This window comes from Mesorhizobium sp. B1-1-1, from assembly GCF_006442955.1.
Taxonomy (GTDB): domain Bacteria; phylum Pseudomonadota; class Alphaproteobacteria; order Rhizobiales; family Rhizobiaceae; genus Mesorhizobium.
Genome location: NZ_VFWW01000005.1, coordinates 166,649 through 223,411 on the forward strand (window position 1 = coordinate 166,649; position 56,763 = coordinate 223,411).

Below are 56,763 nucleotides of genomic sequence, written 5' to 3' on the forward strand. Positions count from 1 at the left end.
GAGCACGGCAATGGCGCCGAGCAGGCCGAACAGGGCATGTCTGCCCGACAGGGCGTTTCTGCTCAAAAGGGATCGTTTCATTGTCTTTCTCGCTTGCGTTGGAAGCTCGTGCTCAGATCTGGACCGGAGTAAATCCGTACGCCTTGCCGTCCTTGACGAAGGTGCCGGTGCCCGGGAACGGGAAGTGCGACCCGGAAATGCGGATATTGTCCGATATCACCCGGTCGATGATCTTGTGGCGCGTGGCGATTGCCGTCGGTCCGTCCTGGTCGTAAGCGCCCTGCCACTCCGGATGCGGCGCCAGCAGCGCCGGCACATACATGGTGTCGGCCGAGATCATGATCTGCTCCTTGCCGGAGTTGGCCAGGTAGACAGAATGGCCTGGTGTGTGGCCGGGCGCGGCGATGATCTGGATGCCGGGCGTGACCTCGGCGCCGTCCTCGACCAGCTTCCAGTTCTTCCATTTCGGAAAGTTCTCGGCGATGCGCTTGCCCGCCGGCTTGCGTCCCTCGGGCAGCTTGGCCAGCCGGCTCGGGTCGATCCACCATTTGTATTCGATGGCGTTGACGATGAGCTCGGCATTGGGGAACACCGGCGCGTTGGTGCCCTTTTCCATCAGGCCCCAGACATGGTCGGGGTGGAAATGCGAGATCATGACGGTGTCGATCGCCTTGTAGTCGATGCCCGCCGCGGCCATGTTGGCCGGCAGATGCGTGGCATTGGCCTGCCACTGGCCGACACCCGAGCCGGCATCCATCATGATCAGCCTACCGCCCATCTTGAGCACGACGACAGTGAGCGGGATGGGCATGAAGTCGGTGGTCAGCCCCGCTTTGGCGAGTGCTGCCTTGGTGTCCTCGACTGAGACATCCTTGATGAAGGCCGGATCGTGCGGCTTGCGCCAGATGCCGTCATAGATGGCGGTGATCTCGATATCGCCTACCTTGTATCTGTAGAAGCCGACGGTGGGCTCGACCGGAGCTTGCGCGAAGGCCGGACGGATGAATTCAAGCTTGCCGGCAAGGCCGAAGGCGGCAGCAGCGGCGGCGGTGCCAAGCACTGTGCGGCGTGTCATGGTGAACATGGTGATCTCCTGTTCGAGGTGGTGGCTAAAGTCGCGAATGGCCAAAGTCCTGGAAGGAGTGACGAAGAGAGGCCGGTACCCGTCGGGAGCCGGCCCGGCCCATGAATTCAGCGACCCCAGAGGCTGTCGTTGTTGTGCCTGGTGATGATGTCCTGCACCGACCCCTGGCTCGGCCCCGTCTTTATCTTGGTGTCGGCGCCATTGGGGCGTGCGGTGTAGGCGATCGAGCCGGTGGCATTGGTGTCGACCGGAGCGACCGGCTGGTTGGCGTTGTTGGCGCCATGATCGCTGCCGGCGAAGGCAGCGCTCGAGGCAAGCATCATGGCAGCCACGCTGAGAGCGAGCTTGGTCATTTTGGCTAGGTCCTTGTTTCGTTTCCTCGGCGCGGGCCGTCAGATTGGCCCGCTACAGTGAAGACCCTGCAGCCCCGCGCTTTATTCCCGGGCGCGATGAGATTCTTTTGAAGGAGAAAAATCAGGGGCTCGGCGGCCAGGACTGAAGTCCTCGCCCACGAATATTAGCGAGAGGAACCAGGCTGGGAATGCCGCCGCGTTCCGGCACGCCGACCGCGTGCACGCACGAAAGGCGCCGGCGCAGCGCGCCGGCGCCTCTGATGATACGCCGAGTCCGTTCTGGTTACGGACAGGTCTTCTTGCCGCAGACCGCGATGCAGATCGCCGGGTTCGAACAGGTGTAGGTTTTTCTCGAGCTGGTCCCGGACGAAGACCCGCTGCTGGAAGCGGCGATCTGCCCGGACGCGCCTTTGGACAGGTCCAGCGCCTTCATGTCGGGATCGCGCGCGGCGATCTTGCCGCATGTTTCGCTGCCGCAGACCGCCCTGCAGATTGCCGGATTCATGCATTTGTAGGCCGCGAAGACCTCGGTCGGAAGAATTGCGCAGAAAACCGTAATGCCCAGTATCAAGCTTCTCGCCGCACGCATTTTTATCTCCAGGGCCAGCTTTCCGATGTCACGGAGGCCTGGCCGCTCGCCCCCGCTCCCGCGCATGCCGTTGCACCCGCGTCCGCCGGCGCGACCATGCCCGCACCGGGGATAAAGGCGTATCGCACTGGCGGCACAGGCAAGTGGCACTGACGGAACAGGTGACCGGGTTTGCCATGCGTGAGCGGCCGCATGCGTCTCACGGCGCGCGGCCGGCGCGCACCTCCGATGGGGTCATGCCATAGCGGGACCGGAACTGCCGGTAGAAGGTCGAGGGTTCGACCAGCCCCGCCTCGAAAGCGAGGTCGGCGATCGGCCTTGCTGAAAAAAGCGGGCTGGCGAGCTGCCGGTGGACCCGCTCCAGCCGTCTTTGCATGACATAGTCGGAAAACCCCTGCCCCTCTTCGGCGAAAAGGCGCCTGATGTAGCGCGGGCTGAGCCCCAGCCCCCGGCCCGCCGTCTCTGCCGAGAGGCGCGCTCGGTGCAGGTTCTCCTCGATATAACGCTTGATGGCATGCATGCGGGCGGTACGAACGCCGCGGCCGGCGACCACCTGGTCAACCTCGCGGTTGGCGCCGACCGCCGCGGCGAACAGATCGGCAATGTGCTGGGCGGCCAGCGGCGCCAGACCGGGGCCGATCGCCCCACCCGCCACCGCCTCGACATAGGCCAGCAGAAGCCGCGCTTCAGGCGTGCCGGGATTGATGGCATCCGGCCTGAGATCGCCGACATGGCGAAGGAGAGGAGTGAGCGTCGATCGGGCAAATCGCGCGCAGATCGTCCAATCGCCGTTCTGCGCCCTCGCTCGCCAGCTCCGGTCCATCGGCATGATGCAGGGCGCACCGGGCGAGGTCTCAACCGCCTCGTGCCGTGCCGTATCGAAACGCCACCCGCCCGCGATCCAGGACACCACCAGGTCGTCATTGGCGTCCTGCTGGAGCGCGGTCGTGCGTTCCCAAGCCATGGGCGCGACCTGCCCGTGGGCCACGCTCACCCCTGGCAGGATGGTGGTGGAGGCGCTTAGCCGCAACTCGCCGCGTTCAAGCGGCGCAAGGTCCAGCCGCATGCAGATGCGGCCATAGAACTCGCGCACGGCAGCTTCGCGCTCTCGGGCCGCGATCGCGTCCGTGGACAGAACTATGATGGTGTCCTGGTCGGCCACCTGCGTTCGATCCCCGCTCAGAACCTCACGGGGTGCCGCCGATGGCGGGCGCCGTTTGCTGCCTCTCCGCTCTAGACAGTGCCATGAACCCCTCCAGTGCCCTCGACGTGGTGTGAGCCCTTCGGCCGCTTTTCGCGCGGGCTGCGGCAGAATTTCAAGACCTATGTGAGGGCTCCGCGCAAATGTGGCATGAGGCGCAGGGAATGTGGCCGCTGGTGCAACCGATCGGGGAAATCGCCTCGGAAAGCACGGGAAGGCTCTTCACATGCCTGCTGATCGGACACCGCTTGTCCATTGATTCATTTGTCTTTCGGCTGGCACGCCGCCTCTATCGCAGTTCGCGGATCCAGTGCCACATGGTGCGGTTCTCGCCATGGCCGAGGGACTGGCTGCGCCCCTGGGCGGCATGGGCCCGCATCTCCCGCGGGGTCATGTCGAAGGAGCGGCGGAAGGCGCGCACGAAGCTCTTGCGGTGACCGAAACCATAGCGACCGGCGATCTCGGCAATGCTTTCGTGCCGGCGGCCGGGATCGGCGAGCTCGGCGCGGCAGCGGCGCAGCCTCTCCTCCTGGATATATCTGGAAAGACCGCCATGAGGCTCGAAGAGGTAATAGAGCTTGCGCATGGAAATGCCGAACATGGCGGCGATGGCCTCGGCGGTGAGATGCCGGCTGCGGATATGCGCGTCGATGTGGCTACGGATCTCGCTGGTCAGCGCCAGGTGGACCGAGGCGGCGTTTTCCTCCGCCACGGCCGAATTCACGGCTGCGGCGGCGAGTTCCAGCGTCGGCCCGATCACCGCCTCGGCGTCCTGACGGCTCATTGCGGGCGCGGCCCCGTAGAGGCCCACAAGATGCCCACGCAACAGCGCCGCCAACGGCGCGTTGCCGGAAATGACGCGCATATTGTGCTCGTCCGGCGCCTTCAAGAATGGCGCCAGCAGGCGGCGCGGCATGGTCAGGTTGAGGCTGTCGAAATCGGACGTACCCGTCGACTGGGCCTGTGCCAGGTCGGCCACGATCAGGTCCCCCGACGAGGCCTTTTCATCCGACGCGCCATCGCGCCGTCCATGGCTTCCGCGCAGGCAGACCTGCACAGTGATGTGATCGAGGCCGTCGCGGCTGATCCGGGCGCGCGAGCGGTCGAAGCTTTGCGCGATGCATCCATACGAGGTGAGGACGATCTCGCCGAAGTGAAAGGCATCGGCGTGGAAATGAAACCGGTCATCGCCGGCGTTGCGCAGGCGAACGTCGTAGAGCAGGCCGATATTCTCCTGCCACAACGCAAGGGCTTGCCTAGGCGCCAGGCCTGCCGTGTCCAGCACGCAGTGCTGAACCCCGGTGTCGACGAATTGCCGTTGGGACACAACGCCTTGACTGCTGCCTGCCGCTGCCACCGCCCATGCTCCGCAACCGCGAACCGCTCACAATATGCATTTATGCCGGGGCGCGACAACGCCTGATCGCACGGACGCCGCCGGGAATGTGGACTCAGAGCTGGCTCACCACTTCTGTATATTCCCTCACCTTTCCATCCTGCCCACGAATGCGCCAGTTGCCGCCGTCGCGGTCTTCCACGTAACCCGGCCCGATCGGCACCTTGCCGCCACCGTCGGGCAGGTCGAGCACGTAGATGGGATTGCAGATGCCGGACAGGCGCGCGCGCAGCGCGGCCACCAGCGCCTGGCCTTCGGCGATCGTGGTGCGGCGGTGCGCCATGCCGCGCGCGAGGTCGCCATGGTGGAGGTAGTAGGGCTTTACCCCCAGGCGGTACATCAGCTCGCGGCAGAGTTCTTCCTGCACCTCGACAGTGTCGTTGACGCCCTTGAGCAGGACGCTCTGGTTGAGCAGCACGAAACCCGCCTGCCGCAAGCCGCGGCAGGCCGCCTCGGTCGCATCGGTGATCTCGCGCGGATGGTTGAAATGGGTGACGACCGTGATCATCAGCCGGCCTTGCAAGGCAGTGATCAGCCCTGGCGTGATGCGCGAAGGCAGCGCGACCGGCACGCGGGTGTGGATGCGCATCAGCCGCACATGCGCGATCGCCTCGATGCGGGCGCGGATTTCGCTGAGCGCCTTGTCGGGCAGCGAGAGCGGGTCGCCGCCAGTCAGGATCACCTCGCGGATCTCGGGGTGGGAAGCGATATAGGCGAGCGCCGGCTCCAGGGCTTCGCGCGTATAGCCACGTCCGATCGAGGTCAGGGACTCCTTGCGGAAGCAGAAGCGGCAATAGACCGCGCATTGATAGGTGGGAAACAGCAGCACCCGGTCGGCATGGCGATGCGTCAGCCTGGGCACCGGACTGAAGGCGTGGTCGCCGATCGGGTCGTCGAGCTCGCCTTCGCCGGTCACCAGCTCGTCGGGAGACGGGATGACCTGCGCCCGGATAGGATCGGCGGGGTCTTCCCAGTCGATCAGGTCGAGATAGGATTTGGGGATGCGCACCTTGTGACCGGAGGCTGCTTCCTGGGCCGCCGCGCGTTCGCCCGGCGACAGCGGCAGCACGGCCAGGTCGCGCACATGGCGCACGCCGGCGCGGATGTCGTCCTGCCAGGCGGCGTCGGCATCGGAAACGGGCTCAGCTTCGGCCGTCGTCTCATCGTGGAGCTGTGTGGTCATGGGGTTCTCGAGGTTTTTAGCGGACCTATCGGCCGGATGGCCTGCCGGGTCAACCGCCTTGCGCCGGCCTTCCCCGTGTAGCAAGGAGGGTCTGTGCTCTCGAAAATGCCGCGGAGAAGACCCGGGATGAAACTTGTGGTGTTGGTGGTGCTAGCCACGGTGGCAACTGGATGTGTGAGCTCTCCGGTGGATTATGGGGCCTCGCTTTCGACGCAAGACCCGAAATGGATATCGCCGGAATGCCAACAGGCCCGGGTCGAGGCCTCGAACTATGATGCGCGTGAAAAAGAGCATCCCGGTTGGGGGACCGGTGTCTTCCTTGGCCCTTACGGATTGGGTCTCGCGGCAGCCATCAAGGAGCACGAGCAAAAGGAGCGCAAGATATTCGCCCGCAGGATACATTTGCAGTGCTCGAGTTTGCCGCTGCCGAACGAACTCGCGGGCGAGCCGGGCCCCCCGGCCACGACAAAATATCCATAGATGATATGCTTTGATGCTTCTGAAGGCAGGCCAGCGTTTGATGGGATCGCAGAAGCGGAAGCAGGACTGAACTTGGGAACGCCGCCCATGACGACCATTTACGAATTCGCGGTTGTCGAGGGCCAGGAATGGGTGCTTCCGGTCGACGAGGCCTACTACGAGGTCTTCTTCTCCCTTGACGGAACACCCCTCGAGAACCGGGACCCACCGGTCATGCGCCGCGTGTCGGAGGGCGACCCCCTCTATTCGGACTTCCCTTGGCTTGGCGAGCATGCGCCGCTTTTGCGCAAGCCTGCCGTCGACGCGCTGAAGGCATATCTGCTGCCCTATGGCCAGTTGATCCCGTTGCGCGGGGAAGAGGTCTGGCTTTTCAACGTGACCACCGTGATCGATGCGCTGGACGAGGAGCGGTCTGGAATCGTCTATTTTGATGACGGCGCCATTCTCGCGATCGAGCGATACGAATTCGATGCGGACAAGATCGGCACCGCCGAAATTTTCAAGCTGCCGATGCGCGCGTCCCCGGTGTTCGTCAACGACGCATTAGTCAATCGCGTGCGCGACGCCGGACTGCGGACGGTATCGTTCAAACCCAGGTGGCGTCGCATCGAAGCGTGACGTTTGACGACCCTGCGATGCCAACTAGATCAGGTTCTGTCCGCCATCGATGCGGATCGTCTCGCCGGTCGTGAATTCGCTTTCCATGAGGTAGAGATAGGCAGGGGCGACGTCGGCGGGCGTAGCGACCTTTCTCGCGGGCAGGCGGGCGGCTATGCCGGCGAAAAAACCGGATTTGGCCTCACCGACGAGTTCGTCCCACATCGGCGTGTCGACCCATCCCGGCGACACGATATTGACGCGCGTCGGGGCCAGCTCCAGCGCCAGCGCCCGGGCGAAATAGCTGAATGAACCGGCGATCGCGGAAACAACCGAGCCTCCGGGAACCGGCGGGCGGTCCTTGTTGATGCCTGATGTAAAGGTCATCGACCCTCCGGCTTTCAGCGTGCGCACGCCATGTTTGGCGAGCATCACGGCGCCGATCAGCTTGTTGTCGACGAAGCGCCGCACGTAGTCCATGTCGGTCTGGCCGATCGGGTCGTTGGGCGGCGGCGTGCCGGCCGTCGAGACGAGGTGGTCGAAGGCACCGGTTTCGTCGAACATCCGGGCAATGTCCGCTTCCTTCGTCATATCAGCCGAAAGGCTTCGCACGCGACCGCCTGGGCCGAGCGCCCGTTCCGCGGCCTTGAGCTTTTCGCCCGAGCGGCCGACGATCACCAGCTCCGCGCCGCGCTCCAGCGCGGCTGCCGCTACGCCGAGCCCTATGCCGGAACTGCCTCCGACGACAATAATTCTCTTGCCTTTGAGCGATGCCATGGGAACCTCCGTCTTCAGGATGGACTGCTGGATTACGCCTTGCCGGCGTGGGCCGCCTCAATGTCGGCGACAATGATCTTGCTCATCTTGTACGTCGCCTGCCGCGCCCGCCCCGCCTTGTCGCGGTCCGGGTCGTTCATCAGGCGCAGCGCCGCTTCGGGGATCACCTGCCAGTAGACGCCGAATTTGTCCCTCAGCCAGCCGCAAGGCTTTTCAGCGCCGCCGCCCGCCGTCAGCGCGTTCCAGTAATAATCTGTCTCGGCCTGGTCCTTGGTCTCGATGTAGAGCGAGATCCGCTCATTGAACGGCGGCATCGAGCCGGCATTGAGCGCGGTGAAGCGCTGGCCCTCGAGCTCGAAGTCGAAGATCGCGTGCGGCACCGTTTTATTCGTGCCGCCGACGAAATCGGTGAATTCGATCGCCTCAAGCGCCCGGCCATTCTTGAACACAGACAGATAGAAGTCGCGCGCCTCTTCGGCGTTGAGATTGAACCAGAGGAAGGGGTGAACGGTAGCCATGCTGCTCTCGTGACGTTTGATCACAAATCCTGCGAGCATTCTGTCCAGCATGCGCTGGACAGACAATCCAAACTTTGGCAAGGATTTGTGATCAAATCTCACAGATTGGCCATGATCCGCAGACTTCCCCCACTCAACGCGCTGCCGGCCTTCGAGGCCGCCGCGCGGCATTTGAATTTCTCCAGGGCAGCCGACGAGCTCAACGTCACGCACGGCGCCGTCAGCCGGGCGATCAAGCACCTTGAGGAACAGCTCGGCGTGCTTTTGTTCGAGCGCGCGACGCGCTCGGTGCGCCTCACCGCCGTGGGCGAGCCCTATGCGAGGGCGGTCCACGAGATGCTCGACCAGCTCGCGGCCGCCACCCAATCGGCGACGGCCGCCCATTCGGGCTCGACATTGAACGTCTCCACCTCCGACGGCTTCGCGGGAAAATGGCTGGTGCCGCGGCTCTATCGCTTTCATCGCGCGCATGGCGACATCGACGTCAGGATTTCGACGACGGGCAGGTTGACCAATTTCCTTGGCGACGGCATCGACGTCGCCATCCGCTATGGCGCCGGAAACTATCCGGGTCTCACATCGGAATTCCTCACTGGCGAGGAGGTGTTTCCAGTGTGTAGCCCGAGGCTCATGCAGGGCGCCTGGCCGCTGGAGAAGCCCGACGATCTCAGGCACCACACGCTGATCCATGATGGTTTCCCGATCGGCTGGGCGGCCTGGCTGTCCAGCGCGGGAGTGGAAGGCGTGGATCCGCGGAGCGGGATTACCTTCGATTCCGCCACTTTCGCCGTCGAATCGGCCGTGCAAGGTGAAGGCGTGGTACTTGGCCGGACCATGCTCGTGGCGGCCGACCTCGCCACCGGAAGGCTTGTCCGCCCTTTCGGCCACGCGCTGAAATCGGTTTCCAGCTTCTACCTGGTCTACCCTCCGGACGCGGTCCGCCGGCGCAAGGTGAAGGCTTTTCGCGATTGGCTCTTTTCGGAAATGACGGCGTAGCGTTCCACGGCCGCTTCCGGAGAGTAGCCTCTGTGCTTATCCCCTCAGCCCCGGTGCCTCCTGCCCGGTGCGCTCGACATATTCGGTGTAGCCGCCGCCATAGGTGTGGATGCCATCCGGCGTCAGTTCCAGCACGCGATTGGACAGCGCCGCGAGGAAATGGCGGTCGTGCGAGACGAACAACATGGTGCCCTCATACTGCGACAGCGCCTCGATCAGCATCTGCTTGGTGACGATGTCGAGATGGTTGGTCGGCTCGTCCAGCACCAGGAGGTTGGGCGGGTCGAACAGCATCAGCGCCATCACCAGCCGCGCCTTTTCGCCGCCCGAAAGCACCCGGCACTTCTTCTCGATCTCGTCGCCGGAAAAACCGAAGCAGCCGGCAAGCGCCCGAAGCGGCGCCTGGCCGGCCTGCGGAAAATTGTCCTCCAGCGTCTGGAACACGGTGCGCTCGCCGTCGAGCAGTTCCATGGCATGCTGGGCGAAATAGCCCATTTTCACGCTAGGCCCGCGCGCCACCGAACCCTGGTCGGGATCTGAGGCTCCGGCCACCAACTTCAACAACGTCGATTTGCCCGCGCCATTGACGCCCATGATGCACCAGCGCTCGCGGCGGCGGACCTGGAAGTCGAGCCCTTCGTAGATCGAACGGCTGCCATAGGCCTTGTGGACGTTCTTCAATGTCACGACGTCCTCGCCGCAGCGCGGCGCCGGCTGGAACTCGAAATTCACCGTTTGGCGGCGCTTCGGCGGCTCGACGCGATCGATCTTGTCGAGCTTCTTCACCCGGCTCTGCACCTGGGCCGCATGCGACGCGCGCGCCTTGAACCGTTCGATAAAGGCGATCTCCTTGGCCAGCATCGCCTGCTGGCGCTCGAACTGCGCCTGCTGCTGCTTGTCCGCGATCGCGCGCTGCTGCTGGTAGAATTCGTAATTGCCGGAATAGGCGGTGAGCGAACCGCCATCGATCTCCACCACCTTGTTGACGATACGGTTCATGAACTCGCGGTCATGCGAGGTCATCAGGAGCGCGCCGTCATAATTCTTCAGGAACTGCTCGAGCCAGATCAGGCTTTCCAGGTCGAGATGGTTGCTCGGCTCGTCGAGCAGCATGGCGTCGGGCCGCATCAGCAGAATGCGCGCCAGCGCCACGCGCATCTTCCAGCCGCCGGAGAGTTTTCCCACGTCACCGTCCATCATCTCCTGCGAGAAACCGAGACCGTCGAGCACTTCCCGCGCCCGGCCGTCGAGCGCATAGCCGTCGAGTTCCTCGAAGCGGTGCTGCGCCTCGCCATAGCGTTCGATGATCTCGTCCATCCGGTCCGCCTGGTCGGGATCAGCCATACCCGCCTCCAGCGCCGCCATCTCGGCCGCCACTTCGCTCACCGGCCCGGCGCCGTTCATCACTTCGGCCACCGCGCTACGGCCGTCCATATCGCCGACATCCTGGCTGAAATAGCCGATCGTGACGCCGCGATCGACCTGCACCTGGCCCTCGTCGGGCTGTTCCTGCCCGGTGATCATGCGAAACAGTGTTGTCTTGCCGGCGCCGTTGGGGCCGACGAGCCCGACCTTTTCGCCTTTCTGCAAGGCGGCTGACGCCTCGATGAAGACAAGCTGACGGCCGTTCTGCTTGCCGATGTTTTCAAGTCTGATCATGAGTGGTCCGGGAGGCTGATGTGAGGGTGCGGGAGTTGCCCCGGCCCATACGCGAATGACAGCGGCGGGGAAAGAGGCAGAAGCGCCGCAGCGGGCGCAGCGCTCTTACGTCTTCCCACAGCGGAGGAGGGAGAAGCGCCCTCCAGACACACTTTAGAACAAGATTCAACGTCCGGGAAAAACTGGAGAAAAGCGGTGCTGCGATAACCACCCCCGCGGCGGCCGGAACCGCTCGCGGCGCAACGCAAAGGGATGGTCCTGAAAATGCAACGACGTCCGACCGGATGGATGAGTGCCCTGCTTGGCATTTCGTTTGCCATCAATGCGGTCGCATCGCAAGCACGCCAGCCGGCATGTGAAGAAGCCTGTACGCAAGCACACCCACGTCAGGAAGCACAAGGCCGCGGCTTGATCTTCTCAAGCCCGAACAAGGAGATAGAACGGTATCTTGAATCTCTTGATCGTCTTCTTCTTGACGTCCTCCCAGGAAAAAGCCGCCCTCGCGCAAGCGACGGCGGCTTTTCTTTGGACTGGGCTGAAGGCTTTCCTTCTCTGCTGTCGAGAAGGTAACGCGCTCACTGCAACTGCGGCTTCTTCAGGAAACTGTCGCGATCGGCGGATTTGACGCGCAGCCAGGTTTCACGGCCGTCGCGCAGGACCCGCATCGGGATCTCGGCGCCGGCCGAACCGCTGTCCCATAGCTTGCGATAGAAATCGGCCAGCCCGTCGACCGCGCCGTCTCGTATGTCGGAGATGACGTCGCCCTCGCGCAGGCCCGCCTTGGCGGCCGGACCGCCTTCGGTCACGCTCATCACCACCACCCGGCCGTCGCTTTCGGCCGAGAGGGCGCCGAGCCATGGCCGTGGCGGCCGCGCCACCTGGCCGCGCGTCAGGAGATCGTCGAGGATCGGCGGCAACAGGTCGATCGGCACCACCATGTTGATATCGGCGACCTCGCCGTTGCGGCTCATCTGCAGGCGCAGCGACCCGACGCCGAGCAGCGCGCCCTTTGCATCGAACAGCGCCGCGCCGCCCCAGGAAGGATGCGCCGGCGCGATGAAGATCGCTTCCTCGAGCAGATATTCCCAATAGCCGGCGAATTCCTGCTTGGTGACGATCCTGGCCTGAACCGACTGGCCGATGCCGTCGGCGAGCACCACGCTATCCCCGATCCTGGCCCTGCCGGCGTCGCCCAGCGCCACCGCCGGCAGGCCAAGCGGCGCCAGCGCCTGAACCAGGCCAAAGCCCGATTCCTGGTCGTAGGCCAGCGCATGCGCCGGCACGACGCGGCCGTCATGGGTCGTAAGCCACACCTCTTCCGCCTCGGTAATGAGATAGCCGATGGTCAGCACCAACCCATTCTCGCGGATAACGACGCCGCTGCCTTCGCGCAGCGTGCCCAATGCCCCGGCAGTGAAGGCATCGTCTGGAATGGTGGCGCGCACCGCAACGACGGAGCGTCTGTTGGGATTGATGGGCATGCTCTTGTCCTGGACGGGCTTGGGGGTCACGTTCCTATAGGTATGGCACGCGAACCAAGGCGCAAGGGGTTGGGGGGCATCCCTCCATCCTTTCGAAGCCCAAAGGGAAGATGAGAGGCATGGTCATTGACAATAGTTCAACGCAAGTTGAACTTTCCCGTTTGCAGCCCTAGCTGTAGGTGCAACTGCCAGTCCCGCTTCCAACCTGTCTCTCCCCACAATACGAGGCCCCGCGATGACCGAATACACTCCGCCGAAAGTATGGACCTGGAACAAGCCGAGCGGCGGCGCCTTCGCCAGCATCAACCGCCCGATCGCCGGCCCGACGCATGACAAGGTGCTGCCGGTGGGCAAGCACCCGTTGCAGCTCTATTCGCTGGCGACGCCGAACGGCGTCAAGGTGACGATCATGCTGGAGGAACTGCTGGCGCTTGGCCACAAGGGCGCCGAATACGACGCCTGGCTGATCAGGATCAACGATGGCGACCAGTTCGGCAGCGGCTTCGTCGAGGTCAATCCGAACTCCAAGATCCCCGCACTGATGGACCGCAGCGGCGCCACGCCCATCCGCGTCTTCGAGTCCGGTTCGATCCTCACCTATCTCGCCGAAAAGTTCGGCGAGTTCCTGCCGACCGACCAGCCGGCGCGCGCCGAGACCCTGTCCTGGCTGTTCTGGCAGATGGGCTCTGCCCCTTATCTCGGCGGCGGCTTCGGTCATTTCTATGCGTACGCGCCGACCAAGATCGAATACGCCATCGACCGCTTTGCCATGGAAACCAAGCGCCAGCTCGACGTGCTCGACCGCCGCCTGGCCGAAACCGAATATCTTTCCGGCGCCGGCTACTCGATCGCCGACATGGCGGTCTGGCCCTGGTATGGCGGACTGGCGCTCGGCCGCATGTACAATGATTCCGGCGAGTTCCTTTCGGTGCAGGATTACAAGAACGTGCAGCGGTGGGCGAAGGCGATCGACGAGCGCCCCGCGGTCAAGCGTGGCCGCATGGTCAACCGCGCATTCGGCGAACCCGCGATGCAGCTGCACGAACGTCACGACGCCAGCGACTTCGATACGAACACGCAGGACAAGCTCGCGGCTGAGTGAGCTGCGAGGGCGGGCAGCGGCGCTGCCCGCCCTCCGTTTGATTTTGCGAAAGCGTCGATGACGGCAACGTCTCACCTGGAGGCGTGGATATCGCGCCGATCCGCTCCGCGCCGTCCAAGACGGCAATGCGTCTTCTTCTATCATCGTCCGACGTCAACAGCGGTCCTCTCACACAGACCCCATAGAAATCTGTTGCGCAAATGCCGGCCGGGGCGCAACGTGTTGCCAGCAGATCGATGCAAGCGAGCAAATCGATCCTGCAGCGCGGCGTCCTTGTCGCGCAGGGCATGCCTAGGGTTGCCGCGGCGTCCTTTTTTGGCGCGAGCACGCGGCCTTGGTTTGGTCGGGGGAACAAATGACGCTCACGCTGATCGGGGCCGGCTTCGGGCGCACCGGTACATGGTCGACCTTCGTCGCGCTGAACAGGCTCGGCCTGCCCTGCTACCACATGCAGGAAGTGATCCTGAACAAGGCCAACAAGGGCCATCTCGATTTCTGGCGCAAGGTGGCCAACAGCCCGCCCGGCACGCAGCAGGACTGGAGCCGGGTGTTCGGCAATTACAAGGCGACGGTCGACAATCCAGGCTGCTGCGTGTGGCGCGAACTGATGGCCGCCTATCCCGACGCCAAGGTGCTGCTCACCTTGCACCCGCGCGGCGCGGAAGCCTGGTACGAGAGCACCATCGACACGATCTACTTCACCGAGAATGTCTGGCAGTTCAAGATCCTGGAATGGCTGACGCCGTTCGGCCGGAAATTCGGCGACATGTCACGCAGGCTGATCTGGGGCCGCACGCTAGCCGGCGTCATGGGCAACCGCGCCAAGGCCGTGGAGCGCTACAACGCCTATGTCGAGGAAGTGAAGGCGGCGGTGCCGCCGGAAAAGCTGCTGGTGTTCAAGGTCAGCGAAGGCTGGGCCCCGCTCTGCCACTTCCTCGACGTGGCGCAACCGAACGAGCCCTTCCCCAATCTCAACGACCGCGAGGCCATCAAGAAGATCATCGCCGACATCATCAAGGGCTCCTACATGATGCTGGCGCTAAGCGTGGCGGCCGTTATCGCGGTGATCGCGGCGCTATGGTGGTGGCTGGGGTAGTTGGGCGCCGTTCGTCGATCCCTCGGTGCAGCGGGAGCGAAGCGACGCGAAGGCTTTGCGACCCAGGCCACGCGATTGCGAAAAAGCGCTGCGGTCAAAAACAAGGGCGTCGTTGTCGATACCGCCAAGCAGGCTGAATCGCGCGATCACCGCGTTAATTGGTGCCGCCGTCCGAGGACCGTCGTACCCGAATCTCGATACGCCGGCGTTCCCGAACATCGCCAACGTGGCTGCCGTCGGCGATAATGTCTCCCGGCATTACGAGCTGTGCCGCTGACAACGGAATGATCTTCACACTGCCCAGCCGTCCCGTCTGGATCAGCGCGTTCGCTACCGCGATAGCGCGCGAGAGCCCCAGCCCCGCATTGTCGGCCGGGGTCAAATCGCTGATAGCGCTGGCTCCGTTCATCGCCGAGATCGCAACCGCATCGAGGTTGGACGGCTTGGCCGGATTGATTTTCTGCTCATCCGTGTGACCGACGATCTCGACGACATCGACTTTGTAGCGTGTCAGCAAAGACAGAACGTCGTCCGTGACCTTGGTCTGCAAACGAGCCCGGAACGCGTCGGTGAGAGCAGCGCTGCCACGTTCAAATGTATAGCCGTCGTCGCTCAACGTTATCATCGGCGGCCACTGCATCGACGATTCAGCGTCCGCGCTCCTGTCGTTGGAGGCCGAGAGCGTCTTTTCAAGTCGGTCCAGCAGACGGGGGTCGGCGGCTTTGGCTTCGCTGATTTCGAGCAGCAATTTCCGCAGCGTCGGATCTGACGTCGGCGCGGCATCGATGCCCTTTTCCGTAAGCCCGTCGATCACCGCTTTGGCCGCCACGAGCTCGGTCCAGTTGGCTGGCGGCAACGGAAGCGCCGCTTTTGGAAACAGCGCCTGCAGGCGCGCCAGTTCGGCACGCATGTCGGCAAGCTGGCTCACCGTGATGTCCAGGTTCGCGGAGGCCTGCAGCTCGGCGATCCTCTCATCCTTTCGCTGTGCGATGCTGGCCGAGACCAGAAGGAGGCAGAAAAGCAGAAGGAGGAGAAGCTCGGCCATTGTGAGCCCAAGCACCACGCCTCGGCGATGGCCGCGTTCCCCTTCGGCGATAAGCGAGCAAGGCATCTTCATCGGCATCGTCCCACACTGACCATGCAACGCGCTTTAGCCGCCACGCCAGAGCCGTCTGAATAGACCCTGCCGCGTCGGCGCTCGATCATAACCCTCAAATGTCGCCGCAAGTTTGTCGAGCACATCGCTGGCCCGAAGCGCTTCCGCCGTGGACTGTTCCAGCCCGCGCCGAAGCTCCGCCACATCGCCAAGACGGGAAGAGAAATCGCTCATGGCGGTTTCGATCGCCCGCTGCAAACCGGCCACGACCGGCTCCAGCCGAACCTCGATGACCTTGTCGGGTGTCGACATGCCAGCGAGCTTGTCGGCCATCATCTGTGTCGCGGTCGCAATCTGCGTGCTGGCGCTGGTCAGGATGGCGTTGATATCGTGAACTGCCTTGGCTGTCTGGTCGATGCCGCCCCGCAGCTCCTTGGTGTCTATTCCGCTCTGCATCGCCAGCGAGGATGCCCTGATGTGCTCGGAAGCTTCCTTGGCGAGCAGGTCCAGAGACTGGACCAGGGATTTCGCCGAGGTTTCCACTTGCGTTCGTATCTCGTGATAGCCCTCTTGCAGCATCTGCTGGTTGGAGCGTTGGAAATGGTTCATCTCGCTCAGGATGCCATCGAGTTCCCGGCGCACCTTGCGGGATGCTTCTGCGAGCTCGAGACGTGACACGCGTTCCACTTCCATGGGGTCGCGTCGGAGCTGATTGAAGACGATGCGAAATGCAATGCCGGCGATGGTGGAGGCAACCGCGATGCCGAAATTGCGCACGATCTCGTCGACTGCGCCACCGCCTCCATACTGGTAAAGCGAAACGGCGAGGCTGGTGAGCGTGAAGATGAAGCCCATATAGTAGAAGTTGTCCCCGGTTTGGTCGTCGCGCAGCCGGAGCCCGCGCGCGATCATGATCATCGCCGCGTAGCCCATCATCAGCGCGATCGGCACGAAGGTAACGACGAATGCCGACACGGAAAGCGATTTGGCCACGACTATGTAGGCGGCGCCCAGGCCGGTAAAAACGATAAAGACCAGTGGCGCCGCAGCGTCCAACTGCCGGCTGGCCACGCGCGGCCGCCTCACCCTTCAACTCCTTGCAACGACTTGGCAGAGCTGAAAACGCCGTGATTGTAATCAATCCACTGCTGCCAGAATGCCATCAACGCGACGCTGTCGACGGGCGACTTCGCCCGGCGTATGAGCCAGATCGACACATCGCTGCCAGCGAGATCCGTAGCGAAGCGGTTTGCCGCGGGCGACTTTTTGAAGGCATCGAAATCTGTGGCGCCGCGGTAGTGAGAGAAGAATTCGGTATTCTCGAACATGTCCGAAACGACAATCAGCCGCGAGGGGACCGCACGCGTTTTCTGGGCGACCAGATGGCTGACGGCTATCGACTGAATGCCGGCCATGATCGGCGAGCTGTCGGCCTTGTTTGCCTCGACCGCTTTTTCAAGCGCAACCAGCAGCGGCTGGCCGAATCCCGCTTGCCAACGCTCTCGCGCCAGCGCCGCATTGCCGGTGAAAGCACTGAGGTCGCCGCCATTGCCGGGGTTGCACAGCGAGAAGAGTTCTTTCGTATAGGGTACCGCTGATGTAAGGGCCCTGATCTCGAGCAAGCCACCGCGCTGGATGCCGGAGGCGGTATCGCGCAGCAGGGTCTGGATGTTCAGTTTGGTGACGTCAGCGATTGCATCCGTGGTATCGATCAGGATGATGGTTTGCGACGCAGCTCCGACGACCGGGCAAAGCCGATCGTCAAGTTCGACGAGTTGCGAGCGCGCCGAGACATAGACGTAGGTAAAGCCTATCGCGGCGGCAATGAGGCCGAGCGCGAATAGAATAATCCAGCCCCAGTTGACAAGGTTGGAAGGCGAGCGCCGGGACCGTCGACCGCTCATTGGGCTTCAGGCACCAGCACATCCAGTTCGCGATACTGCTTCAACGCAGCCTCGAACTGTTCACCCAAGGCGACCAGCATCTTGTCGAGGTCGCCTTGCGCATCCTTGATGGAAGCTTGCAATTCGTCGCTGTTCCATTCCCCGTCGCGGAAATACTGGACGCCGATGCGGCCGAGTTGGTATGGCCGCGAAAAGCGCTCCGGCGCGGGTGTCGTGCGTACAGCGATGTTGGCGTCCCTGTAGATTCGGAACAGGCTGTTTGCGGCACGTTCAAGCTGAGCTTGGTGGGCGTCGAACAGCCCAACCAACCGAGAGCGATGGGCCACGATCGCATCGTGTTCTGTCCGCTGCTTGCTGAGGTCGGCGCGCGCATCGGCGAGTTCGTCCTCATAACCACTGCGAACATCGGAAAGCTCGCCGATCAGGCCTTGCCGCTTGTTTCGATAATTTGCCCGCGCCTCGTCAAGCCGGTGATCAACCGTGGCGTAGCCTGGATAAGTGTCACGCATGCTGAGCCCATCGATCAGGGCAAAGAGTGAAAACATCACACCGAGGAAGAAGAGTATCCAGGAGCGAAATTCGTTCAGCGCGAATGGCGCGCTTAGCAAGCGTCGCATCACCTCGTCGCCATTGGTCGCGATCGTTCCGGCAACCTCGCGGTAATGCGCCAGACCAAGATTGATGGCAATCGCTGCGCCGATATAGGCCGCGATGGCGAGAATGCCGACAAACTTACGGAAAATCGAGCGATGCGCGATCTCGCGCACGCCATAGAGGGCGAACATCAGCGCGACGCCGACATTGAGAATCGCGAAGATCAGCGCCTCGACGATGCCGCCGACCAGCCCGAGCTCGTTTCGCTTTGCAAGCAGTTCGCCATTGATGACGAGCTCTGCCATCACCAGCGCCACCACAAAGAGCCATTTCAACGTGGTACCGATGGCCGTGGTCTTCTTGCAGGGCCGGCGAAGCCCGTTCTGATCCTTGAAATCACGATGCCAGGACTCTGCCTCCTTCAGATCGCGCCGCAGCCCATGCAGATCATCGATCCCCATCTGCAATTCGGCTTTCAAGTCGGAGAGACCAGCCGTGGATGCCGCTTTTATATTGGCAAAGCGCGATTCAAAGTCGAGGTCGATGAGACGCTGCCTGAACCCCGCAAGTTGGTTCTCAAGATGATCGTGGGATTGTTTCTGGGCGGCTCCGACCAATTCGATGACATCGTTTTCAACGGCATCGTAAGGTAGGTCGTCGCTTTGAGGCAGATTCTCCCTGCCCCGCTTCTCGCCTTTCTCCGCAAGCCGCATATCTGTTGCAATGCGCTGGACGTCAATGTCGGGGAATGACTCTGTCGTCGGCCTATAGGCATGCGGCGGCCGCAACAGCCGTTGCTTGAGCTTTTCCAGTGACCCGAACATTCCACCCCACGTACACTCTTCCGACCACCCGTACCGAGGCTAGCGGTAAGCTTCGGATTCTTCAACGAGTTTCGCCCAATCGAAAGTGGAGCTTTTGCGGACGCAAAAGCACGGCAATTCCATCAGAATGACTGTCTACTGCTAGGGAGCCGTATTTTACTCTGCGCCGTATACTGTATGGTCGCTGTCGCCGAAGGGCGGAGAAAAAGAGAGCGGGCATTCTGCTTCGTCAAACGCCGCCCCTCACCGCAACTCCACCCACACCGGCGCGTGGTCGCTGGCGCCGTCCTCACCGCGCACGTCGCGGTCGATGCCGGCAGCCTTGAGCTTGCGGGCGAGCTTCTTCGACAGGAGGATATGGTCGAGCCGCAAGCCCGCATCGCGCGGCCAGCGGTTCCGCCGGTAATCCCAGAAGGTGTAGAGCGTCTCTTTGGGGTAGACCTTGCGCAGTGCGTCCGTCCAGCCTTGCTCGATGAGCGCGGCAAAGGCTGCCCGGCTTTCCGGCTGTACCAGCGCGTTATCGTCGTAGGAGCGCGTGGCATAGATATCGCGCGGCTCGGGCACGATGTTGTAGTCGCCCGCCAGCACCACCGGCAGGCCGGTGTCGAGCAGTTGTGCCGCATGCGCGGCGAACCTGTCATGCCAGGCGAGCTTGTACTGGAATTTCGGCCCCGGCTGCGGGTTGCCGTTCGGCGCGTACAGGCAGCCGATGACGATTCCGTTCACCGCCGCCTCGATGTAGCGGCTCTGCCTGTCGGCATCGTCGCCGGGCAGCACATCGCGCGTCAGCACCGGCTCGGCGCCCCGCGCCAGTATGGCGACGCCGTTCCAGGTCGGCTCCCCCTTCCACACCGCGCCGTAGCCGGCATCGGCCAGGGCAGTGCGCGGAAACTGCATATCGCGCGCCTTCAACTCCTGCAGGCAGACGACATCGGGTCTTGCCGCCGCCAGCCAGGTCAGCAGATTCTTCAGTCGGCTGTTGACGTTATTGATGTTGAAGGAGGCGATTTTCATCGGCGGGTCAAGAGACGAGCTTGCCCGTCCAAGCCTTCACCGTTTCGGCCAGCGTCTTCAGATGATCGGCGGTCGAAAACCCTGAGATGCTCTTGCGCGGCTTCAGATCGTGATCGCCATCCTCCAACCATACGATCTCGATGCTGTCGGAGAGCCCATAGCCGGCAACCTCGTCGGGCGTGCCGAACTCGTCGCGCGTGCCCTGGAAGATCAGCGTCGGTATCGTCAACCCGGCCAGATGCTTGGTCCGCAACTGCTCGGGCTTGCCGGGCGGGTGGAAGGGATAGCCGAGGCAAAGCAGGCCCGAGATTTCGCCCCTGGCAAACATCTCGTCCGCCACCATCGAGGCGACGCGACCGCCCATCGATTTGCCGCCGATGATCAACGTCCCGGTCACGCCCCTCGCCCTGAGGTCGGCGATCGCCTTGATGTATTCCGGGTTCACTGTCTCGGCGCGCGGCGGCGGCTTGCGGTGGCCATAGCGGCGGGACGCCATATAGTGGAACTCGAACCGCGCGACCTGAAAGCCTACTGCCGCCAGCGCCTTGGCGGTGGCGGTCATCGAAGGAGAATCCATCGACGCGCCGGCGCCATGCGCGAGCAGGATGGTGACGGGAGCTGTGTCGTCGCCGTCGAAGAGGAAGGTGGTCATGGAATAGGGCTCCCGTGGCTCGGCGTTGGTGACCCCTTCTCCCCTTGTGGGACCCGAAGGGCGGGCGAGACCGTTGGCTCGCCCCGGGGGTGGTCTCGCGAAGCTCGGCCGGATGACGGGTGTTCCAGGAAACGCAAACGCCTCATTCCGACACGCACCCCTCAACCGTCTCGGCGCTGCGCGCCGATCCACCTTCTCCCAAAACGGGAGAAGGAAAGAGCTTTACCCCGCCGATTTCGCCAGCTGCATGTCCACGAACTGCACGCCCCTGGCCGCAACGCCGGCCCATTCGGACTCGGCATCGAGTTCCAGATAGCGCGCCCAGAGCCGCCGCGCCTCGAGCAGTTCGCCGGCGTCGAATTCGAGCCGGGCGAGATTGAAAACCGGATCGGCGTAATTGCCGTCGAGTGCGATCGCCTTTCGCAAGTGCCTTCGCGCCGACGCCGTCTTGCCCTCCTCGCTCATCAGCCCGGCGAGATTGAACCAGGCCTCGACGAAAGCCGGATCGAGTTTGATCGCGCGGGCATAGTCGTGGGCCGCTTCCGCCGCGTGGCCGCCGGCGCGCAGGCAGTTGGCGCGGTTGAAGGCGGCGATCGCGTCGCCTGGATCGATGGCAAGGCAGCGCTGGTAGAGCGCGGCGGCACCATCATGGTCGCCGCCCTCCTCCGCCGCTTCGGCCTCGGCGAACAGCTCTTCCAGCGGATTGTCGTCGGAGGCGCCGAGATCGAACAGCAATTGCCCGTCGAGCTCGCTCTCGCCGCCATCCAGATAGATCGTATCGGGCCGTCCGGATGCCGAGCCGACCGCGAGCGACTTGGCGGTGAGCGAAGCCACCGGGCCGGAACGATGCACCGAGCGCGCGATGGCGCCCCATGTCGCGCCACCGGCGACCAGCCCGGCATATTTGCGCGCCAGGATCAGGTCGCGGAAGGAATAGGGTTCCGCGTCATGTTCGAAGGCATCGAACAGCGACAGGAGATCGAGGTCGGCGCCGGACAGTCGCGACTGATCGATCAGCGATTGCCGCGACAGGGAGGAGGCCTCAGGCGCCTTCATCAGTCCGAGCAGGCGCAGAAAACCGTTCTCGCTGAGCAATGCACGCCCGGCGCCACGCTCGGCGGCGACGCGGCGTTCGATGTCGGCATCGCCGGTCTTCGTGAGCCCGGCTTTGACCAGACCGGCCTTGACCAGCAGACCGCGACCGAACACGACATGCGTGGTGCGCCGGATGACACCGCGCCTGAGTTCGCCATGCTGGCGCGCGACCTCGCGCGCCGCCAGCCTGAGCGGAAACGCCGCCAGCGCGCCGATCGTGCCGAATATGGCGCCGGCTGGTGCCGTCACTTCTTGCTCTTGCCGACCGCCTTCAGCAGGTTGGCTTTCAGCGGATTCTCAGCAGCGCCGCCCGCGGCCGCCTTGGCCTTGGCGGCGGGCTTCTCGTCGGCCTTGCTCTTCGACTTGGCCGGCGGCTTCGACTGCGACTGCGACAGGCTCGCCTTCAGCGCATCCATCAAATTGATGACGTTGCCGCGCTCGGGTGCCGCCGCGATGATAGGCTTGTGGCCCTTCAGCCTCTCGCGGATCATGGCCATCAGCGCGATCTCGTAGCGGTCCTCGTAGTTCTTCGGATCGAAGGTGGTTTCCTTCTGCTTGATCAGCGCTTCGGCCAGTTGCAGCATTTCAGGATCCGGGTTGCCCGCAGGGATGTTGCCGAAATATTCAGCCGTGCCGCGCACTTCGTTCGGGTTCCTCAACGTACACACGAACATGCCGTTTTCGCGCGCGCCGATCGTCACCACGCGCTCGCGGCTGGACAGGACCAGCCGGGCGATCGCCAGCTTGCCGGATTTGCGCATGGCTTCGCGCAGCACGGCGAAAGTCTCCTCCGCCATCGCGCCGTCCGGCGCCATGTAATAGGGCGCGTCCTGGTAGATGACGTCGACCTCGTCCTCGTCGACGAAGGCCTCGATGTTCATCGTGTGGTTGGATTCGATGCGCACCGCGTCGAGGTCGCTATCTTCGATGATGATGTACTGCTTGTCCTCGTACTCGTAGCCCTTGACCAGGTCCGAACGCTCGACCAGTCCGAGTTCCGGATCGACCGGCTTCATGTTGATGCGGTTGTGGGTCTTCTTGTGCAACTGGTTGAACGAGATGCGCTCGCTGGCGCTGGTGGCGGGGTATAGCCGCACCGGACAGCTCACCAGACTGAGCTTGAGGTAACCTTTCCAACTTGCCCTGGGCGCCATGATGAACTCCTACGCGGCCATGCACTGAAACTTTTCGCAGCGCTTTCGTCCGAAGGACGAACAAGGCTGCGTAAATCCTACACCGACCCCGCACCTTACCGGCAAATCCTGACGAAATGTTTTAGGACGCCGGAAGGGCCGCGAGTAGAGAATAATTCAAATTGTCAAAAGCGTCGATGGACTTGGGTTTCCTCGCCCCCGCGAAGCGGGGAGGAAACCAATCTATTTGAACGTAGGCAAATCCCGAGCAAACTCGTCGATCTCAGCCCACGGATCGCCCGACGTTTCCAAGAGTCCCGGCAGCGACGCATAGTTCAGGTCCTGCGGCGCGTCGATTGTCTCCAGATCCGCCCAGCTCACCGGTGTCGAGGCCGGCAGGTTGGTGCGGGCGCGCAGCGAATAGGGTGCGGCGGAGGTGTGGCCGCGCGCGTTGCGGTGATAGTCGATGAAGATGCGCTTCTTGCGGTTGTCCTTGCCCATTGTGGTGGTGAAGGTGTCCGGCGCGCTTGCCGCCAGATGCGCGGAAATAGCGCTGGTCGCCTGGTGCAGCGTCTTCCAGTTCTGCCTGGCCGTCACCGGCACGGTGATATGGATGCCCTTGCCGCCCGAGGTTTTGGCAAAGGGCACCAGCCCCAGTTCCTCCAATTCGCCCTTGATGTGCACGGCGGCCTCCACCACTTCGCGCCAGGAGATCCCTTCGCCCGGATCGAGATCGAAGACAATCTGGTCGGGCCTGTCGAGGCTGGTGCGATGCGTACCCCAGGTGTGGAACTCGACCACGCCGAACTGCGCCAGCGCCAGATAGCCCTTTGCGCCCTCGACCGAGAGGTAGGATTTGGTCTCACCCTCGGAGTTGGTCGCCTCGAAGGTGGCAACCGAAGGCGGCATGCCGGTGAAGGCGTGGCGCTGGAAGAAGCAGTCCTTCGGCAGGCCGGTCGGGCAGCGCACCAGCGATACCGGGCGCCCGAGAATATGCGGCAGCATGAAATCGCCGACCAGCGCGTAGTAGACGGCGATGTCGAGCTTGGTCGGCCCGGTCTTGCCGAACAGCCGCCTGGTCGGGTTGGTGACCCAGATCGTGGCGAGGTCAGCCTCCGCGATCAGCCGCTTGCGCTTGGCCGAAACCGGCGTCGAGAGGCCGACATCCCTGAGGCCGCGAAACACCGCATGGCGTAGAGCATTGTCCGCCGTGCGGTTGGCGTAATGGATATGGGCTGAAAACAGCGGCTTCACCCAATGCATCTCGCGCATGATTTCGCGCGGCGCGCCTTCGGGCGCCATGGCGCCTGATGTGAGCGGCTCCAGCCGGGCCAGAAGATCGGCCGCGGTCTCGGCGTCGAAGCCGGTGCCGACCTTGCCGCGATAGTGAAGCTCGCCGTCCTCGAATTCGGCAAGGCCAAGTGCCGCCAGCCCCTCGGCTGCATCCGAAACGGTGTAGCCGGCGATGACAAAATCGCCGGTTTGCAGCGCCTTCGTCTTGGTCCAGCTCTTCGTGCGGCCGCTCTGGTAGGTCGCGGTTGCGCGCTTGGAGACGACGCCTTCCAGGCCAAGCTCCGAGGCCTGATCGTAAAGCCCCTGCCCGTCGCCGCCCACGTGATCGCTGTACTGGATCGCGGAGTTGGCGCGCAGGCCGGCGAGCAGTTCGGCCAGCAGCGCCTTGCGCCTTTCCAGCGGCGCCTTGCGCAAATCCCAGCCGTCGAGATGCAGGAGATCGAAGGCGTAGAAATGCAGCTTGCTGCCGGCGCCCTCCGCCAGCGCGTCCTGCAGAAGCGCGAAGCGGGAAATGCCCTTGCCGTCGAGCACGACGATCTCGCCGTCGATGATGGCCTCCCGGCACGGCAGCTTGGCGAAGGCATGCGGCAGATCGCCATAACGCTTGGTCCAGTCGATGCCGCCGCGGGTGATCAGCCTGACCTCGCCACCTGTCAGATGCGCCATGGTGCGGTAGCCGTCGAACTTGATCTCATGCAGCCAGGACTCGCCGGTGCGGTCGCCAGGATCGTCACCGCCCGGCGGTTTCGGCACCTGTGTCGCCAGCTGCGGCTCTATGCGGGCGGCAGGAGAGGCCTTGACCGCGCCGGGCAAGGCGCCGGGCTTCAGCGTGCCGGGCCTTGGCGCAGCCTTGGCCGGCGGCGGCGCCACCAGCTCCTCGATACGGCGGCCGGATTTCACGCTCTCCGGCCGCTCTTCGAGGATGTCGAGCGTGGGATTGGAAGCGAGATCGCGCTCCTTGAACAGAAGCCAATTCTTCTTGCCCTCCTCTTCGCCGGGCTTCGGCTTCAGCCTGGTCAACATCCAGCCGCCATTGAGCTTTTTCCCGGCCAGCCGGAACTTGAAGGCGCCGGTGCGCAAGCTCTTCTCGACATCCTCCATCGGCGCCCAGCTGCCCGTGTCCCAGACGATCATCGGCCCGCCGCCATACTCGCCTTCGGGAATGACGCCCTCGAAGTCGATATATTCGAGCGGATGGTCCTCGGTCTCGACCGCCAGCCTTTTGTCGGCCGGATTGAGCGAAGGTCCGCGCGGCACCGCCCAGCTCTTCAGCACGCCGCCGACCTCAAGGCGCAGGTCGTAGTGATCCGCCGTGGCATGGTGCTTGTGGACGACGAAGCGGTTGCCCTCCTCGGCGATCAACCCACCCGCCGGTTCCGGCGTCTTCGAGAATTCGCGCTTGGCGCGGTAAGGTTTGAGCTTGGAGGGCGTCGTCATGGCATCGACCGTCGCAAGCCAGCCAATTGCAACAACAGAGCGCCATGCCTGCTCGAACGGTCCGATGCGGCATGTATCAGGGTGACTAGCCGAAACGTCGCTGCCAACCAGTCACCACGCTCAATCGTCGGCCGCCGGCGTCAGTTCGAGCTCAGCGGGCGACAGGCCCTGCCGCAGCTGGCTCAAGCGGAATTCGTCGACCCAGTAGGCCTCGCCATCGACCAGCACGCGCGCCCTATAGGTGCCGCCTGAAAAACTCTGCGCGGTGATGTAGACCTTGTGGCGGTCGAGCGCCTTGCGCACCGCGGCACGCTTGGAGTTCTGGCTGTTCACGGCACTGGACATGCGCTTCGCCCTCGGTCGCCCTGACACGGAACTCGACCGCTCTTCGCGGTCCGGCGACTGGCCCCAAGGATGGCGGAGAGCGGCGCGGGTGTCAATTTCCTCGCCGCGGCGGCTTCCCTGCAAGACGCAAGCATAGCCGACGGCATCGGCTCGATTATGTCCGCGAACCTGTGGGCTGGAACAATATGACATCTTGTTTGGCATATGCGCCGAGGCGGCTCGGCGCTTCTGCTTTCCGCATTGTTAACCTCGGCGCGCCTAGGAATAGGGCGGGCTCCGGCCGCGGCGCCAATGCGTCAGAGCGGCGCGGGGATGGCGCGGCCATCCAGGAGAACAAGGTTCATGACCGCTTCCGTGCGAAGCAATGACTGTGAAGTGGCTGTTGTCGGCGCCGGACCTTTCGGACTTGGCGTCGCCACGGCGCTCAGGGCAGCTGATGTAGACGTGCTTGCCTTTGGCAGCCCGATGGGCTTTTGGCGCGAGAACATGCCTCGGGGCATGCGGCTTCGCTCGCCCTGGCGCGCAACCTTTATCGGCAACCCGAACGGCCCGCTCTCCCTCGATTCCTACGCCAGCGGCCAGCGTGTCCAATTGCGCGAGCCATTACTGCGGCAAGATTTCGTCGACTATGGAATGTGGGTTCAGGCTCAGGCGGTTCCGGATCTCGACACGCGCATGGTGAGCCGTGTCGAACGGACCAATGCGGGATTCCGGCTGATCCTTGCCGACGGCGATGCGGTTCGCGCCGGCCGCGTCGTCGTCGCCATGGGCCTGAAGAACCAGGAACTGGTGCCCGCCGCCTTCACCGGCCTGCCCTCCGAACTGGTCAGCCACACCAGCGCGCACATTGGATTCGAAGCCTTTGCCGGCAAGCATGTCGCCGTTGTCGGACGCGGACAGAGCGCCTGCGAATCCGCCGTCCTGCTGAGAAAGGCGGGAGCCGACGTCGAACTCGTCTGCCGGGGCGACATCCATTGGCTGGGCGCGCCGTCCAGCAGCCGGGGCCGCAATGTGCTCGGCGCCGCCGAGGAACTCCTGGCGTCGCCCTCGCGCGTCGGCCCGTTCCCGCTGTCCTGGCTGATCGAGGCGCCGGGTCTCGTGCATGGTTTGCCGGCGGCGGCGCGACGCTGGGTCAATGCGCGTGGCCTCAGGGCCGGCGCGTCAGGCTGGCTGCGGCCGGACTTCGGCGGCATCAAGGTCAAGGCCGGCCGCGTGATCGTCGGCGCCTCCGCCAGCAACTCCGGACTAGACTTGCGGTTCGAGAACGGCTCGACCGCTTACGATCACGTCCTGCTCGCGACCGGCTATCGCATAGACATCGGCAAGCTCGGGCTCTTCGCCCCCGATTTCCTCGATGCGATCGCCTGCCGCGACGGATCGCCTGTCCTTTCCACGGGACTGGAATCGAACATTCCCGGCCTGCATTTTGTCGGCGCCAGCGCGGTCGCGAGTTTTGGCCCGTTGATGCGTTTCACCGCCGCCACCCCGTATGCGGCGCAGGCCGTCACCCGTTTCATACGCACTGCCAGAAGCAAGGGGCAGAACGCACGGCGCTCCACCGTGAGACTGGGCGAAGCCTCGGTTCCCGCCGGCCCGAAGCCGCGTTGAGCATCGCGGGCCCCGCCATGTATCAGCGCGATCAGGCGGGGCTCTCGCCTGTCAAAGCGGAAGAGCTGGGCAACCGGCCGTGCCGGACAGCATGTGAGGATGTAGGCTTGGCGACGTCAGGCGCAGTGTTTCTTGGGGGCGCGCACGGCACGCTTGCCCTGGCGCGCAGCCTCGGCGCGCAAAAAGTGCCCCTCACCTACATCACCAATGATTCGCCGCTGCCGGGCTGGTCGCGATTTGTCGGAGCCACCATCCGCTGGCCCGGCCCAAACGATGAGCGGGCACTGCCGTTTCTGCTGGAAGCGGCGCCTAAACACCGGCTGGAGGGATGCCTCCTGATCCCGGCCGCCGATCCAGAGGTTCGCCTGGTCTCGGAAAACCTCGCCGCCCTGTCGGCGATCTATAAGATCTTGCTGCCTTCCTGGGATGCGTTGCAGTGGGTCTGCGACAAGCCTCTCCTCTACAGGCGGGCAACCGAGTTGCGGCTGTCCATTCCAAGGACCTATGACATCGCATCCATGGCGCAGGCCTCATCCCTGGACATGGTTTTTCCGGTCGTTCTCAAGCCTCACATGGGCGGCGGCAACACCCGCATCGCCAGGGCCAAGGTCGTCCAGGCCGACGACAGGGCCTCGTTTCTTGCCGCCTATCGCGACGCGGCCGAACAGGTCGGCGGCCAAAACGTCGTCGTGCAGGAGCGCGTGCCGGGCGGGGGAGAAAGCCAATTCTCTTACGCCGCGCTCTGGAACGAGGGCAAGCCGATCGCGGAGTTCACCGCGCGCCGCTCGCGGCAGTATCCGGTCGACTTCGGCTATACCAGCACCTTCGTCGAGATCGTCGACGAGCCCCGCGCCGTCGCTGCCGCGCGCACATTGCTGTCGTCGATCGGCCATAGCGGCCTGGTCGAGGTCGAATTCAAGCACGATTGTCGCGACGGCACGCTCAAGCTTCTCGACGTCAATCCGCGCCCCTGGTCGTGGTTCGGACTTTGCGCGCCTGCCGGCGTCGACCTGGGCGCGATGCTGTGGGAGACAGTGAACGGCCGGGCCACCGCAGCCGCTACCGCTCGCCCGGGAACGGCATGGATGTATCTGGCCCGCGACGCTGTTTCATCCGTGACGCTGATGCTGGGCGGCAGGCTTGGCATCGCGGCCTATGTCAACTCCTTCGCGACGGTTCGATCCTGGGCGGCGTTCGCCTCAAACGATCTGCTGCCGGGGCTGATCGAACTGCCGCTGACGGCATGGCGGGTGCTGACGAAACGGCTGCTGAACCCGGCCGGCCGCCGGCCCTGACAAAATCGCCCTTTATGATGGCCGGTAGTCGAAGATCGCGTAATCGATGGTCCGCACCGCGTCGAGGAAACGCGGCATGGGCGGCGTCACGCGTTGGTGGAAAGACCCGGCATCGTGGATGGCGGGCTTCGCCCATTCGATGGCCCTGTGGCTCGAACTGCCGTAAACGACGAGGCAGGGCCGCGGGTGCCGTTCCAGCGACGACATGAGATTGCCCAGCACGATTTCGAACACGTCCCTGGAAAAGGGATTGTAGAAATAGACCAGCAGCGGCGTCGGCGGGAACTCATACGTCGCGGCATCCGCTTCGATAACTGCAATCTGGCGGCATTTCTGGGCCGGGCTCTTGTATCGCTCGATGTTGCGCCGGGCGATTGCGACGAGCTCCCGCGCGAACTCCACACCGACAATCGCGGCGAACGGGTAGTGCGAGGCCAGCAGGAGCGTGCGCGACTTGCCCGAACCGATATCGATGAAGGTGTAGTCTGCAAGATCGTCCGTCAGCCTGTCCATGATGAAGGCGAAGGATCTGGGCGACGTGCAGACGCATTCATTGCCCTGGTCCCGGTGCGGTCCGACGACATCGAGCGCGTCGAGCCGGATCGAACCCGCCGTGTCGACGCCATTGTCGCGATCCCACTGGCGCGCCAGCCGGTCGGCAACGAGATGGCGGATGTTGCGTGCGACGAAGCGGCCGCTGTCACCAAGGCCATGCCGTCGCACGAGCCGGAACGGTTCGAGGATTCCTTGCTGCCGGACGAACCGCAGCGCCCTCGCGATGCGTCCTCTCGACCGGTCCTGCAAATCGATGCTGTACGTTTTAGGGTTCATTGCGGATCAGCTCGGTTGCCTGTCAGCGCAAGCGGCGCAGGCCGCGCACCAGGCCTTGGCCGGCCTTGAGCAGCCGCGGTTTGGAGCGAATGAAAAGCTCGATCCGGCAGCGCAGCGAAATATAGGCGGTGGCGCCCCATCCCCGCAGTGTCATCGACTGGCACAGTTCCGCCAGCACCGAACTGGCGGCGCCGATGTGCTCCTTATAGCCCTGGCTGCCGACCGAAAGGTCGAAATAGTCGAACCCGTGCCCGCGCCCCCACATCATCAGCTTGCCAAATGTCGTCAGTCCCGGCGGGGCAATGGCATTCTGGTCGATCCCAAGCAACAGGGTATGGAGCGTGCCTTTCCTGACCAGTACATAGATGACGGCGAGCCAGGCTTCCCCTCCGCGCAATCCGAAGATGCGCACCGAGCCGTCGGAAAGGCCATGCAGCGCGGCATCTCGGTAGAAGTCGACGACGGGCTCCTGCGTCAAAAGGTCGAAACGGCCGAGCTCGCGAAACCGCTTCAGTCGCAGTTCAAGGAGCGTGTCAAAGAGCGTTTCCGTCAGCGCCGGCGTGTCGGCCTCGACCAGGCTCAGGCCGCCGCGCTTTTCGAGGCGGCGGCAATGCTTGTGAAAGCTCTTGGCGAAGGAGGGCCTGCAGATGCGCTTGATAAGCGTTTCCGGTTCGCCGTGCAGGATTAGGCCGGAGGTGATCTGGAGGGAATCGTGCGCCGCCGAAAGCAGCGCCAGAGGATTGGCGACTCGTTGGATCTGTTGCGGGATTCCCAAGATATGGATGCGATCCGCCGGTGGCAGCACGGCGCGGACTGCCGCCCATGCGGCGTCGGCGCCTTGCCTGGTCCATGCCCTATCATCCGCCAGCAGCGGTGCCGAATAATCGCAGACGCCGCAGCTCAACCATTCGATCACGGAGTGGCCCAGCGCCCGGCGCCGCATCAGCGGCAAAAGCATGACCGGCGCGCCCGTGGCGGCGTCGTTGACCTCGACGACAAGCAGTTCCGCGCCTTTGGGCATCAGCCGTTTGGCGATCCCCTCGACCCACGCATAATGCTGATGCGCGGTGCACACGCCATCGGCCTGAAATCGCAGCCAGAGCGGCTTTACAGTGTCGAGGCTGGTGTGCAGCCGGGCTTTGAAGCGCGCGGCTGTACCGGCGCTGGCGGCAGTCGGGGACAATAACCCATCGGATAGATCCGTCTTGGGAGCCGTTCCCGTGGCTTGCCACATGCTTCTCCTGTCCTCCCGGCCGGCCATAAACATCGTCCACGCAAGCAGTGTAAACCCCGCCAACTCAGGACCGCTCCGGGCAGCCGTGCGTTGGAGCGCACGAAAGCCATGGTTGCGGACCAATGGCAGCGCTTGCGATACCCCCGCATCGTAAACCACGGCAAAGTTCGGTCAGGACCAGACCTTTGGCGCCATTATGTTCGTTGCTTTCGCCTACCGGCCGATGGCCGAACTAGTCGAACCTTTGCCCGCGTGCCCAGCTCGTCGACCTGCCATGAGGCCCGGTGAGACGTTGGGCACTTGCGCTCAGGTCGATCGCTAGCATCAAAGCATGAACGGTGCGTTGATGGACACTCAGAAATTGCACCGATCGGTCGTGCCACGTCGGGGCCATTCGTGAGACCACGCCGACGACAAACGGGGCCTTCCCGCCGCGTGCGTCCGTTACACCCTCACTGCCTCGCCTGCCACCGGTCTCTGCTACCGTTTTACCGGGGCGAACGGGACCGACCGCCGCCACCCGCCCAACCAGCTGTCGCGCTGCTGGTCCGGGTGCTCGATGTTCCATATGCGGTGACGTGCGAAATACCATGACGCCGCAAGGACGAAGATTTCGGAGACCGCGGAACCCAACAGCGACCACGGCGGAGGCGCGATTGCCAGCAGGATTGCGATCAGCGTCAGCCCGATTATTGCGCCACCGGTCGTGATGAACGCGACGGTCCGGAAATCACCGAGGACCTCAAGGATGATGCGAGGCATGACATAAAGCATGACCGGGATGAAATTCGCGATCACGAAAAGTCCGATGAATCCGACCGAGGCATCCTGGAGGGCCTGGGATTTTATCATCGGCAGGACGAATAGGATGGCACATCCATAGACGAGGCCACCGATCCCCATGACCAGCGACCAGATCTTCGCTTGCGCCCAGACACGGCTTGTTTCGTTGTTACGCATCAGCTTCGCCAGCTCCGGCTGCGTCATGTTGAAGAGAGCAAGGCTGATGATGCGTAGTGGGGCAAACAGCACGAGGACCGCCGCCAGCGGTGCGTAAGCGGCGGGTCCGGCAATGCCCGCGACCAGCAGGGCCAGGCATTGACCCTGGATGTTCGTGGTGGTCGCGCTGAACGCCGACCAGCGCAGCTGCGGCCAGAGCCTTGTATAGCGGCGGCGCGTCGGCATGCGGAAGCTGATGCGAGGTGTGCGGCGCGCCAGCCGAACCAGGACGACGATGCCGAGTAGATTTGCGGCCGCAAGCGCATAGAACACGGTTTGCAGCGCGTCCTTCGCCAACCACATGGTCAGTCCGGTCAGGATGATGCCGGTGATCGTGAAAGCGGCGTCGCTGATGGAGACGATCACCTGCTGGCGCCGAGCGAACAATGCCGTGCGCATGTGGCTGCGCAGCGACCATGCGCCGACGAAGCAGCCCGCGGCGATGCCGCTCGGATCGCCCAGCAGATGCATCAGGATCGCCGTGCCGACCGCCATCAGCAGCGACACTACCAAAGCCGCTGTTCCGAAGGCCACGTCATGGGCATCGACGCCGGCACTGTTGGTGCTCTTGCCCATCCATATCGAGGCGGGGACGGCAGTGAGCGAGCGGATGTACGACAGGCCGACGCCGCCCATCACCATGCCGATGGCGAAGAGACCGTAACCTTGCGCCGACAGTATGTGCAGCAGCGCGATGTTGAGGGCAAAGTGAAAGCCGCTCTGCATCGCCTCGCCGCCGACCATCAGCACGAGGCGTCGCAGCAGATGGACCGGGAATTTCACGGCCGGGTCTCCGCCTGGCGGGCGGTTGCCGGCCTGCCCGGCCTCGCCATCGTCACTTTCAGCTTGTCGGCGGCGATCGCCGCGATCGCGGCCGCTGCGACCGGTTCGCTGAAGACTGTCTCGTAGCGCGCACGGCCGGCGGCAATAAAACCGCGCCAGGCCTCGGGCCGCAGGATGATCGCCTGCAATTTCGCGGCAAGGGCGGCGGCGTTGTTCGGCGGAACATGCCAGCCGGTCTCCCCGTCGCTGACCACCTCGACCAGCCCGCCGATCGCCGATACCAGTGGCGGCCGACCATAGGCCATCGCCTCGATGGCGACGCGGCCCAGCGATTCCGGGCGCCGCGACGGAACGGTGACGATGTCGGCCCAGCGGTAGTGTTGCGAGGGGTCCGGTATGAACGGCAGCACGCTGACGCGATCGGCCAATCCCATGGTGTTCACCAGCTCGGCCAAGGCCAGTTCGCGCTCGGTGCTTTCGAAAGCGCCGCCCACCAGCCGCACTTCGATGCGCGAGCGCAATTCCGGCGGCATCGAGGCGACCGCCTCGAGCAGCACTTCCTGGCCCTTGATCCTGTTGATGCGGCCGAGCAGCAGCACCCGCAACGGCCGGCTGCCGTCATAGCGCATCGGCTCGGCCGCCGGCGGGCCCGCAACGCCATTATAGACCACATGCGTGCGTGAACGTCCGGCAATGCCGAAAGCGGCGCGCGTGGCGCGTGAATTGAAGATCAGGTCGGCATGGCTCCAGCGCATCAAGGCGACCAGGATCGTGCGCATGAAACCTTCGGGGATCTCGTGGATATGCAGGACAGCCTTGTGAGGCAGCAGGCGGGCGGCCAGCGCATAGTCGGCCACGATCGAGGTGTTGACATAGACCAGATCGCATTGCCTCAGACGTCGCCATGCCCGCCATAGGGCCAGCGGCAGGCGCGCCATCTCGACGGTCGCGAGGCGCAGGATGGCTTGGCGCCGCAACACCCAGAGCGGCTCGAAGACGATCCGGCTGGCATGCGGTTCGAGGATCTGCACGATCGGCCCGCTGCGCGGCAGCACGACTTCGATGTCGGCGGACGGAAACGCGGCGCGCAGGGCTGCGACGCTTTCCGCGAAGCTTCGGTCGGAGCCATAGAGTTCGTAGCCCTGATGAACGCAGGCAATCCGCATCTTAATATCCCGCCAGGTTCATACCCCATCCAGCATCGCGCGAGGCGGATGGCTGCCGAAGTCCAGGAGCAAGGATCATGCCCGGTCCGCTTTCCCAGGCGGTTAGGCCGAGGAACCCCGGCAACGCCTCGTTTCGATACAGATACGCCCGGAAAGTTGACCGATAATGAAACAACTCCGGCGTTTGGTAAGAATTTTTTACGACGTTCTGCGACAGTTGCTCCCACTCTTGCCCGGCTGGAAGTCGCAGGGTGGGTTCTGGTGCAATGAACATTCCGGAAAGTCCCGTCGGCCATGACATCAAAGCCCTCCATCCTGATCCTGGGAACGCGCGGCATACCCGCGGCCCATGGCGGTTTTGAAACCTTCGCCGAGAAGCTGGCGCTTTTCCTCGCCGGACGCGGCTGGAGGGTCGGCGTTTACTGCCAGGACGAAGTCGAGCGTGTCGAGCACAGGGCGCGCAGCGAAACCTGGCGCGGCATCGAACTCATCCACATCCAGGTCGCCTCGAAAGGTCCGCGCGCGACGCTGGAATTCGACTGGCAATGCGTGCGCGATGCCGTGCGGCGGCCCGGCGTGTGCCTCGTGCTGGGTTACAATGGCGCGCTTTTCCTGACCTGGCTCAGGCTGATGCGGCGCAAGATCATGACCAACATGGACGGCATCGAATGGCGCCGCCCCAAATGGGGCCTGGCGGCGCGAAGCTGGTTCTGGCTCAACGAATGGATCGGCGCCTGGACCTCGCATCGCCTCGTCGCCGATCATCCTGTCATCGCCGATCATTTGGCGACACGCCGGCCGCGCAGCGCGATCGTCACCATCCCCTATGGCGGCGATCCGGTGACGACGGCGCCGGAGGCACCGGTCAGGGCGCTCGGGCTCGAACCTGGAAAGTACCTGATCTCGATCGCACGCATCGAGCCCGACAACAACATCCTGCCGATCGTCGAAGCCTTTTGCAGCAAAAAGCGCGACATGAAGCTGGTGGTGCTTGGAACGCTCTCGGATGAAATCCCCTATCACGCCGCCATCCGCAAGGCCGCGAACGGCTCGGTGGTTCTGCCCGGGGCCATCTATGACCAGGCGACCGTGAAGGCGCTGCGGTACCACGCGCGCGCCTATATGCATGGCCACACGGTCGGCGGCACTAACCCGTCATTGGTCGAGGCGCTGGCGGCCGGCAACATGGTGATCGCCCACGACAATCCCTACAACAGGTGGACCGCGGGCGCCGCCGCCCTCTATTTCACCGATACCGGCACTTGCGCCGGCCGGATCGATCGGGCCATCGAAGACGACGCCCTGGTCGAGAGTTGCGGTGAGGCCGCCAGGGCGCGCGCCCGCGAAGCCTTCCGCTGGGAAGACGTGCTGCTGGCCTATGAGAATGAAGCCTTCCGGCTGCTCGGCGTCGTCGCCGGCGAGGCCGTTCCGGTCGACCATCCCTCGCACGCATGACGACGTGGTCGCGCCGGCGGGTTCTCGGAGCGGCGCTGTCCACGGCGGCGTTGCTCGCGCCGCTTTCTCCCGTGTCGTCCAGCCTGGCCGCCACCGGCGAATGGCGCTTCCGGCGCGGCGTCAACGCCTTCCCCTGGTTTTCGCTGACGCGCGAATTCCCCGCACCCCGTACCGACTACGACTGGCCTCCATTCCAGCAGCGGCCGGTCCCGACGGCGGCCGATCTGCGCAGGCTGCGCGCGACGGGTCTCGATTTCATCCGCCTGCCGGTCGATCCCGGCCCGTTCCTGGCCGGCGATGCCGGCACGCGCGGCCGTTTGCTGGCGATGCTCGATCGGGCCGTCACCGCCGCCCTCGACGCCGACCTCGGCATCATCGTCAACGTGCAGGCCAATAGCGCGACCCACTATTGGAATCCGGACCGGATGGTCTCCAGCACTGCCGCGCCCGCCTTCGATCTCTATCGGACGCTGATCGGCGAGCTTGCCGGCCGGCTGGCGCGGTTTCCATCGGGCAAGGTCGCGCTGGAGCCGGTCAACGAGCCGCAGCAATCCTGCGAGTCCAACGTCTGGTCGCAGGTCCAGTTCGCGCTCCTGACCGAAGCCAGGGCATCGTCCGTTACCCTGCCGCTGGTCGTGACCGGTGGCTGCGGCTCCATGGTGAGCGGGCTGACCGCGCTCGATCCGGCGCCGCTCTCGCCCTTCGAACCGATCCTGTTCACCTTCCACTTCTACGAGCCCTACCTGTTCAGCCACCAGGGCGCGCCGTGGATGAGCGAATCCGTCTACCGTTCGCTCAACAACGTGCCGTGGCCCGCCTCGGCCGGTTCGCTCGAGGCGACGCTGGCTTCGGTGCGGGCGCGCATGGCCGAGGGCGCCGAAATCTCCGAAGCGGACAAGAAAGCCGCCTACGCGGAAACCGAGCGCGTGCTGAAGGTCTATTTTGACGCCCAGCCCGGCCGCTGGTTCATCGACAAATACCTTAGCCAGGCGCGCGATTGGGCGGATAGCCATGACATCGCGCCCGAACGCATCATCATGGGCGAGTTCGGCGCGCTGCGCACCGACGCCCGCTATGTCGCCGCGCCCGATCCCGACCGCGCCCGCTACATCGCCGACGTCAGGCAAAGCGCAGAGTCGTTCGGCTTTGCCTGGGCCTTCTGGGCCCTCTTCGACGGCATGGGCATGATGGACGACACCACGCGCGCCCTGGACCCGGCGATGATCGAGGCGCTTGGGCTGGAGATGCCGGGCTAGACGGCCTATCCCCGTTGCTTGTCCTTGCTTCCGTCAAGCGGAGGCAGCGATCGCCGAGGCGAAGTCGCGATATGGGCGCAGTGGGCGTCCGAGCAAGGCAGTCAGGCGCTCGACGTCGCCGGCCTCAGGCAGCATCCCGTTGGTCAAGAACCGCTCGCCCATCAGGCGCATGTCGTAGGCCATCCAGGCGGGCAAGAGTTGCTTGAGATTTTGCTCGAAGCCTTCGGTATTGTCGCCGCCGTAGTTGATCGGGCGGCCAAGCACCTCTGACCAGATTGCGGCGATATCCGTCCCGGTCAGTGTCTCCGGGCCGACGAGGTTGATCCGGTCGAGCACAAGCGGCTCCGCAGACTGTTCGCGGCGCAGCAGCTCGAGGGCGGCGATCTCGGCGATATCACGCACGTCGATCATGGCGAGCCCTTTGGCGCCGATCGGCATTGGGTAGGTGCCGTAGCCGGTGATGACGTCTTCGATCATCAGATCGTTCTGGATGAAGTAGGCCGGGCGCAAGATCGTAGCCTTGAAGTCCATCTCCTCGATCATGCGCTCGACGCCGAACTTGCCCGCGAAATGGGGTACGTTCACATAGACGTCAGCGTGGACCACCGACAGATAGACGATCCGCTCGATGCCGGCAGATCGGGCGACGTTGAGCGCGACCAAAGCTTGGGTGAATTCGTCCGGTACCACGGCGTTCAAGAGGAACAGAGTAGAGACTCCGGACATGGCTTTCCGCAGCGAATCGACATCGAGAAAGTCGCCTTGCACGACGGAGACGCCTGCCGGGAAGTTGGCTTTCGACGGATCGCGGACGAGAGCACGCACATCTGCGTCGCGCTTGACGAGATGTTCGACGACTTGGCGGCCAATGTTGCCCGTGGCGCCGGTAACGAGAATGGTCATGAAATTTCTCCTGTTGGATTGCTTGACAGCTCCAATATGTGTGGCTCACTAACAGCCCAACAGGCGGAAATTTTAGACACGTCGTCTCACTGGTGGAACACACATGGACCTCCTTGCCCTCGCCGATTTCAATCTCGTTGCCCGTCATGGCGGCTTCGGCAAAGCGGCAAGGGCCACCGGCCGGCCCAAGGCAACCCTGTCCCGGCGCGTTGGCGAACTGGAAAGCAGTCTTGATCTGCGCCTGTTTGAACGGGGTGCGCGTAACCTCAAGCTCACCGAAGAAGGACGGGCGCTCTTCGAGCGGACGGGAGCGTTGCTCGCCGAACTCGACGAGACCGCTTCGGCGATTGCCTCGGGCGGTCAGAGACCCAAGGGGAGGCTGCGGATCAGCGCGCCTTTGCATTTTTCTCAGACCGCAATGGGAAGGATCGCCGCGGGGTTTGCCCTCAAATATCCGGAGGTGAGGCTGGAGGTCACGACCGAGGACCGGGCCGTGGACATGATCGAGGAAGGCTATGACCTGGTGATCCGGGTCAATCCGGATCCCGACGAAAGCCTGGTCGGACGGGCGTTTCTGCGCGATCGTCTGGTCGTGGTGGCTCGCCCCGACCTTCCTCGCCCGACCGGTGGACTCGCCGCTCCTGGCGTTGCGCGCGGGGCAGGCGATCTGCAGACATTGCACGTGAAGACACAAGGCGGCCGGTCAACGATCAGGATCGAGCCGGTCGTCGCTTTGTCGACGCTCATCATGGTCCGGGACGCGGTGCGGGCCGGCGTCGGTGCGGCACGTCTTCCCATTTCGTTGGTGAGCCACGACCTGGCTGACGGCACACTGGTAAGTTGGGGGGAGATCGACGGCCCCGAGATCGCTCTATGGACGCTCTACCCCTCTCGACGGCTGCTCAGCGCGCGAGTGTCGGCGTTCATGGACTTTCTAAAACAGGCCTTCCCAAACGGGACGCCCGACGAACTGGCTGCCTATATTGGCAGGTGACGACCGTGCCCGCTTTCGGGCGTGGAAAGTCCTAAGAAGCGCTTTCCCGGCGTCATGGCTGAGCCCCATGTCACATGCGATCCGTCTTTGCGAAACACAGGGGATCAGCCGCTAACGGCGGAGAGGCTGCGCTCTTCGCCGGTCGTCTCCAATTGCGCGCACTGCTTGCGCCTCTTGCCGCGCCACGGCCCGCGCCGGCCGGTACAGCACCAGCGCCAGCACCACGAATTTGGTCAACAGCGTCGTCTTGGAGGCGAGGGTCTCGGAGGTGTTGAGCAGGATCAGCCAGCCCAGCATGGGCAGCCAGATGCCGGGATGGCAGCGGCGTGCCACCTCATGCATGAACAGCACGAAGCCGAACAGCATCAGCAGGGTAAAGAAGGCGCCCTGATAGAGCACCATGCGTATGATCGGGTTCTCGATGCCTTGTTCCAAGCCGTTGATGCGGCGCATGCTTTCGATCAGATCGATATCAGGCCCCACGATCAGGTCGCCCAGCCCTAGATTCTTGAAGAGGTCGAACATTTCGACGCGGGCATTGGCGCTGCCGCTGTCGGACACGAAGCGTTCCAGCAGCGCGTCGAAGAAGCCATAGGAAAAGAGAAGGGCGACCGCCACCGGCAGCAGCGTGGCGAGCAGGACCGCAAGGGCCGCGCCCAGCAGGCTGACGCGTCCATGCCGCAGATAGGCCACGCCCCTGAAAAGCAGATAGATGCCGCCGAGCGCGAGCGTGATCACCATCGCCGAACGACCGCCGAACGCGACCAGCGCCGCGGTTTGCAGGCCGATCAGCGAAAGCCGCAGCGGCATCGACAGCGACCGTGAGCCGGAGAGCAGCGCCAGCACATAGACCGCGGTGATCGTGGCATTGGCCAGCGGATGGCCCTGAAGCGCGGTCGAGCGCAGGTCGGTGAACACCTCGCCGTCGAGCCGATAGGGAAACACCAGCGTCTTGGTCGCGAACTCGAACAGCGCCAGCAGCGCATTCGCCGACATCACCGCGTGAACGACCGTCTGCAGCCGCGCGAAGGTCCGTTCGTCGTCCTCGGCCAGCATCAGCACCAGCAGCGCCGCCGTCACGAACGTATCGACCATGCCCGCCATGCCCGGGCGATGCCTGATGACGACCACCACCAGGAGCACGACCGAGATGACCGCCATCAGCGCGCTGGCCGGCCGCCGGTCGGCAACGGCAGCCATATAGCCGACCGGATTGCCGAACGTGCATGAACGCCAGGCAAACACCAGCACCAGGAGATAGGTCGACGGATGGATTTTGGTGGCCGGACTGCCGAGCAGGCCGTCGTAATTGTAGCCCACCAGCCATAGCATGCCGCCGGAAACGGCGAACAGCACCGCCACCGTGACGACCAGGCCGAAGCGGGTCACCCAGTCGACGGAACTGCCGGTGGGGGATGCGGCGGCGGCTTGGCCCGGCGCGGCCCAGCCGGCTGCCGGGCTGGCGGGCCGGACGGCGGCCATGTCAGGCCGCCTCGTCGACCAGCAAGGCGCCGGTCGGCAACCGCCCCATGACGGAAATGGCCTGCGACGCCGCCGCGACATCGCGCATCGGCGTCGAGTTCAGCGTGGCGACGAGCAGGATTTCGTCGGCCATCGCTACCAGCGGCGAGGCATTGAGGTTGTCGGCCAGCGCGCCGCCATCGATGACGACGAGTTCGAAGTTGCGGCCCGCCTGGGCCAACATCTGCTGGGCAAAATAGACGCCCTGCGCTTCCTGGAAGACGGCCTTTGACCGGCCCCTCCCCAAAAGCGCGACATTGCTGCCGGGCGTATACTGGCTCAACGCCTCGATGCCGTACTCACCGCGAAGCACGTCGAGCACGCCCGGCTGCTGATCTTTCTGGCCGCCGGCATTGGTATCGATGAACAGGATACGGCCGCCCCGGGCGGCCGCGGCATTGGCCAGCAAGCGCGCCACCCTGCCGCGATGCGCGGCGTCCTCGGGCGGCGACGTCACCAGTATGGACGGCACCAGCGGCCAGTCCGGCGGGCGCCGGCCCGACGAGAACATGCGCCTCAGCGCCAGCCCCACAACCGCGTCCGTCTTCTGGCTCGCCGCGGCGGCCGTGCCGCCGAAAGGCCACCAGCGACGGGTGTTGCCCGATTTTGCCGGCACCACGCCAAGCACCGGCGCGTCGATGGCCGATTGCATCTGCGCGCTGGAAAGCACCGTGGGCGAGGAATATTCCGCGATCAGCGCCAGGCCGGTGCCGAGCCCCAGGCCGCCGAAGAGCGCGCCCAGGACAAGCAGCGACAGCGGCGGCCAGCTCTTCTTCAGGGCCGGCATGGCGCTGGAGATGATCCGCGCATTGGTGCTGTCGACGTTGATCTGCTCGCGCGTCTCCTGCACACGCTGCAGATAGTTGGCATAGACGGAGCGAACGGCCTCGAGATCGCGCTGCAACTCGCGCAGCTTGACCGAAGCCTGGTCCGTATCGAGCGACTTGGTCTTCATGCCGGCGACCTTGGCCTCCAGCGCCTGCTGGTTGGCCAGCGCTCGCTCGTAGTCGGTCTCGGCAGCCGCCCCGATGCGGCCGAGCTCGCGCCCGATCAGCGCACGCGTGTCGCGCAGCTGCTGCTGCGCCGCGATCATCGAGGGATGGCGTGGCCCAAGTTCCGTGCCGAACTGCGATACCTTGTCGACAAGCGTCGCCTCCTGCGCCCTGAGGCTCGAAATCACCGAGGAGCGCATCGCTTCCGAGGTCGCGTCCGGCGCCCCGCCCGACCTGCGCAACTGGTCGACCTGCGCCTTCAGCGCCGCAGTGCGGCTTTGCGCTGCCGAAAGCTGCGTATTCAGCTCGGTCAGTTCCTGGTCGCTGACCAGATTGCCTGCCGCCATCACCATGTTGTTGGCGGACCTGTAGGCCTCGACGGCATTCTCGGCCTGCTGGACGCGCTTGCGCTGCTCATCCAGTCGCGCGGCGATGGCGTCCGAAGCGTCCTTGGCCATCCGCGCGCGTGAGCTCGCCTGATCCGCCAGATAGGCCTGCGCGATCGCATTGGCCAGCATCGCCGACTTCTCGGCGTTCTTGGTGGTGATGATCACCTCGATGACCAGCACTTTGTCCGCTCGCCGCACCGCCAGGCGTGCGCGCAACGCATCGAGCGTCTTGGCCGTCTTGTCGGCTTCGCCTGACCCCGAACCCAGCAATCCGCCGAGTAAACGTCCCAGCATGCCCTGCCCGTTGAATTCAGGATCCTCGGTCAGGTTGGTCGCCTTGATGGCCCTGAGCAGCACCCCCGTCGACTGGACGACGCTGACCTGGCTTTCCACACGGGTTATGCCGCCGTCGGGCGGCACCTGGCTCGGATTGACGTCGTTGCTGACCACCTGCAGGTCTTGCGGGTCGATGATGATTTCCGCCGCCGAGCTGTAGAGCGCCGGCGTCATAAGCCCATAGAGCAATGCGCCGAGGGTCAGCAGCGCGGTGATGGCAAAGATGAGGAAACGGCGGCGCACCAGTATGCGCTTCACGTCGCCCAGCTCGACGGTCGAGGCCGGGTAGGAGGGCGCCGACGGCACCGCTCCGGGCGCGTATTGCATCGCCTCCGGAGCGTATTGTTGCGGCAACGAGAGCAGGGATGATTGCAAGGGTCGCTCCGACAACACTCCATGCGCCTGCAAAGATCAAATTGCGGCTTTGTCTTAGCTATGCTTCCAACTGTTAAAACACTGTTAATTATATTGAGAGCTCTTGTGAATTTTGGCACGGGGTTTGCCTAGAAGAGGCGCGGGTGTTGATACGGCGCGGGCAACGGGGGAATGACATGGAATGGGGCAACACTCCATCCGTCCGGCCGTTTCCCGCGTCCAAACACCGGCCCAATACCGAACATCACAACGATGAGGATGCGACATGCAGGTGAACCTGCGCCTGGACAGCAAATGCCCGCGTGCCTTTCACCTGACGCTGCTGGAGCGCCTTGCGGCGCTGGCGCATGTCGAGGTCTCTGTCGATCTCGGGCCGGCCGAGGGCGGCATACCACCCAGCGCCGCGGCGCTGTTTCAGCTGGAGACGGCCATCCATGGCCTGTCCGCGAACGGGCTGGCGAAACGCCTGCCGCTTTCGGCGCTGGCACCCTATCAAGCGCGGCCGCCGACAGCGTGCGATCTGGTGATCGACCTCTGCGGCGACGTGCAGCGCGAAGGAACGCGCGTCTGGCGCGTGACCTATGACGGCGCCGCGGGCGAAGCAGCCCTGCTGACGCTGATCCTCGATGGGCGAACGCCGATTGCCCGTATAGAGGAAAACGGCACGATCGTCGCCGAAGGTCGCCTGGGCACCGAATATGGCGGCATCGCGCTTGCCTCGTTCCAGGATATGCTGGCGCGCACCGCGAGCCTGATCCTGGCGGCGATGACCGGCGCGGCGCGGCACGCTCTCCCCGTCCTGCCGGAGCCGGCGCACGGCAATGCCGCGTCCGCCATGCCGTCCGCCGCCAAGCTTGGCGTCAGGGCCGGCAAGGCGCTGGCGCGGCGCGTCGTCCAGAAGATTTATCATCTCTGCTACAACGCCCCGCACTGGAAGGTCGGCTGGCGGCAAACACAGGGGCAGGACCTGCTCGACCTGCGGGCGCATCCGGCAACGGGCTGGCAGGTGCTGCCCGACGACGGCAGCCGCTTCTATGCCGACCCGTTCCCGATCCTGCATCAGGGCAAGGTGACCCTGTTCGTCGAGGACTATATCCACCGTCTGGGCCGGGCCATCATCTCCGCCGTGCCGTTCGGCCCGTCGGGGCCGATCGGCCGCCCGGAACCGGTGCTCGACCTGCCCTATCACCTGTCCTATCCGTTCGTCTTCGAGCGCGACGGCGAAGTCTGGATGGTGCCGGAGAGCTGCGCCAACCGCACGGTCGACCTCTACCGCGCCACCGCCTTCCCTGGCGGCTGGGTCAAGGAAGCGACGCTGCTGTCAGACATCGTCGCCAGCGACGCCACCCTGGTCGAGCATGGCGGACGATGGTGGCTGTTCGCCACCGTCAGGGACGGCGGCGGCGCCTTTTCCGACGCGCTGCATCTGTGGTCGGCGCCGGACTTTCGCGGACCGTGGACGCCGCACCCCAAAAACCCCGTCCTGATCGACATCGCCTCGGCGCGACCGGCGGGCCGCATGGTAGAACGGGAGGGCCAATTGCTGCGCCCCGTGCAGGACTGCCGCAGGAGCTATGGCGCGGCGCTCGGCATCGCACGCATTGTTCACCTCGATTTGGACGGCATGAGCCAGGTTGTCGAGACCATCTTGACGCCTGGCGCGTTATGGAGCGGGCGCAAGCTGCACACGCTCAACGAGGCGGGCGGCCTTGAATTCATCGACGGTTCCGCGATCGCGCCGCGCTGGAAGCAAACGAGCGGCGGGCGCTGACGACGGCCTTCGCAAAAGGTCGATACGGCCCTCTGGCAAAAAGCCCCCGCCAGTCATGGCCGGCGGGGTGAGGCTCTGGAGTAAGCCGGAATCGGTCCGGCATGGATCAACGTATGGAGCGGTGGTTGGTTGCGGCGCCAGAAGCGCATTCCCTTTCCCTTTTTTGGGCCCTTGTGCAAGAACGGCCCCTCGCCCCAGCCGCAATCCCGCCTTTCTTGTCGCGAAATTTTCCTCCTCCGTATGCATGTTGTAAGTCGTTTAATCCGGGATAGATTGCATCCAGAAGGGCGCCAAAACGATCGCGCCGGGAGGAATTCGCCATGTCCGACAGCGCCCTGCCGCTGGTCATCAGCGCGCCCGAACCGCGCACGCTCGACCTCATCTTCACGCCGCCGCAGCTGGCGCGCTTCAAGGCGAAATATCGCATCGTCGAGACGACGCCGGACGGCGTGGCGAAACTGCCGGCCGATGTGCTAGCCGAGGCCCGCTACATCGTCGGCCAGCCGCCGATCGCGGCCGAGACGCTGGAGAAGATGAAGGCGCTGCGCTGCGTCTTCAATGTCGAGAGCAACCTCATCGACAACATGCCCTATGAAACGCTGTTCGCGCGCGGCATCCATATCGTCACAACGGGCCTGGTCTTCGCCGAGCCGGTGGCCGAGCTCGGCCTTGCCATGGCGCTCAACCTCGCCCGCGGCATCGTCGATGCCGACCTTGCCTTCCGCAAGGGCGAGGAATTGTGGGGCGGCGACGGCAACCGGACGGCGCGGCTGTTGTCAGGCGCCGATGTCGGCATCATCGGCTTCGGCGATCTCGGCCGCGCGCTGAACCGGCTGCTGTCGGGTTTCCGCACCAGGACAAAAGTCTTCGATCCCTGGCTGCCGCCGTCGATCCTAATCGACAATGGCGTCGAGCCGGCCGCGATGGACGAGGTGCTGTCCGCCAGCGACTTCGTCTTCGTCGTCGCCTCGGTGACCAGCGAGAACCAGGGCTTCCTCGGCGCCGACGCCTTCGCCAGGATGCGCAAAGGCGCGGCCTTCATCCTGCTCAGCCGCGCCGGCGTGGTCGACTTCCCCGCTTTGATGGCGGCGGTGAAGGGCGGCCACATCCTCGCCGCCAGCGACGTCTTCCCCGAGGAGCCGCTGGCGCGGGACCACCCGGTGCGCGCCTTGCCCGGCTTCCTGCGCTCGGCCCACCGCGCCGGGGCGCTCGACATCGCCTTCAAGCGCATGGGCGACATGGTGCTGGAGGACATGGACCTGATCGACCGCGGCCTGCCGCCGCTGCGCTCCAAGCGCGCCGAGCGCGAAACGGTCTCGCGCATGCGCTCAAAGCCGGTGGACAGGAACTGACAGGGCGGCGACGTCCCTCGCGTCGCTTGACAAAAGCATGGCCAGCGACGACCCTCGCCCGGCCCATCTGGGGGCTCGGCAAGCGGCAGGGACCGTCGGCGGTAATGGCGCAGCTGGCGGGCTCAAGGCCAATCGGTCCGGCCGGCCAAGCGGTCCGGTTCTCTTTTTTCGCCATGGCAAGGCGGCAAGAGCGGCCCTCGCCATGAGGCTGTCGAAAACGCGACGGAGCGCGATGCTCAACACGATCGATTATGGCGGCAAGGAAGCCGATATCGTCCACGCGCTGGAGGAAGACATCATCTTCGGCAGGCTGGCGCCCGGCGCGCGCCTGGTCGAGGACGTGCTGCTCGCCCGCTTCCCGGTGTCGCGCCATACCATTCGACAGGCGCTCTATCAGCTCGAAAGGCTAGGCGTCGTCACGCGCGAGCGCAACAAGGGCGCCATGGTGCGGCGGCTGTCGCCCGACGAGGTACGGCAGATCTACGAGGTGCGCGAGATGCTGCAGCGCCAGGCGGCGCTGATGATCCGCCTGCCGGCGAGCGATGCGCTGATCGAAGAGCTGACGCAGATCCTCCGCATCTATAACGACCATGTCGAGAGCGGCTACCTGCGCGGCATCCACGAGGCCAATGATCGTTTCCATCTCACCATGTTCTCGGCCTGCGGCAATGCCTATCTGGTGGCCTCGATCGAGCATTACATGCGCCTCAGCCTGCCGGTGCGGGCTAACTCGCTGGCCGACAAGGAAAAGCTCGACATCTCGCGCCAGCACCACGCGATGATGATCGAGGCGCTGAAGCGCCGGGACAATTGGGTGCTGGCGCAGCTCTGCGTCGACCATTTGCAGCCCAGCAAGGCGTTCTATCTCCAGGAGATCGAGAGCGGCTGAGACCGCCCTGGCTAAAAGGCGCAAGACTGACAACAGGCCGAGCGGCGCCGGCGCCTTCTATCTCACCTTCACGACCACCTTGCCCTTGGCGCGCCCCGTCTCGACATAGGCCAGCGCCTCGTTGGTCTTTTCGAATGGGAATACCTGATCCATGACAGGGCGTATGACGCCGGATTGGATGAGCGACGTGATCCTGCTCAGTTGATCGCCCTGCGCCCACATGAACAGGAACGAATATCCGACCCCGGCGCGTCTGGCCTTGCGGCGTATGCCGCGGCTCAGCAGGCGCAGGACCAGTTTCAGGACAATGTTGAGGCCTTTGTCCCTGGCAAATTCGGGATCCGGTGGACCGGAGATGGAGATGAGCTTTCCGCCCGGCTTCAGCACATGCAGGGATTTCTCGAGCGTCTTGGGGTCCTGGCTGTTCAGGACGACGTCGTAGCCATGCAGGACCTTCTCGAAGTCCTCCTTCTTGTAGTCGATGACGACATCGGCTCCGAGACGTCTCACCAGATCGGCGCTCGCGACGCTGGCCGTCGTCGCAACCGTGGCGCCGAGATGTTTTGCCAGTTGGATGGCGAATGTCCCCACACCGCCGGAGCCGGCCTGGATGAACACCTTCTGCCCTTTCTTCAGCCCTGCCCTGTCGACGAGCACCTGCCAGGCGGTCAGGCCGACCAGCGGAATGGAGGCCGCCTCCTCCATGCTGAGACTGTCGGGCTTCAAGGCCACGTCGGCTTCTTCGACGGCGATGAATTCGGCGAATGTCCCGATCCGTCCGTCGCGCGCCCGCGCATAGACTTCGTCGCCGGTCTTGAATTTGCGTACTTTCGACCCGACGCGAATGACGATGCCAGCCACGTCATGGCCAAGGATGAATGGCGGGCGGTAAGGCAATATGAGTTTGAACTCCCCGTCCCGGAGTTTGGAATCGAGAAGGTTTACGCCAGCGGCGTGGACCTCGATCAGGACATCGTTGTCGCGCGGTTCCGGCTCAGGCATCTCTGCAAGCCGCAGGGCGCCCTTCTTCTGATATTTGTCGACGACAAAGGCTTTCATCATATTCGCTTTCTTGAAATGAATCCCGATATCGGACAGGCTGGGCTTTCGGGGCAGCGAAACTGCTTGTGCGGGCACCGACTTGGCACGCTCCGTTCAGGCAGGCAGGCGGAACTGCTTGCGCAAGGTCTTGTCGAACGTCGCGGCGGGCGCGAACCGCCGCAGCGTGCTGACCAGCCGGGCTGTCTTGCCGGCGGTGTAGCGTCGGCGCTGACGCTTCTCGGTGGCGGCCCTGAGTACCACATTCGCCACCGCTTCCGGAGGGTCTGCTTTCGGCATCACGTCGCGAAGCAATGCGTCGATACCGGCGCGGGCCTGATCGTATTCCTTCATGACGGAATCGGGCTCGAGCCCGTTCTGGTCGAACACGGTGCGCACGAAGGCAGGTTCGATGACCGAAACCCGGATGTTGAAAGCGCGAACCTCGTGGTCGAGCGATTCCGAATAGCCTTCGAGCGCGTGCTTGACGGCGGAATAGTGGGCCGAGTACGGCGCGGGGACCAATCCCAGGATCGAGCCGATATTGACGATGCGCCCCTCGCCGCGCCGCCGCATCGACGGCAGCACCGCGTTGATCATCCGCATGACGCCGAACAGATTGACATCGAACAGGGCCTTGGACTGGGAAACCGAGGATTCCTCCGCGCCTCCCAGCAGCCCGACGCCGGCATTGTTGACCAGAAGGTCTATCCGGCCGGTCCTGGCGAGGACATCTGAAACCAGAGCTGCGACCGACGCGTCATCGGTCACGTCACAAACCAGCATCGATATCCCGTCCGAGCCCTGGCCTGATATTTTGCGGCTGGTGCCGAAGACGGTGAAACCCGCCCGCGCCAAAGCCTCCGCGCTGGCGCGGCCGATGCCGGAGGAGGCGCCGGTCACGATCGCCGTCTTTCCTGAATTCCGGTTCATCTGGTGACTCCGAACTCGAGAGGTCTTGCCTCTCGGCGATGATTGAATTATGATCGTAATATCACATTACGGGTGTAATGCAATAGGGAAGCGGAAGGAGCGCCATGCGCTACGAAAAAGGCCGGAAGGACGCATCACGCAGCCGGATCATGGAGGTCGCCGCCGAACGGTTTCGCGGTGACGGCATCGCCGCGTCCGGACTGGCAAGCATCATGAGCGACGCCGGCATGACGAACGGCGCCTTCTATCCACACTTTCAATCCAAGGCCGAACTCGTCCGCGAGAGCATGGTCGCGGCACTGGAGGCTCAGTCGCAGCAATTGCAGGAGGCGTTGGCCTCGGGAGGGCTGGATCTGGCCCTCGCCATGTATTTGTCGCCCGAGCACCGGGATCATCCGGAGACCGGCTGTGCTTCGGCGGCGCTGTTGCCCGAAATCGCGCGTCAGCCATCCGAGACCCGCGCGCTCTACACCGAACGATTAATGACTCTGGTGCGCCAGCTATCGGCGCAGTTGCCGCCTGGAATCCCTGATCCGGAGGGCGTTGCATTGGGCGTTTTCGCGGCGCTCATCGGCGCCCTTCAACTGTCCCGCGCGGTGGAGGGAACTGAATTGTCCGATCGCATGCTGACGGCGGGAGCGGAGGCGGCGCGGACTCTGGTCCAGCCGCGCTAGGGAGAAGAGGAAGGCGCTATCCCGTGCGATGTGCCCCCGCTGCAAATCTAACGATGCAGCCAAACGAAGAAAAAAGCGGAAAGTTTCGCCGCCGTTGAACAATATATTTGTTCAGACCGGGCCTCAGCTGACATGGCGAACCGGAACTTTCCTCCAAACCTTCCGTTTCTTTGAAGATCGTTGCTTCGACGGTCGAAGAGCAACAGGGAAGGATCCTATCATGAACATCAAGATGATCTGCGTCGGCGCGATGACGCTTTCGATGCTCGCGGGCTCGGCCCTCGCCGCCGCGAACAAGGGCACGTCGGCACTCGACGACCCGGCCAAGATGCAGCCCTTCTACACCGACTCCAGCATGAAGAAGATGCGCAGCAGCGACGAGTTCACGAAGGCGTGGAAAGCGCTCACTCCGGAAGACCAGAAGATGATGATGACGGCCTGCGACGACGAGGCCAAGGACGCCAACGCCGCCAACAGCCATCCAGAATTCTGCAGCAGCGTCAAGGCGAATGGCGGCAGCAAATAGACCGGCCTAGAAGCAGGCTTTTGTAGCCCGCACCCTGAAGACAGCCCCGTCCCGCGGGGCTGTTGTCATGCGCCGACGCGCCGGCCGGTTTCGGCGTCGAACAGATGCGCGCAGGCGCGGTCGACCTCGATGCGCACCGGCTGGCCCTGCTTGAGCGCCAGCCGCTCGCGGAAAAGGCAGTCTATCTCCTCGCCGCCGCAGTCGACCTTGGCGAAGATCTCCGAGCCGGTGGCTTCCAGCAGCGTGACGCTGCCAGGTATGCCTTGGCTGCTGGCGCGGATGTGTTCGGGGCGGATGCCGTAGACCAGCTCTCCGCCCGGGACCTGTGCCGGATGAAGCGGCGCCGGCAGCGGCAAGGTCAGCCCGCCTGCGCTGCGGAAGACGCCTTCCTCGATGCGGCCGCGAATGAAATTCATGGCGGGCGAACCGATGAAGCCGGCGACGAAGAGATTGGCCGGCTGGTCGTAGAGGTCGAGCGGCGCGCCGACCTGCTCGACCAGGCCGTCATGCAGCACCACGATCTTGTCGGCCATGGTCATGGCCTCGATCTGGTCATGCGTGACATAGATGGTGGTGGTGCCCAGCCGCTGGTGCAGCGCCTTGATCTCGCCTCGCATCTGCACGCGCAGCTTGGCGTCCAGGTTGGAGAGCGGTTCGTCGAACAGGAAGACTTGCGGGTCGCGCACGATGGCGCGCCCCATGGCGACACGCTGGCGCTGGCCGCCCGAAAGCTGGCGCGGGAAGCGGTCGAGCAGCTTTTCCAGGCCGAGGATACTCGCCGCCCTGTTGACGCGGCCGGCGGTATCGGCCGGATCGGCTTTCTTGATCTTGAGCGCGAAACCCATATTGTCGGCCACCGTCATATGCGGGTAGAGCGCGTAGTTCTGGAACACCATGGCGATGTTGCGGTCTCGCGCCCTGAGATCGTTGACGACCCGCTCGCCGATGGCGATCCTGCCGGCCGAGATCGTCTCCAGCCCCGCGATCATGCGCAGCAGCGTCGACTTTCCGCAGCCCGAAGGTCCGACCAGGATCACGAACTCGCCATCGGCGATGTCGACGCTGACGTCGTGAATGATCCTGGTCGCTCCGAATGCCTTCTGCACATTGTTGATGGTCACCGCTGCCATTTCATGTCCTCACCTGGAAAGAGTGTCGTCGGCTTCAGCCGCCCTTGACCGCGCCGGCGGTCAGCCCGGCGACGATCTGCCTTTGCGCGAACATGGTCAGCACCAGCACCGGCAGCGTCACCACCAGTGCGGCGGCGGCCAGCGGCCCCCAGCTCACCTGCTCGTAGGAGAGCATGTTGTAGACCGCGACCGGCAAGGTCCGCGTCTCGCGGCTGGCCAGCACCACGCCAAAGACGAAATTGTTCCAGGAGAAGATGATGGACAGGATGAAGGCCACCACGATGCCTGGCCTGGCGATGGGCAACGCGACCAGCCGGAACACCTGCCATGAGGAGGCGCCGTCCATGCTGGCGGCCTCCTCCAGCTCCATCGGCGTGGTTTCGAAATAGCCGATCATCACCCAGACCACGATCGGCACCGTGACCACGAGATGGATGATGATCTGCGGCCACAGCGTGCCCAATATGCCCGCCCACTGGAACAGCAGGAACAGCGGGATGAGATAGGACAGCCCCGGCGTCATGCGCGCGATCATGATGACGACCGCCGACCGTTCGGCCTTGAGCCGCGCTATGCCGTAGCCGGCAGGCACGCCGATCAGCAGCGCCAAGAGCGTCGCCGTGCCGGTCACCAGCACCGAGTTCCAGAAGTAGAGCAGGAAATTGTTCTCCTCGAACACCTTGGCATAGTTCGACCAGGCCACGTGCTCGGGGATGAAGACCGGCGGCGAGGCGCCGTTGTCGATCTCGAATTTCAGGGACAGCGAGAGCATCCAGAGGAAGAACAGGATCGCCGGCGAGACGAAGACCAGGGCGGCGAAGAACAGGCCGATCCGGTTGAGCAGTCGCGAACGCATCTATTTGCCCTCCGCGTCGGTCCAGCGGCTGCGCTGGCGCAGCATCAGCAGGACGAAGGACAGCGCTACGATAAGAACGAAGAACACCACCGCCATGGCCGAGCCGTAGCCGACGTCGTAATAAGAGAAGGCGATGTTGTAGAGATAGATGTTGATGGTCTCGGAGGCCGTGCCCGGCCCACCCTGCGTCATCGCATAGATGATGTCGAAGCTCTTCAGTGCGTCGATCGTGCGGATGATCACCGCGATCATCAGGAACGGCGCGATCATCGGCAAGGTCAGGTAACGGAACTGCTGCCAGGCATTGGCGCCGTCGATCTCGGCGCTCTCGAAGGGTTCGCGCGGCACCGAGGCCAGCCCGCCCAGCACGATCAGCATCACCAGCGGCGTCCACTGCCAGGTCTCGACCGCAACCAGCGAGGGGATGACCGTCCTGGCATTGAATATCCATTCCTGCGCCGGAATGCCGACCAGCGACAGAAGGTAGTTGAGCACGCCGAGTTGCGGATGGAACATCATCGTCCAGACCAGCGCCACGGCGACGGGCGTGGCCATCATCGGCATCACGAAAATGCCGCGCAGCACGCCGCGCAGCGGGAACCGGGCATCGAAGATCAGCGCCGCGACCGTGCCGAGCAGCATCGGCGCGGCCACCGAGAGGAAAGTGTAGGACAAAGTGTGCGCGAGCGATTCCCAGAACCGCCCATCGCCGACCAGTCGCAGATAGTTCTCCATCCCCGCGAAGCTTCGCGACTGGCCAAGCGTCCAGCGGTTGACGCTCATCCACAGCGTGAAGGCCCAGGGAAAGACGATGACGGCGCCGACGACGACCAGCGCGGGGACGACGAAGGGCCAGTAGCTGGGAGCCAGCTTGACGGGCCGGCCCCCTTCGCTTGCCTGTTTCATCACCCCGGTACGATCCGTCGTCGCCCCGGCGCGATCCGTCGTCGCCCCGGCGCGACTCGTCGTCGCCTCGGCGCGCTCTGGGGCAGTTGCGGACATCAGCCTTGCTCGCTCCTGTCGAGGACCGGCTGGAACTGTTCCGTCGCCTTCTTCAGTTCCTCCGCCGGGTCGGCCCCGGCGAGCAGGTTGCTGAGCGCCACGCCATAGATGTCGCGGAATTCGGTGACCGGGATGATGACCGGCAGCGCCAGCCGGCTGACATTGCCGGAGCCGACCACGGCATCGAGCCAACTCGCCGGCATGGTCACGCCTTCGCGCACCTTGGGGTCTTCCAGCACCGATTTGCGGAACGGCACGCCGGCACCTGCCTGCAGCAGCCGCGCGCCCATGCCGGCCGACACCGCCCATTGGCAAAAGAGATAGGCGGCTTCCTTCTTCTCGCTGGCCGTTGTCACGCCGAGCCCGTCGCCGAACGTACCCGAGGCATGCGCCTTGGGGCCCTTGGGCATGACGCCGTAGCCGACCTTGCCGACCACCCTCGACTTCTCCGGATTTTCCATCGGCGGCGCGAAACCGACGCCGTCGAACCACATGCCGATCTTGCCTTGCAGGAAGGCGGATTGCGCTTCGGCCCAGTTGAATCCGGTGACGCCGGGCGGCGCGGATTTGGTCATCAGCCGCTGGTAGAGGGCGGCCGCCTCCACCGCCTCGGGCGCGGTGGTGCGCAGCTTGCCCTTGTCGTCGAGCGGCGTCATGTCGTAGCCGAGCATCAGCGAGGTCCAGACCGGCGTGTTGGCGTTCTTGAGGCCGCGCGCGACGAAACCGTAGGTGTTGGTCGACGGGTCGGTCAGAGCCTCCGCGGCTGAAACGAGCTGATCGAAGGTTTCGGGGTATTTGAGGCCCTTGGCCTCGAACAGCTCCTTGTTCCAGTAGATTATCCAGTAGTCGACCGAGAACGGCAGCGAGCGCAGCACGCCCTGGCCGTCCTTGGCGAACAGCATGCCGGCATCGGCAAAGTCCTTTTCGACCAGGCTCGGATCGGTCAGCGTCGGGTCGGCAAGGTAGCCCGATATGTCGGCCAGCCAGCCGCCCTTCTCGAACTGCCGCTTCTGCACATGGTAGCTCAGATGCACGACGTCGAAGCTGGGTTTGCCGGAGCTGAGCTCGATCACCGTCTTCTGGCGCTGCTGCTGCTCGGGCGTCGCCTCGGCATTGACCTTGATGCCCGTCAGATCCTCGAACTCGGCGAGATATTTGATCAGCGTGTCGCTGCGCGGGCTTTTCACCAGATTGACATCGAGCGTCGTGCCCGCGAAGCGCTTCCACTCGACGCCGGCGGCAAGGCTCGGGCGGATACCGGCAAAGCCGGCGCCGGCGAGCATGGCGGCGCCCGCAAGGAGCTGCCTTCTGGTTGGGTTGAATGGATTGGACGGCATTTCTTCCTCCCGGTTGCTGTCGTTGTCGATTGCGCCGCGACAGGCACGGCGCGGCCTGCTTCCTCAGATATGGAGCGCCAGCCGGCGCGCATTGTCGATATGCTGGCTGATCGCCTCGACCGCCTTTTGTGGATTGCGGCTTTCGAGGGCTTCGATCACGCTCAGATGCTCGCGCATCACCGGCACCACGCGCCCGTCGATGCGGAACCGTTCCTGGTGGATCAGGCGGATCTTCACCGAATTGACCAGATAGGCCTTGGCAATGATCTCGTTGCCGAGCGCATCGATGAAAGTATCGTGCATGGCCCAGTCGATGGTCTGAGCCCTGGCCTCCATCTCCGGCGTCGGGGTCTGCGCCAGCGCCTGCGCCAGCATGTCCTCATGCTCGCGGCGCAAGCGCGCGAGTTCGTCGTCGGAGGCGCTGACGGTGAACAGCGCCACCGCCTCGCGCTCCATGAACAGGCGGAACTGGAAGGCCTCGCGGATCAGGCTGATGTCGATATGCGCAATCTGCATGCCGCGCTGCGGGATCGTCGTCAACAACCCCTCGGCTTCCAGGCGCGGCACGATCTCGCGGATGGCGCCGAGCGGCAGGCCGGTGAACGCGACGAGTTCGCGCTGCGACACGAACTGGCCCGGCTTGAGGTCGCGGGCCAGCAAATGCCGCGTGAAGCTGGCATAGGCCTGCTCCCGCAGATTTGTCTGGTCGCCGCCATTGGCCATTTCAGTGCTTCCTTCCCCGTCAGGCCGCCGCGGCCGCGAAAAGAGTGTCGTAGGCAGCGCCAAGCTGCTGGCGCTCCGGCGCCGCGATCGGCTCGAGCGGCGGCCGCACCGCCAGCCAGCGCTCGTCGCCGGTCTTGCGCGCCACCATCACCTTGACCGCCGGAAGGACCGGGTGCTTGAGCAACTCGAGCACGAAACGCTCGACGCGCACGTCGTCGTGCCCTTTCTCGGCCATGGCGAGGACCTCGCCAGCGGCGAAATTGGCCATGCCCGAAATCGCGCCCTGGCCACCGATCCTGACCGCCCGCGCCAGATGCCGCTCGTCGCCGATCAGGATCACCAGATCGCCATGGGCGCCGAGCAGCGCCTCGCTATAGGCCCAGTCGCCGCCGGAATCCTTGACGCCGGCGACCACGTCCGGAAACGCCTGGCGCAGCCGGCCGATCAGCCCCAGCGAAAGCTGCACCGTGGTGACCGAGGGGATGTTGTAGAGCAGCACGCCGCGGGCCAGCGGACCGAGAGCGGCAAAGACAGCGGAAAACCAGCCGAAAAGGCCATCGTCGCCGATATTCTTGAAATAGCTGGGAGGGGCAAGGAGGATGTTGCGGGCGCCGCGCTGCAAGGCATGGCGAGCCTGCTCGGCTGCATCCTCGGCCGCATCGACCAGCACGCCTGCGACAAGCTGATGCGGCGCGATGCCGGCCGCCAGCATCGCCTCGGTGACGGCCCGCCGCTCCCCGGTGCCGACCGAAGCGCCCTCCCCGGTGGTGCCGAAAAGCGTCACGCTGGTGCAGCCCTGTGCCAGGCAGCTCCGGGCCAACGTCACCATGGGTGGAATGAGGATTTGCCCCGACGCATCGAAAGGCGTGGCCAGGGCAACCGAAAGACCAAAACGCGATGTCACCAGCGAGTCTCCCAAAGAGCAGTGCGCAGGTAGTGCTATCACGCTAACATGTTAGTCGTAAATAGGGCGGATGCAAATTTACGGAAACGCAAGTTGTGATGGTTCCGGTGCAGGCGCTATCCATGCCCAGGCCCGTTTGTGCCGTTTTTCCTTTTTCCTGCCATGTTGCGTTGCGAAAGATTTGTTGCATTGCGATACGATCCGCCCCGGCCGACAATGGCCGCGGGTTGGGCTTGCACGAAGGATTTGTCGTGGCAGCATCGTTCCGACCCGATATCGAGGGAATGCGCGCACTGGCGGTAGCCGGTGTCGTCGCCTATCATTTCGGCCTCACAGCCCTGCCCGGCGGCTTTGCCGGCGTCGACATCTTCTTCGTCATCTCCGGCTATCTGATCACAAGACACCTTTTGCAGGAGATCGGCGAGAGCGGCCGGCTGAACCTGTGGCGCTTCTATGCCCGCCGCGCCCGGCGGTTGCTGCCGGCCTCGCTGTTCGTCATCCTGGCCACGCTGCTGGCCGGCGCCTTCATCCTGTCGCCGGAGGAACAGGCGCTCTATTCGAAGGGGGCGATGTTTGCCTCGGCCTATATGATCAACCTGTGGCTGATCCGCTGGTCGTTCGACTATTTCGCTTCAGACGCCGCCAACAACCCGTTCATCCATTTCTGGTCGCTATCGGTGGAGGAGCAGTTCTACCTCGCATGGCCGGCGCTGCTTGTTCTCGCCGCATGGCTGCGGCCGGGACGGCGCGCGGCCATCGTGGTCATCGGTGTCACCGGCCTGGTGTCGTTCGTGGCCTGCGCCTGGCTGACCAGCGTTTCGCCGCCCTGGGCTTTCTATTTCTCGCCGCTGAGGGCCTGGGAGTTCGCCGCCGGCGGGCTTGCCACGATGGTGCCGGCAAGTTTTCTCCGGTGCCACCCGCGGCTGCGCGCCGCGCAAGGCTGGCTCGGCCTGGCGCTGATCGTGCCCGCCTATCTGCTGCTGGACGAGGCGCTGCCCTTCCCCGGCCTGCTGGCGCTGCTGCCGGTCGTCGGCACGGTGCTGCTGCTGGTCAGCGGGGCAGGCGAGCGCCAAGCGGATGGCAAGCTGGCCGGCGGCCCCGCGGCTCTCCTGTCGCTGCCGCCCATGCAATGGATCGGCAAGCTCTCCTACTCGCTCTATCTCTGGCACTGGCCGGTCATCGTCTATGCGGGAATGGTCACCGCGGAGCTTTCCGGGCTGGACAGGTTTGCCTGCCTGGCACTGACGCTGATGCTCTCCATCTTCACCTATCACGTCATCGAAAACCCCGTGCGCCGCAACGGCTGGCTGATGGCAAGCGCCGCCCGCGCGCTCGTGCCCGCGGCGCTGCTGACCGGCGCCGGCGTGGTCGCGGCCTACGCCAATGCCAAGTTTGCCGTTCACGAACTCGATCCGGAGCAGCGCGTCATCGCCCAAAGTGCGGCGCGTCCATCCACCGCGCGCGCCAGGGGCGGCTGCGTGCTCGACTACGAGACCATCACCCCGAAGCCCTGCGTGTTTGGCGCCAAGAATGTGAAAGGCACGATCGCCTTGTTTGGCGATTCACATGCCGACCACTGGTCGACGCCGCTG

The 56,763-nt window shown here is 64.2% G+C and carries 53 protein-coding genes (2 of these 53 only partly in view); 17 read left to right on the forward strand and 36 right to left on the reverse strand.

Features of this window, described 5'->3' with window-relative positions; translation table 11 throughout:
- The 7 genes from FJ986_RS11595 to FJ986_RS11625 form a co-directional block, all read right to left on the reverse strand.
- Nucleotides 1-81: the start of a tetratricopeptide repeat protein gene (locus FJ986_RS11595; protein WP_140674321.1), read on the reverse strand. Its footprint begins 417 nt before the window's first position; only the first 81 of its 498 coding nucleotides appear in the window; it begins with the start codon at nt 79-81; its stop codon lies off the left edge, out of view.
- A 31-nt stretch (nt 82-112) separates the two neighbouring features.
- The gene (locus tag FJ986_RS11600) at nt 113-1,084 is read right to left on the reverse strand and encodes an MBL fold metallo-hydrolase (protein WP_140674323.1); all 972 of its coding nucleotides are present in this window, start codon (nt 1,082-1,084) and stop codon (nt 113-115) included.
- A 107-nt stretch (nt 1,085-1,191) separates the two neighbouring features.
- Complete coding sequence (locus FJ986_RS11605; RefSeq protein WP_140499012.1) at nt 1,192-1,437, reverse strand: DUF680 domain-containing protein; 246 nt, start codon at nt 1,435-1,437, stop codon at nt 1,192-1,194.
- 283 nt (nt 1,438-1,720) lie between these two features.
- The gene (locus FJ986_RS11610) at nt 1,721-2,026 is read right to left on the reverse strand and encodes a hypothetical protein (protein WP_140499015.1); all 306 of its coding nucleotides are present in this window, start codon (nt 2,024-2,026) and stop codon (nt 1,721-1,723) included.
- A 199-nt stretch (nt 2,027-2,225) separates the two neighbouring features.
- Nucleotides 2,226-3,188 (reverse strand): AraC family transcriptional regulator, encoded by a 963-nt coding sequence (locus tag FJ986_RS11615; protein WP_140674325.1) that lies wholly within the window; start codon nt 3,186-3,188, stop codon nt 2,226-2,228.
- A 328-nt stretch (nt 3,189-3,516) separates the two neighbouring features.
- Nucleotides 3,517-4,554 (reverse strand): helix-turn-helix domain-containing protein, encoded by a 1,038-nt coding sequence (locus FJ986_RS11620; protein ID WP_181181870.1) that lies wholly within the window; start codon nt 4,552-4,554, stop codon nt 3,517-3,519.
- Nucleotides 4,555-4,678: 124 nt separating this feature from the next.
- Nucleotides 4,679-5,806 (reverse strand): KamA family radical SAM protein, encoded by a 1,128-nt coding sequence (locus FJ986_RS11625; protein ID WP_140499021.1) that lies wholly within the window; start codon nt 5,804-5,806, stop codon nt 4,679-4,681.
- A gap of 126 nt (nt 5,807-5,932) precedes the next feature.
- Between FJ986_RS11625 and FJ986_RS11630 the strand changes: the two genes are divergently transcribed.
- Nucleotides 5,933-6,286 (forward strand): hypothetical protein, encoded by a 354-nt coding sequence (locus FJ986_RS11630; RefSeq protein ID WP_140674329.1) that lies wholly within the window; start codon nt 5,933-5,935, stop codon nt 6,284-6,286.
- Between the two features lie 72 nt (nt 6,287-6,358).
- On the forward strand, nt 6,359-6,904 hold the full coding sequence (locus FJ986_RS11635) for a DUF1629 domain-containing protein (protein WP_246681795.1): 546 nt from the start codon (nt 6,359-6,361) through the stop codon (nt 6,902-6,904).
- A gap of 24 nt (nt 6,905-6,928) precedes the next feature.
- On the opposite strand, the gene FJ986_RS11640 is transcribed toward FJ986_RS11635, so the two are convergent.
- Both FJ986_RS11640 and FJ986_RS11645 read right to left on the reverse strand, forming a co-directional pair.
- Nucleotides 6,929-7,660 (reverse strand): SDR family oxidoreductase, encoded by a 732-nt coding sequence (locus tag FJ986_RS11640; RefSeq protein WP_140582489.1) that lies wholly within the window; start codon nt 7,658-7,660, stop codon nt 6,929-6,931.
- 32 nt (nt 7,661-7,692) lie between these two features.
- A complete protein-coding gene (locus FJ986_RS11645) occupies nt 7,693-8,178 on the reverse strand; it encodes a VOC family protein (protein ID WP_140582491.1) in 486 nt (161 codons plus the stop codon).
- 111 nt (nt 8,179-8,289) lie between these two features.
- On the opposite strand from FJ986_RS11645, the gene gcvA reads away from it, so the two are divergent.
- Nucleotides 8,290-9,174 (forward strand): transcriptional regulator GcvA, encoded by an 885-nt coding sequence (gcvA, locus tag FJ986_RS11650; protein WP_140499030.1) that lies wholly within the window; start codon nt 8,290-8,292, stop codon nt 9,172-9,174.
- Between the two features lie 36 nt (nt 9,175-9,210).
- Here the strand turns inward: gcvA and FJ986_RS11655 are convergent, their stop codons facing one another.
- A complete protein-coding gene (locus FJ986_RS11655) occupies nt 9,211-10,833 on the reverse strand; it encodes an ABC-F family ATP-binding cassette domain-containing protein (RefSeq protein WP_140565326.1) in 1,623 nt (540 codons plus the stop codon).
- Between the two features lie 288 nt (nt 10,834-11,121).
- Here FJ986_RS11655 and FJ986_RS11660 point away from each other — a divergent pair, with 288 nt between their 5' ends.
- Nucleotides 11,122-11,403: a hypothetical protein gene (locus FJ986_RS11660; RefSeq protein WP_140582494.1), complete on the forward strand. Its 282-nt coding sequence runs from the start codon at nt 11,122-11,124 to the stop codon at nt 11,401-11,403.
- 5 nt (nt 11,404-11,408) lie between these two features.
- On the opposite strand, the gene FJ986_RS11665 is transcribed toward FJ986_RS11660, so the two are convergent.
- A complete protein-coding gene (locus tag FJ986_RS11665) occupies nt 11,409-12,314 on the reverse strand; it encodes a S1C family serine protease (protein ID WP_140582497.1) in 906 nt (301 codons plus the stop codon).
- Nucleotides 12,315-12,549: 235 nt separating this feature from the next.
- Between FJ986_RS11665 and yghU the strand changes: the two genes are divergently transcribed.
- Both yghU and FJ986_RS11675 read left to right on the forward strand, forming a co-directional pair.
- Nucleotides 12,550-13,416: a glutathione-dependent disulfide-bond oxidoreductase gene (yghU, locus tag FJ986_RS11670; RefSeq protein ID WP_140499040.1), complete on the forward strand. Its 867-nt coding sequence runs from the start codon at nt 12,550-12,552 to the stop codon at nt 13,414-13,416.
- A gap of 355 nt (nt 13,417-13,771) precedes the next feature.
- Complete coding sequence (locus tag FJ986_RS11675; RefSeq protein WP_140582500.1) at nt 13,772-14,512, forward strand: sulfotransferase family protein; 741 nt, start codon at nt 13,772-13,774, stop codon at nt 14,510-14,512.
- A gap of 154 nt (nt 14,513-14,666) precedes the next feature.
- Here FJ986_RS11675 and FJ986_RS11680 read toward each other — a convergent pair whose 3' ends face one another.
- The 10 genes from FJ986_RS11680 to FJ986_RS11725 form a co-directional block, all read right to left on the reverse strand.
- Nucleotides 14,667-15,557, reverse strand: coding sequence for an OmpA family protein (locus tag FJ986_RS11680; RefSeq protein ID WP_181181871.1), 891 nt, complete (start codon nt 15,555-15,557; stop codon nt 14,667-14,669).
- Between the two features lie 105 nt (nt 15,558-15,662).
- Entirely contained in the window at nt 15,663-16,694 is a 1,032-nt protein-coding gene (locus FJ986_RS11685; protein WP_140499046.1) for a hypothetical protein, read from the reverse strand.
- Nucleotides 16,691-17,512, reverse strand: a complete 822-nt coding sequence (locus FJ986_RS11690) for a hypothetical protein (RefSeq protein WP_140499048.1) — start codon at nt 17,510-17,512, stop codon at nt 16,691-16,693. The genes FJ986_RS11685 and FJ986_RS11690 overlap by 4 nt, the downstream gene beginning before the upstream one ends.
- Nucleotides 17,509-18,930, reverse strand: a complete 1,422-nt coding sequence (locus tag FJ986_RS11695; protein WP_140671033.1) for a hypothetical protein — start codon at nt 18,928-18,930, stop codon at nt 17,509-17,511. The genes FJ986_RS11690 and FJ986_RS11695 overlap by 4 nt, the downstream gene beginning before the upstream one ends.
- Before the next feature lie 243 nt (nt 18,931-19,173).
- Nucleotides 19,174-19,944 (reverse strand): exodeoxyribonuclease III, encoded by a 771-nt coding sequence (locus tag FJ986_RS11700; protein ID WP_140622913.1) that lies wholly within the window; start codon nt 19,942-19,944, stop codon nt 19,174-19,176.
- A 7-nt stretch (nt 19,945-19,951) separates the two neighbouring features.
- Complete coding sequence (locus FJ986_RS11705; RefSeq protein WP_140565353.1) at nt 19,952-20,596, reverse strand: alpha/beta family hydrolase; 645 nt, start codon at nt 20,594-20,596, stop codon at nt 19,952-19,954.
- A 222-nt stretch (nt 20,597-20,818) separates the two neighbouring features.
- The gene (locus tag FJ986_RS11710) at nt 20,819-21,940 is read right to left on the reverse strand and encodes a tetratricopeptide repeat protein (RefSeq protein WP_140674333.1); all 1,122 of its coding nucleotides are present in this window, start codon (nt 21,938-21,940) and stop codon (nt 20,819-20,821) included.
- The gene (locus FJ986_RS11715) at nt 21,937-22,845 is read right to left on the reverse strand and encodes a Ku protein (RefSeq protein ID WP_140674335.1); all 909 of its coding nucleotides are present in this window, start codon (nt 22,843-22,845) and stop codon (nt 21,937-21,939) included. Before FJ986_RS11715 ends, FJ986_RS11710 begins: the two co-directional genes overlap by 4 nt.
- Before the next feature lie 222 nt (nt 22,846-23,067).
- Nucleotides 23,068-25,554: a DNA ligase D gene (gene ligD, locus FJ986_RS11720; protein ID WP_140559828.1), complete on the reverse strand. Its 2,487-nt coding sequence runs from the start codon at nt 25,552-25,554 to the stop codon at nt 23,068-23,070.
- A gap of 120 nt (nt 25,555-25,674) precedes the next feature.
- Nucleotides 25,675-25,899 carry a hypothetical protein gene (locus tag FJ986_RS11725; protein ID WP_140499061.1) on the reverse strand — a complete coding sequence of 75 codons (225 nt, stop codon included), beginning with the start codon at nt 25,897-25,899 and terminating at the stop codon, nt 25,675-25,677.
- Between the two features lie 342 nt (nt 25,900-26,241).
- On the opposite strand from FJ986_RS11725, the gene FJ986_RS11730 reads away from it, so the two are divergent.
- Together FJ986_RS11730 and FJ986_RS11735 are read left to right on the forward strand one after the other, a co-directional pair.
- The gene (locus tag FJ986_RS11730) at nt 26,242-27,507 is read left to right on the forward strand and encodes an NAD(P)/FAD-dependent oxidoreductase (protein ID WP_140582516.1); all 1,266 of its coding nucleotides are present in this window, start codon (nt 26,242-26,244) and stop codon (nt 27,505-27,507) included.
- A 107-nt stretch (nt 27,508-27,614) separates the two neighbouring features.
- The gene (locus tag FJ986_RS11735; RefSeq protein ID WP_140582519.1) at nt 27,615-28,802 is read left to right on the forward strand and encodes an ATP-grasp domain-containing protein; all 1,188 of its coding nucleotides are present in this window, start codon (nt 27,615-27,617) and stop codon (nt 28,800-28,802) included.
- Nucleotides 28,803-28,814: 12 nt separating this feature from the next.
- Here FJ986_RS11735 and FJ986_RS11740 read toward each other — a convergent pair whose 3' ends face one another.
- The 4 genes from FJ986_RS11740 to FJ986_RS11755 form a co-directional block, all read right to left on the reverse strand.
- On the reverse strand, nt 28,815-29,633 hold the full coding sequence (locus FJ986_RS11740) for a class I SAM-dependent methyltransferase (RefSeq protein ID WP_140521439.1): 819 nt from the start codon (nt 29,631-29,633) through the stop codon (nt 28,815-28,817).
- Nucleotides 29,634-29,655: 22 nt separating this feature from the next.
- On the reverse strand, nt 29,656-30,867 hold the full coding sequence (locus FJ986_RS11745; RefSeq protein ID WP_140582521.1) for a GNAT family N-acetyltransferase: 1,212 nt from the start codon (nt 30,865-30,867) through the stop codon (nt 29,656-29,658).
- Between the two features lie 480 nt (nt 30,868-31,347).
- Entirely contained in the window at nt 31,348-32,649 is a 1,302-nt protein-coding gene (locus FJ986_RS11750; RefSeq protein ID WP_181169975.1) for a hypothetical protein, read from the reverse strand.
- Entirely contained in the window at nt 32,646-33,815 is a 1,170-nt protein-coding gene (locus tag FJ986_RS11755) for a glycosyltransferase (protein WP_140674337.1), read from the reverse strand. The genes FJ986_RS11750 and FJ986_RS11755 overlap by 4 nt, the downstream gene beginning before the upstream one ends.
- 294 nt (nt 33,816-34,109) lie before the next feature.
- Between FJ986_RS11755 and FJ986_RS11760 the strand changes: the two genes are divergently transcribed.
- The gene (locus FJ986_RS11760; protein WP_140565371.1) at nt 34,110-35,270 is read left to right on the forward strand and encodes a DUF1972 domain-containing protein; all 1,161 of its coding nucleotides are present in this window, start codon (nt 34,110-34,112) and stop codon (nt 35,268-35,270) included.
- Nucleotides 35,267-36,526, forward strand: a complete 1,260-nt coding sequence (locus tag FJ986_RS11765; RefSeq protein WP_140674339.1) for a cellulase family glycosylhydrolase — start codon at nt 35,267-35,269, stop codon at nt 36,524-36,526. Before FJ986_RS11760 ends, FJ986_RS11765 begins: the two co-directional genes overlap by 4 nt.
- A 33-nt stretch (nt 36,527-36,559) precedes the next feature.
- Here the strand turns inward: FJ986_RS11765 and FJ986_RS11770 are convergent, their stop codons facing one another.
- On the reverse strand, nt 36,560-37,429 hold the full coding sequence (locus FJ986_RS11770; protein ID WP_140499077.1) for an NmrA/HSCARG family protein: 870 nt from the start codon (nt 37,427-37,429) through the stop codon (nt 36,560-36,562).
- 103 nt (nt 37,430-37,532) lie between these two features.
- Between FJ986_RS11770 and FJ986_RS11775 the strand changes: the two genes are divergently transcribed.
- Nucleotides 37,533-38,423: a LysR family transcriptional regulator gene (locus FJ986_RS11775; protein WP_140521434.1), complete on the forward strand. Its 891-nt coding sequence runs from the start codon at nt 37,533-37,535 to the stop codon at nt 38,421-38,423.
- A gap of 111 nt (nt 38,424-38,534) precedes the next feature.
- Here FJ986_RS11775 and FJ986_RS11780 read toward each other — a convergent pair whose 3' ends face one another.
- Both FJ986_RS11780 and FJ986_RS11785 read right to left on the reverse strand, forming a co-directional pair.
- Nucleotides 38,535-39,905: a VpsF family polysaccharide biosynthesis protein gene (locus FJ986_RS11780; RefSeq protein WP_210241332.1), complete on the reverse strand. Its 1,371-nt coding sequence runs from the start codon at nt 39,903-39,905 to the stop codon at nt 38,535-38,537.
- Nucleotide 39,906: 1 nt separating this feature from the next.
- Nucleotides 39,907-42,036 carry an exopolysaccharide transport family protein gene (locus FJ986_RS11785; protein ID WP_140674341.1) on the reverse strand — a complete coding sequence of 710 codons (2,130 nt, stop codon included), beginning with the start codon at nt 42,034-42,036 and terminating at the stop codon, nt 39,907-39,909.
- A gap of 265 nt (nt 42,037-42,301) precedes the next feature.
- Between FJ986_RS11785 and FJ986_RS11790 the strand changes: the two genes are divergently transcribed.
- The 3 genes from FJ986_RS11790 to FJ986_RS11800 all read left to right on the forward strand — a co-directional run bounded on the left by FJ986_RS11790 (nt 42,302) and on the right by FJ986_RS11800 (nt 46,048).
- The gene (locus tag FJ986_RS11790; RefSeq protein ID WP_140674343.1) at nt 42,302-43,807 is read left to right on the forward strand and encodes a formyl transferase; all 1,506 of its coding nucleotides are present in this window, start codon (nt 42,302-42,304) and stop codon (nt 43,805-43,807) included.
- A gap of 320 nt (nt 43,808-44,127) precedes the next feature.
- Nucleotides 44,128-45,159: a hydroxyacid dehydrogenase gene (locus tag FJ986_RS11795; RefSeq protein WP_140674345.1), complete on the forward strand. Its 1,032-nt coding sequence runs from the start codon at nt 44,128-44,130 to the stop codon at nt 45,157-45,159.
- Nucleotides 45,160-45,391: 232 nt separating this feature from the next.
- Nucleotides 45,392-46,048 (forward strand): GntR family transcriptional regulator, encoded by a 657-nt coding sequence (locus FJ986_RS11800; RefSeq protein ID WP_140674347.1) that lies wholly within the window; start codon nt 45,392-45,394, stop codon nt 46,046-46,048.
- A gap of 57 nt (nt 46,049-46,105) precedes the next feature.
- On the opposite strand, the gene FJ986_RS11805 is transcribed toward FJ986_RS11800, so the two are convergent.
- Nucleotides 46,106-47,107 carry an NADP-dependent oxidoreductase gene (locus FJ986_RS11805; RefSeq protein ID WP_140674479.1) on the reverse strand — a complete coding sequence of 334 codons (1,002 nt, stop codon included), beginning with the start codon at nt 47,105-47,107 and terminating at the stop codon, nt 46,106-46,108.
- A 96-nt stretch (nt 47,108-47,203) separates the two neighbouring features.
- Nucleotides 47,204-48,019, reverse strand: coding sequence for an oxidoreductase (locus FJ986_RS11810; protein WP_140516171.1), 816 nt, complete (start codon nt 48,017-48,019; stop codon nt 47,204-47,206).
- Nucleotides 48,020-48,123: 104 nt separating this feature from the next.
- On the opposite strand from FJ986_RS11810, the gene FJ986_RS11815 reads away from it, so the two are divergent.
- The gene (locus FJ986_RS11815) at nt 48,124-48,693 is read left to right on the forward strand and encodes a TetR/AcrR family transcriptional regulator (RefSeq protein WP_140559838.1); all 570 of its coding nucleotides are present in this window, start codon (nt 48,124-48,126) and stop codon (nt 48,691-48,693) included.
- Nucleotides 48,694-48,913: 220 nt separating this feature from the next.
- Entirely contained in the window at nt 48,914-49,219 is a 306-nt protein-coding gene (locus FJ986_RS11820; RefSeq protein ID WP_140499097.1) for a hypothetical protein, read from the forward strand.
- A 65-nt stretch (nt 49,220-49,284) separates the two neighbouring features.
- On the opposite strand, the gene ugpC is transcribed toward FJ986_RS11820, so the two are convergent.
- The 6 genes from ugpC to FJ986_RS11850 form a co-directional block, all read right to left on the reverse strand.
- Nucleotides 49,285-50,349 carry a sn-glycerol-3-phosphate ABC transporter ATP-binding protein UgpC gene (ugpC, locus tag FJ986_RS11825; RefSeq protein ID WP_140499099.1) on the reverse strand — a complete coding sequence of 355 codons (1,065 nt, stop codon included), beginning with the start codon at nt 50,347-50,349 and terminating at the stop codon, nt 49,285-49,287.
- Nucleotides 50,350-50,383: 34 nt separating this feature from the next.
- A complete protein-coding gene (locus tag FJ986_RS11830) occupies nt 50,384-51,205 on the reverse strand; it encodes a carbohydrate ABC transporter permease (RefSeq protein ID WP_140521426.1) in 822 nt (273 codons plus the stop codon).
- Nucleotides 51,206-52,111, reverse strand: a complete 906-nt coding sequence (locus FJ986_RS11835; RefSeq protein ID WP_140521586.1) for a sugar ABC transporter permease — start codon at nt 52,109-52,111, stop codon at nt 51,206-51,208.
- A gap of 95 nt (nt 52,112-52,206) precedes the next feature.
- Nucleotides 52,207-53,544 carry a sugar ABC transporter substrate-binding protein gene (locus FJ986_RS11840; protein ID WP_140521425.1) on the reverse strand — a complete coding sequence of 446 codons (1,338 nt, stop codon included), beginning with the start codon at nt 53,542-53,544 and terminating at the stop codon, nt 52,207-52,209.
- A 63-nt stretch (nt 53,545-53,607) separates the two neighbouring features.
- Nucleotides 53,608-54,267, reverse strand: a complete 660-nt coding sequence (locus FJ986_RS11845; protein WP_140499104.1) for a GntR family transcriptional regulator — start codon at nt 54,265-54,267, stop codon at nt 53,608-53,610.
- 19 nt (nt 54,268-54,286) lie between these two features.
- The gene (locus FJ986_RS11850) at nt 54,287-55,171 is read right to left on the reverse strand and encodes a dihydrodipicolinate synthase family protein (RefSeq protein ID WP_140521424.1); all 885 of its coding nucleotides are present in this window, start codon (nt 55,169-55,171) and stop codon (nt 54,287-54,289) included.
- Between the two features lie 251 nt (nt 55,172-55,422).
- Here FJ986_RS11850 and FJ986_RS11855 point away from each other — a divergent pair, with 251 nt between their 5' ends.
- Nucleotides 55,423-56,763, forward strand: the 5' portion of a protein-coding gene (locus FJ986_RS11855; protein ID WP_140559841.1) for an acyltransferase family protein. Its footprint extends 621 nt past the window's final position; 1,341 of the gene's 1,962 nt are visible here — the first part of the coding sequence; its start codon is at nt 55,423-55,425; its stop codon lies off the right edge, out of view.

Bases quoted from the DNA above. Each gene is read 5' to 3' on its own strand.
- FJ986_RS11600 (WP_140674323.1), bottom strand. From the start codon at position 1,084: ATGTTCACCATGACACGCCGCACAGTGCTTGGCACCGCCGCCGCTGCT.
- FJ986_RS11605 (WP_140499012.1), bottom strand. From the start codon at position 1,437: ATGACCAAGCTCGCTCTCAGCGTGGCTGCCATGATGCTTGCCTCGAGC.
- FJ986_RS11610 (WP_140499015.1), bottom strand. From the start codon at position 2,026: ATGCGTGCGGCGAGAAGCTTGATACTGGGCATTACGGTTTTCTGCGCA.
- FJ986_RS11625 (WP_140499021.1), bottom strand. From the start codon at position 5,806: ATGACCACACAGCTCCACGATGAGACGACGGCCGAAGCTGAGCCCGTT.
- FJ986_RS11630 (WP_140674329.1), top strand. From the start codon at position 5,933: ATGAAACTTGTGGTGTTGGTGGTGCTAGCCACGGTGGCAACTGGATGT.
- FJ986_RS11640 (WP_140582489.1), bottom strand. From the start codon at position 7,660: ATGGCATCGCTCAAAGGCAAGAGAATTATTGTCGTCGGAGGCAGTTCC.
- FJ986_RS11645 (WP_140582491.1), bottom strand. From the start codon at position 8,178: ATGGCTACCGTTCACCCCTTCCTCTGGTTCAATCTCAACGCCGAAGAG.
- gcvA (WP_140499030.1), top strand. From the start codon at position 8,290: ATGATCCGCAGACTTCCCCCACTCAACGCGCTGCCGGCCTTCGAGGCC.
- FJ986_RS11655 (WP_140565326.1), bottom strand. From the start codon at position 10,833: ATGATCAGACTTGAAAACATCGGCAAGCAGAACGGCCGTCAGCTTGTC.
- FJ986_RS11660 (WP_140582494.1), top strand. From the start codon at position 11,122: ATGAGTGCCCTGCTTGGCATTTCGTTTGCCATCAATGCGGTCGCATCG.
- FJ986_RS11665 (WP_140582497.1), bottom strand. From the start codon at position 12,314: ATGCCCATCAATCCCAACAGACGCTCCGTCGTTGCGGTGCGCGCCACC.
- yghU (WP_140499040.1), top strand. From the start codon at position 12,550: ATGACCGAATACACTCCGCCGAAAGTATGGACCTGGAACAAGCCGAGC.
- FJ986_RS11675 (WP_140582500.1), top strand. From the start codon at position 13,772: ATGACGCTCACGCTGATCGGGGCCGGCTTCGGGCGCACCGGTACATGG.
- FJ986_RS11680 (WP_181181871.1), bottom strand. From the start codon at position 15,557: ATGGCCGAGCTTCTCCTCCTTCTGCTTTTCTGCCTCCTTCTGGTCTCG.
- FJ986_RS11690 (WP_140499048.1), bottom strand. From the start codon at position 17,512: ATGAGCGGTCGACGGTCCCGGCGCTCGCCTTCCAACCTTGTCAACTGG.
- FJ986_RS11695 (WP_140671033.1), bottom strand. From the start codon at position 18,930: ATGTTCGGGTCACTGGAAAAGCTCAAGCAACGGCTGTTGCGGCCGCCG.
- FJ986_RS11700 (WP_140622913.1), bottom strand. From the start codon at position 19,944: ATGAAAATCGCCTCCTTCAACATCAATAACGTCAACAGCCGACTGAAG.
- FJ986_RS11705 (WP_140565353.1), bottom strand. From the start codon at position 20,596: ATGACCACCTTCCTCTTCGACGGCGACGACACAGCTCCCGTCACCATC.
- FJ986_RS11715 (WP_140674335.1), bottom strand. From the start codon at position 22,845: ATGGCGCCCAGGGCAAGTTGGAAAGGTTACCTCAAGCTCAGTCTGGTG.
- ligD (WP_140559828.1), bottom strand. From the start codon at position 25,554: ATGACGACGCCCTCCAAGCTCAAACCTTACCGCGCCAAGCGCGAATTC.
- FJ986_RS11725 (WP_140499061.1), bottom strand. From the start codon at position 25,899: ATGTCCAGTGCCGTGAACAGCCAGAACTCCAAGCGTGCCGCGGTGCGC.
- FJ986_RS11730 (WP_140582516.1), top strand. From the start codon at position 26,242: ATGACCGCTTCCGTGCGAAGCAATGACTGTGAAGTGGCTGTTGTCGGC.
- FJ986_RS11740 (WP_140521439.1), bottom strand. From the start codon at position 29,633: ATGAACCCTAAAACGTACAGCATCGATTTGCAGGACCGGTCGAGAGGA.
- FJ986_RS11745 (WP_140582521.1), bottom strand. From the start codon at position 30,867: ATGTGGCAAGCCACGGGAACGGCTCCCAAGACGGATCTATCCGATGGG.
- FJ986_RS11755 (WP_140674337.1), bottom strand. From the start codon at position 33,815: ATGCGGATTGCCTGCGTTCATCAGGGCTACGAACTCTATGGCTCCGAC.
- FJ986_RS11760 (WP_140565371.1), top strand. From the start codon at position 34,110: ATGACATCAAAGCCCTCCATCCTGATCCTGGGAACGCGCGGCATACCC.
- FJ986_RS11765 (WP_140674339.1), top strand. From the start codon at position 35,267: ATGACGACGTGGTCGCGCCGGCGGGTTCTCGGAGCGGCGCTGTCCACG.
- FJ986_RS11770 (WP_140499077.1), bottom strand. From the start codon at position 37,429: ATGACCATTCTCGTTACCGGCGCCACGGGCAACATTGGCCGCCAAGTC.
- FJ986_RS11775 (WP_140521434.1), top strand. From the start codon at position 37,533: ATGGACCTCCTTGCCCTCGCCGATTTCAATCTCGTTGCCCGTCATGGC.
- FJ986_RS11780 (WP_210241332.1), bottom strand. From the start codon at position 39,905: ATGGCCGCCGTCCGGCCCGCCAGCCCGGCAGCCGGCTGGGCCGCGCCG.
- FJ986_RS11790 (WP_140674343.1), top strand. From the start codon at position 42,302: ATGCAGGTGAACCTGCGCCTGGACAGCAAATGCCCGCGTGCCTTTCAC.
- FJ986_RS11795 (WP_140674345.1), top strand. From the start codon at position 44,128: ATGTCCGACAGCGCCCTGCCGCTGGTCATCAGCGCGCCCGAACCGCGC.
- FJ986_RS11800 (WP_140674347.1), top strand. From the start codon at position 45,392: ATGCTCAACACGATCGATTATGGCGGCAAGGAAGCCGATATCGTCCAC.
- FJ986_RS11805 (WP_140674479.1), bottom strand. From the start codon at position 47,107: ATGAAAGCCTTTGTCGTCGACAAATATCAGAAGAAGGGCGCCCTGCGG.
- FJ986_RS11810 (WP_140516171.1), bottom strand. From the start codon at position 48,019: ATGAACCGGAATTCAGGAAAGACGGCGATCGTGACCGGCGCCTCCTCC.
- FJ986_RS11815 (WP_140559838.1), top strand. From the start codon at position 48,124: ATGCGCTACGAAAAAGGCCGGAAGGACGCATCACGCAGCCGGATCATG.
- FJ986_RS11820 (WP_140499097.1), top strand. From the start codon at position 48,914: ATGAACATCAAGATGATCTGCGTCGGCGCGATGACGCTTTCGATGCTC.
- ugpC (WP_140499099.1), bottom strand. From the start codon at position 50,349: ATGGCAGCGGTGACCATCAACAATGTGCAGAAGGCATTCGGAGCGACC.
- FJ986_RS11830 (WP_140521426.1), bottom strand. From the start codon at position 51,205: ATGCGTTCGCGACTGCTCAACCGGATCGGCCTGTTCTTCGCCGCCCTG.
- FJ986_RS11835 (WP_140521586.1), bottom strand. From the start codon at position 52,111: ATGAAACAGGCAAGCGAAGGGGGCCGGCCCGTCAAGCTGGCTCCCAGC.
- FJ986_RS11840 (WP_140521425.1), bottom strand. From the start codon at position 53,544: ATGCCGTCCAATCCATTCAACCCAACCAGAAGGCAGCTCCTTGCGGGC.
- FJ986_RS11845 (WP_140499104.1), bottom strand. From the start codon at position 54,267: ATGGCCAATGGCGGCGACCAGACAAATCTGCGGGAGCAGGCCTATGCC.